The sequence below is a fragment of the Paraburkholderia sp. SG-MS1 genome (genome assembly GCF_012275575.1).
GTDB lineage: Bacteria > Pseudomonadota > Gammaproteobacteria > Burkholderiales > Burkholderiaceae > Paraburkholderia.
The window spans coordinates 1-57,671 of the sequence record NZ_NPIH01000282.1; the positions used below are offsets into that span (position 1 = coordinate 1).

Annotated in this window: 45 protein-coding genes, 1 tRNA gene and 3 pseudogenes (1 of these 49 running past the window's edge); 28 read left to right on the forward strand and 21 right to left on the reverse strand. The window is 62.8% G+C overall.

The features are described from left to right. The 3 genes and pseudogenes from CIC12_RS30455 to CIC12_RS30465 form a co-directional block, all read right to left on the reverse strand. A partial coding sequence (locus CIC12_RS30455) for a BPSS1780 family membrane protein (RefSeq protein ID WP_168669909.1) occupies nucleotides 1-723 on the reverse strand: 723 nt, incomplete at its 3' end. Beyond that, nucleotides 714-1,692: pseudogene (locus tag CIC12_RS30460) on the reverse strand (homoserine kinase). The pseudogene CIC12_RS30460 and the gene CIC12_RS30455, both read right to left, overlap by 10 nt. A gap of 238 nt (nucleotides 1,693-1,930) precedes the next feature. Further along, complete coding sequence (locus CIC12_RS30465; RefSeq protein ID WP_168669984.1) at nucleotides 1,931-2,326, reverse strand: hypothetical protein; 396 nt, start codon at nucleotides 2,324-2,326, stop codon at nucleotides 1,931-1,933. Nucleotides 2,327-2,527: 201 nt separating this feature from the next. Here CIC12_RS30465 and CIC12_RS30470 point away from each other — a divergent pair, with 201 nt between their 5' ends. Continuing rightward, nucleotides 2,528-4,054 (forward strand): AMP nucleosidase, encoded by a 1,527-nt coding sequence (locus CIC12_RS30470; protein WP_168669910.1) that lies wholly within the window; start codon nucleotides 2,528-2,530, stop codon nucleotides 4,052-4,054. Between the two features lie 150 nt (nucleotides 4,055-4,204). Here the strand turns inward: CIC12_RS30470 and CIC12_RS30475 are convergent, their stop codons facing one another. The 3 genes from CIC12_RS30475 to CIC12_RS30485 all read right to left on the reverse strand — a co-directional run bounded on the left by CIC12_RS30475 (nucleotide 4,205) and on the right by CIC12_RS30485 (nucleotide 6,333). Next, the gene (locus tag CIC12_RS30475; RefSeq protein WP_168669911.1) at nucleotides 4,205-4,735 is read right to left on the reverse strand and encodes a chromate transporter; all 531 of its coding nucleotides are present in this window, start codon (nucleotides 4,733-4,735) and stop codon (nucleotides 4,205-4,207) included. Beyond that, nucleotides 4,732-5,313 (reverse strand): chromate transporter, encoded by a 582-nt coding sequence (locus CIC12_RS30480; RefSeq protein WP_168669912.1) that lies wholly within the window; start codon nucleotides 5,311-5,313, stop codon nucleotides 4,732-4,734. Before CIC12_RS30480 ends, CIC12_RS30475 begins: the two co-directional genes overlap by 4 nt. Before the next feature lie 276 nt (nucleotides 5,314-5,589). Beyond that, a complete protein-coding gene (locus CIC12_RS30485; RefSeq protein ID WP_121320265.1) occupies nucleotides 5,590-6,333 on the reverse strand; it encodes an LOG family protein in 744 nt (247 codons plus the stop codon). A gap of 1 nt (nucleotide 6,334) precedes the next feature. On the opposite strand from CIC12_RS30485, the gene polA reads away from it, so the two are divergent. From polA to CIC12_RS30500, 3 genes are all read left to right on the forward strand, one after another. Then, complete coding sequence (gene polA, locus CIC12_RS30490) at nucleotides 6,335-9,076, forward strand: DNA polymerase I (protein ID WP_168669913.1); 2,742 nt, start codon at nucleotides 6,335-6,337, stop codon at nucleotides 9,074-9,076. 157 nt (nucleotides 9,077-9,233) lie between these two features. Beyond that, nucleotides 9,234-10,589 (forward strand): NAD(P)/FAD-dependent oxidoreductase, encoded by a 1,356-nt coding sequence (locus CIC12_RS30495; RefSeq protein ID WP_168669914.1) that lies wholly within the window; start codon nucleotides 9,234-9,236, stop codon nucleotides 10,587-10,589. Between the two features lie 82 nt (nucleotides 10,590-10,671). Continuing rightward, on the forward strand, nucleotides 10,672-11,544 hold the full coding sequence (locus tag CIC12_RS30500; RefSeq protein ID WP_168669915.1) for a dienelactone hydrolase family protein: 873 nt from the start codon (nucleotides 10,672-10,674) through the stop codon (nucleotides 11,542-11,544). A 98-nt stretch (nucleotides 11,545-11,642) separates the two neighbouring features. On the opposite strand, the gene CIC12_RS30505 is transcribed toward CIC12_RS30500, so the two are convergent. Then, entirely contained in the window at nucleotides 11,643-12,512 is an 870-nt protein-coding gene (locus tag CIC12_RS30505; RefSeq protein ID WP_168669916.1) for a sulfurtransferase, read from the reverse strand. 179 nt (nucleotides 12,513-12,691) lie between these two features. Then, complete coding sequence (locus CIC12_RS30510; protein ID WP_168669917.1) at nucleotides 12,692-13,798, reverse strand: aromatic ring-hydroxylating oxygenase subunit alpha; 1,107 nt, start codon at nucleotides 13,796-13,798, stop codon at nucleotides 12,692-12,694. Nucleotides 13,799-14,085: 287 nt separating this feature from the next. Here CIC12_RS30510 and CIC12_RS30515 point away from each other — a divergent pair, with 287 nt between their 5' ends. The 4 genes and pseudogenes from CIC12_RS30515 (at nucleotide 14,086) to folE2 (ending at nucleotide 18,394) form a co-directional block, all read left to right on the forward strand. Beyond that, on the forward strand, nucleotides 14,086-14,394 hold the full coding sequence (locus CIC12_RS30515) for an exodeoxyribonuclease VII small subunit (RefSeq protein WP_121320277.1): 309 nt from the start codon (nucleotides 14,086-14,088) through the stop codon (nucleotides 14,392-14,394). Then, nucleotides 14,391-15,272: a polyprenyl synthetase family protein gene (locus tag CIC12_RS30520; RefSeq protein ID WP_168669919.1), complete on the forward strand. Its 882-nt coding sequence runs from the start codon at nucleotides 14,391-14,393 to the stop codon at nucleotides 15,270-15,272. The genes CIC12_RS30515 and CIC12_RS30520 overlap by 4 nt, the downstream gene beginning before the upstream one ends. 87 nt (nucleotides 15,273-15,359) lie before the next feature. Continuing rightward, entirely contained in the window at nucleotides 15,360-17,267 is a 1,908-nt protein-coding gene (dxs, locus tag CIC12_RS30525; RefSeq protein ID WP_168669921.1) for a 1-deoxy-D-xylulose-5-phosphate synthase, read from the forward strand. A gap of 300 nt (nucleotides 17,268-17,567) precedes the next feature. Continuing rightward, nucleotides 17,568-18,394: pseudogene (gene folE2 / locus CIC12_RS30530) on the forward strand (GTP cyclohydrolase FolE2). Between the two features lie 70 nt (nucleotides 18,395-18,464). Here the strand turns inward: folE2 and tsaD are convergent. Next, nucleotides 18,465-19,493: a tRNA (adenosine(37)-N6)-threonylcarbamoyltransferase complex transferase subunit TsaD gene (gene tsaD, locus CIC12_RS30535; protein WP_168669923.1), complete on the reverse strand. Its 1,029-nt coding sequence runs from the start codon at nucleotides 19,491-19,493 to the stop codon at nucleotides 18,465-18,467. Nucleotides 19,494-19,625: 132 nt separating this feature from the next. On the opposite strand from tsaD, the gene CIC12_RS30540 reads away from it, so the two are divergent. The 7 genes from CIC12_RS30540 to CIC12_RS30570 all read left to right on the forward strand — a co-directional run bounded on the left by CIC12_RS30540 (nucleotide 19,626) and on the right by CIC12_RS30570 (nucleotide 29,360). Next, nucleotides 19,626-20,843, forward strand: a complete 1,218-nt coding sequence (locus CIC12_RS30540) for an NAD(P)/FAD-dependent oxidoreductase (RefSeq protein WP_168669925.1) — start codon at nucleotides 19,626-19,628, stop codon at nucleotides 20,841-20,843. A 68-nt stretch (nucleotides 20,844-20,911) separates the two neighbouring features. Beyond that, the gene (gene rpsU / locus CIC12_RS30545) at nucleotides 20,912-21,124 is read left to right on the forward strand and encodes a 30S ribosomal protein S21 (RefSeq protein ID WP_028196180.1); all 213 of its coding nucleotides are present in this window, start codon (nucleotides 20,912-20,914) and stop codon (nucleotides 21,122-21,124) included. Nucleotides 21,125-21,348: 224 nt separating this feature from the next. Beyond that, nucleotides 21,349-21,795, forward strand: coding sequence for a GatB/YqeY domain-containing protein (locus CIC12_RS30550; RefSeq protein ID WP_168669927.1), 447 nt, complete (start codon nucleotides 21,349-21,351; stop codon nucleotides 21,793-21,795). A 78-nt stretch (nucleotides 21,796-21,873) separates the two neighbouring features. Further along, nucleotides 21,874-23,742 (forward strand): DNA primase, encoded by a 1,869-nt coding sequence (dnaG, locus tag CIC12_RS30555; RefSeq protein ID WP_168669929.1) that lies wholly within the window; start codon nucleotides 21,874-21,876, stop codon nucleotides 23,740-23,742. Nucleotides 23,743-23,834: 92 nt separating this feature from the next. Beyond that, nucleotides 23,835-26,222 carry an RNA polymerase sigma factor RpoD gene (gene rpoD, locus CIC12_RS30560; protein WP_168669931.1) on the forward strand — a complete coding sequence of 796 codons (2,388 nt, stop codon included), beginning with the start codon at nucleotides 23,835-23,837 and terminating at the stop codon, nucleotides 26,220-26,222. 151 nt (nucleotides 26,223-26,373) lie between these two features. Further along, nucleotides 26,374-26,461: transfer RNA gene (locus tag CIC12_RS30565), tRNA-Ile, on the forward strand. 1,735 nt (nucleotides 26,462-28,196) lie between these two features. Continuing rightward, nucleotides 28,197-29,360 (forward strand): porin, encoded by a 1,164-nt coding sequence (locus CIC12_RS30570; protein ID WP_168669934.1) that lies wholly within the window; start codon nucleotides 28,197-28,199, stop codon nucleotides 29,358-29,360. Nucleotides 29,361-29,477: 117 nt separating this feature from the next. On the opposite strand, the gene CIC12_RS30575 is transcribed toward CIC12_RS30570, so the two are convergent. Next, nucleotides 29,478-30,608: a porin gene (locus tag CIC12_RS30575; protein WP_168669936.1), complete on the reverse strand. Its 1,131-nt coding sequence runs from the start codon at nucleotides 30,606-30,608 to the stop codon at nucleotides 29,478-29,480. 216 nt (nucleotides 30,609-30,824) lie between these two features. Here CIC12_RS30575 and CIC12_RS33960 point away from each other — a divergent pair, with 216 nt between their 5' ends. Both CIC12_RS33960 and CIC12_RS30585 read left to right on the forward strand, forming a co-directional pair. Further along, nucleotides 30,825-30,932, forward strand: coding sequence for a transposase (locus CIC12_RS33960; RefSeq protein ID WP_446728055.1), 108 nt, complete (start codon nucleotides 30,825-30,827; stop codon nucleotides 30,930-30,932). A 306-nt stretch (nucleotides 30,933-31,238) separates the two neighbouring features. Beyond that, nucleotides 31,239-32,870 (forward strand): acyl-CoA synthetase, encoded by a 1,632-nt coding sequence (locus tag CIC12_RS30585; RefSeq protein ID WP_168669940.1) that lies wholly within the window; start codon nucleotides 31,239-31,241, stop codon nucleotides 32,868-32,870. 126 nt (nucleotides 32,871-32,996) lie between these two features. On the opposite strand, the gene CIC12_RS30590 is transcribed toward CIC12_RS30585, so the two are convergent. From CIC12_RS30590 to CIC12_RS30600, 3 genes are all read right to left on the reverse strand, one after another. Then, nucleotides 32,997-33,221: a hypothetical protein gene (locus tag CIC12_RS30590; protein ID WP_168669942.1), complete on the reverse strand. Its 225-nt coding sequence runs from the start codon at nucleotides 33,219-33,221 to the stop codon at nucleotides 32,997-32,999. Nucleotides 33,222-33,514: 293 nt separating this feature from the next. Further along, nucleotides 33,515-33,718: a cold-shock protein gene (locus CIC12_RS30595; protein ID WP_121320308.1), complete on the reverse strand. Its 204-nt coding sequence runs from the start codon at nucleotides 33,716-33,718 to the stop codon at nucleotides 33,515-33,517. Nucleotides 33,719-34,024: 306 nt separating this feature from the next. Continuing rightward, nucleotides 34,025-34,660, reverse strand: coding sequence for a LysE family translocator (locus CIC12_RS30600; protein ID WP_168669950.1), 636 nt, complete (start codon nucleotides 34,658-34,660; stop codon nucleotides 34,025-34,027). A gap of 259 nt (nucleotides 34,661-34,919) precedes the next feature. Between CIC12_RS30600 and CIC12_RS30605 the strand changes: the two genes are divergently transcribed. Beyond that, entirely contained in the window at nucleotides 34,920-35,159 is a 240-nt protein-coding gene (locus CIC12_RS30605; RefSeq protein WP_168669986.1) for an H-NS family nucleoid-associated regulatory protein, read from the forward strand. Nucleotides 35,160-35,312: 153 nt separating this feature from the next. Beyond that, nucleotides 35,313-36,542: a serine hydrolase gene (locus tag CIC12_RS30610; RefSeq protein ID WP_168669952.1), complete on the forward strand. Its 1,230-nt coding sequence runs from the start codon at nucleotides 35,313-35,315 to the stop codon at nucleotides 36,540-36,542. A gap of 184 nt (nucleotides 36,543-36,726) precedes the next feature. Here the strand turns inward: CIC12_RS30610 and pcaG are convergent, their stop codons facing one another. After that, the gene (gene pcaG / locus CIC12_RS30615; RefSeq protein WP_168669955.1) at nucleotides 36,727-37,314 is read right to left on the reverse strand and encodes a protocatechuate 3,4-dioxygenase subunit alpha; all 588 of its coding nucleotides are present in this window, start codon (nucleotides 37,312-37,314) and stop codon (nucleotides 36,727-36,729) included. A 3-nt stretch (nucleotides 37,315-37,317) separates the two neighbouring features. Beyond that, entirely contained in the window at nucleotides 37,318-38,022 is a 705-nt protein-coding gene (pcaH, locus tag CIC12_RS30620) for a protocatechuate 3,4-dioxygenase subunit beta (protein ID WP_168669957.1), read from the reverse strand. Nucleotides 38,023-38,130: 108 nt separating this feature from the next. Between pcaH and pcaQ the strand changes: the two genes are divergently transcribed. Together pcaQ and CIC12_RS30630 are read left to right on the forward strand one after the other, a co-directional pair. After that, the gene (gene pcaQ / locus CIC12_RS30625) at nucleotides 38,131-39,120 is read left to right on the forward strand and encodes a pca operon transcription factor PcaQ (RefSeq protein ID WP_168669959.1); all 990 of its coding nucleotides are present in this window, start codon (nucleotides 38,131-38,133) and stop codon (nucleotides 39,118-39,120) included. 303 nt (nucleotides 39,121-39,423) lie between these two features. Beyond that, on the forward strand, nucleotides 39,424-40,554 hold the full coding sequence (locus tag CIC12_RS30630) for a 4-hydroxyphenylpyruvate dioxygenase family protein (RefSeq protein WP_168669961.1): 1,131 nt from the start codon (nucleotides 39,424-39,426) through the stop codon (nucleotides 40,552-40,554). Nucleotides 40,555-40,585: 31 nt separating this feature from the next. Here the strand turns inward: CIC12_RS30630 and CIC12_RS30635 are convergent, their stop codons facing one another. Beyond that, nucleotides 40,586-41,518: a LysR substrate-binding domain-containing protein gene (locus tag CIC12_RS30635; protein ID WP_342030592.1), complete on the reverse strand. Its 933-nt coding sequence runs from the start codon at nucleotides 41,516-41,518 to the stop codon at nucleotides 40,586-40,588. Nucleotides 41,519-41,684: 166 nt separating this feature from the next. On the opposite strand from CIC12_RS30635, the gene CIC12_RS30640 reads away from it, so the two are divergent. Together CIC12_RS30640 and CIC12_RS30645 are read left to right on the forward strand one after the other, a co-directional pair. Beyond that, complete coding sequence (locus CIC12_RS30640; RefSeq protein WP_168669963.1) at nucleotides 41,685-42,722, forward strand: DUF1338 domain-containing protein; 1,038 nt, start codon at nucleotides 41,685-41,687, stop codon at nucleotides 42,720-42,722. A gap of 65 nt (nucleotides 42,723-42,787) precedes the next feature. After that, complete coding sequence (locus CIC12_RS30645) at nucleotides 42,788-45,814, forward strand: FAD-binding and (Fe-S)-binding domain-containing protein (RefSeq protein WP_446728056.1); 3,027 nt, start codon at nucleotides 42,788-42,790, stop codon at nucleotides 45,812-45,814. 49 nt (nucleotides 45,815-45,863) lie between these two features. Here CIC12_RS30645 and CIC12_RS30650 read toward each other — a convergent pair whose 3' ends face one another. The 5 genes from CIC12_RS30650 to CIC12_RS30670 all read right to left on the reverse strand — a co-directional run bounded on the left by CIC12_RS30650 (nucleotide 45,864) and on the right by CIC12_RS30670 (nucleotide 50,960). After that, nucleotides 45,864-46,496 carry a helix-turn-helix domain-containing protein gene (locus CIC12_RS30650; protein WP_168669965.1) on the reverse strand — a complete coding sequence of 211 codons (633 nt, stop codon included), beginning with the start codon at nucleotides 46,494-46,496 and terminating at the stop codon, nucleotides 45,864-45,866. A gap of 355 nt (nucleotides 46,497-46,851) precedes the next feature. Further along, entirely contained in the window at nucleotides 46,852-47,676 is an 825-nt protein-coding gene (locus tag CIC12_RS30655; RefSeq protein ID WP_168669967.1) for an isocitrate lyase/PEP mutase family protein, read from the reverse strand. Nucleotides 47,677-48,168: 492 nt separating this feature from the next. After that, nucleotides 48,169-48,459, reverse strand: a complete 291-nt coding sequence (locus CIC12_RS30660; RefSeq protein WP_168669970.1) for a DUF4148 domain-containing protein — start codon at nucleotides 48,457-48,459, stop codon at nucleotides 48,169-48,171. 165 nt (nucleotides 48,460-48,624) lie between these two features. Beyond that, entirely contained in the window at nucleotides 48,625-49,710 is a 1,086-nt protein-coding gene (locus CIC12_RS30665; protein ID WP_168669972.1) for an aldose epimerase family protein, read from the reverse strand. A 32-nt stretch (nucleotides 49,711-49,742) separates the two neighbouring features. After that, nucleotides 49,743-50,960 (reverse strand): XylR family transcriptional regulator, encoded by a 1,218-nt coding sequence (locus CIC12_RS30670; protein ID WP_168669993.1) that lies wholly within the window; start codon nucleotides 50,958-50,960, stop codon nucleotides 49,743-49,745. Between the two features lie 283 nt (nucleotides 50,961-51,243). On the opposite strand from CIC12_RS30670, the gene xylA reads away from it, so the two are divergent. From xylA to CIC12_RS30695, 5 genes and pseudogenes are all read left to right on the forward strand, one after another. Beyond that, a complete protein-coding gene (gene xylA, locus CIC12_RS30675) occupies nucleotides 51,244-52,566 on the forward strand; it encodes a xylose isomerase (protein WP_168669974.1) in 1,323 nt (440 codons plus the stop codon). 224 nt (nucleotides 52,567-52,790) lie between these two features. Next, nucleotides 52,791-53,819: a D-xylose ABC transporter substrate-binding protein gene (gene xylF, locus CIC12_RS30680; protein WP_168669976.1), complete on the forward strand. Its 1,029-nt coding sequence runs from the start codon at nucleotides 52,791-52,793 to the stop codon at nucleotides 53,817-53,819. Between the two features lie 97 nt (nucleotides 53,820-53,916). Then, nucleotides 53,917-55,476: a D-xylose ABC transporter ATP-binding protein gene (xylG, locus tag CIC12_RS30685; RefSeq protein ID WP_168669978.1), complete on the forward strand. Its 1,560-nt coding sequence runs from the start codon at nucleotides 53,917-53,919 to the stop codon at nucleotides 55,474-55,476. Beyond that, on the forward strand, nucleotides 55,473-56,672 hold the full coding sequence (locus CIC12_RS30690) for a sugar ABC transporter permease (protein ID WP_168669980.1): 1,200 nt from the start codon (nucleotides 55,473-55,475) through the stop codon (nucleotides 56,670-56,672). Before xylG ends, CIC12_RS30690 begins: the two co-directional genes overlap by 4 nt. Before the next feature lie 261 nt (nucleotides 56,673-56,933). After that, nucleotides 56,934-57,671, forward strand: a pseudogene (locus CIC12_RS30695) (molybdopterin cofactor-binding domain-containing protein); its annotated part runs 1,527 nt beyond the window's last position; the annotation flags it as partial.

Sequence of the window (57,671 nt, forward strand, 5' to 3'; positions counted from 1 at the left end):
GTACAGCATGGTCGTGACGATCATCGTCGCTGGCATCAGGATCGCGAAGGCGAAGTCGGCCGCGCCCAGTGCCTGCATCAGCGCGGACAGGCCGAGCGACACCGTCATCGCCACTGCGAACCACAGCGCGCCGAACACGACGAACGCGCCGCGATTGCGCCAGCAACTGACGACGCTGAAGAACATCGCCTTTGCGGGCGGCACGTCATGCCATGCGGCGAGAATGGGCGAGAACCAGAAAATCATCGCCACCGGAACGTAGAACGCGAAGGCCGTGATCACGGCGAGCGGAATATTGCTGTTGGCGATCGCCTCCTGATCCAGGGCGCCGCCGCCGAGCATCACCTTCAGCAGCATGCCGCCGTCGGCGAGTGCCGAACCGGCCAGCACGAGGCCCATCGCGACGACATAGAGCACGCCGAGCACCAGCAACCGCCGTGTGACCACCGGGCCGTACGAATGAAAGCCGTCCACCAGAATGGTCGGAAACACCGGCTTGCCCGCGATCGTGTTGCGGCACGCCGCCATGAAGCCGACCGCGACACCCGGAATGAACGCGAGCGGCAGCACGCCGCCGACCACCGGAATCTGTGAGACGAGCGTCATCACCAGCAAGTAGGTGAAGAACAGCGTCAGGAATGCGAGCGGGTTCTTGCGGAACAGCCAGATACCCTGCCGGAACCACACGTAGCCGGTTTTCGCGGGGACTTCGATCAGTTGCATGGAGTATGGATGCCTGGATGTGCAACGCCGGACAGGCGTTCGCGCAAAATGCGCTCGAAATGGCCGGGATCGTGCGGTTTGAGCAGTTCGGCCGCGCGCGGCAGATGAAAATCATACAGGCGCGAGACCCAGAAGCGGTACGCGCCGGCACGGAGCATGTCGCCCCAGTGGCGGTNGGCGCACGGTCTGGTAGGCGCGCAGCATCGCTTCGGTGCGCGCGTCGTCCAGCTTGCCGGTGGCGAGGTCGACGCACCAGTCGTTGACCGTCACGGCGACGTCGAACAGCCACTTGTCGCAACCGGCGAAATAAAAGTCGAAGAATCCGCCGAGGCGCACTTCATGGCCGGTGTCCGGCGCGGCATGCGCGAACATCGCGTTGTCGCGGAACAGGTCGGCGTGGCAAGGGCCTTCGGGCAGCGCGGCGTAATCGGCCGAGGCGAAGAAGGCTTCCTGATGCGCGAGTTCGGACGACAGTAGATCGCGCTGCGCACCTTCCAGAAACGGCAGGATGGTCGGCACGGTTTCGCGCCACCATGGCAGGCTGCGCAGATTCGGCTGATAGCCGGTGTAATCGCGCCCGGCCAGATGCATGCGCGCGAGCATCTGCCCGACTTCGATGCAGTGCTCGACGCCCGGCGCCAGTTCCGGTGCACCTTCGAGCTTGGTCACGATGGCCGCGGGCTTGCCGAGCAGCGTGCCGAACAGCGCGCCGTCCCCGCGCGGCATGGGGTCCGGCACCGGCACGCGGTGCGCGGCCAGATGGCGCATGAGGTCGAGGTAGAAGGGCAGTTGTTCGGCCGTCAGCTTTTCGAAAATCGTCAGGACGTATTCGCCGCGCGTCGTCGTTAAAAAGAAATTGCTGTTTTCTATGCCGGACGAGATGCCGCGAAACTCGACGACATCGCCGAGATCGTAATGACGCATCCATTCTGCTAGTTGGGATTCGTTGACAGCGGTGAAGACAGCCATGCGGGAAACGTCGGATCAGGTTGGTCGGGCTGGCGCGAGGCGGCCAGTGCGATGTGTGGCAAATGCGGTGCTGAAAGGGTGTTGTGCGGGAGCGATCAGGGCCGCGTGGCGAGCCCCGCATCGCCACGCCATGTCGGGAGGATAAAGCACGGCGGCGAGGCCCCCACCCCCGGCGCCGCCCCGCGAAGCGCGTGGCAAGCGCCAGCGCGGTCCGCAACGGACGGCCGTCCGATGTCCATCAATAGCGCAGATTCACCGACGGCAAACGCGTGCTGGCGCGGCCGTTGTCCCGCACGCTGGGCGATGTGTCGAGCGGCGCGCTCATCTGGTAGCGCGTGCCGAGGTTCGAATTCACGTTGATTTCAACCGGTTTGCCCTTATCGCGGTATTCGGTGATTTCGGTGCCGTTGGCGCTGCGCTCGTGGAAGCTCGGCGTGCGCGGCACGTTGATTTCGACCTTCGAGCTGACCTCGGCGCCCGGGCGATTGATCTTCTCCAGGTCAGGCAGCCCGGCCCGTTCGTTGGCCGACTGGGGCGCGTTGGGCGGCGGAGTGTCATCGACAGGCTGGGCAGCCATCGCGGCGTTGCCAAAGGCGAGGGCCAGTGCAACGGCGACGGGAAGGAGCGGCTTCATGGTGATTCTCCAATATGGTGCCCCGATTCTAGCAAAATCCAGCCTGGCGATCGGGCGCGATCGCCTTATTTTGCGCCGCTTTCGCGCGAGACGCCTGCAATCTTGCCGACCGTGCGTGCGCATGTGTTGCAGGTAACGCCAGGTCATTTGGCGAACCCGGGTTCCGTGGTAATGTCGTCTCATCAACAGGGGCGAATGAAGATGAACAACGATACCAATCAACGCGCGGTGCAGACTCCCGCCAGCAGCTTCCGAACCGAATCCTTCGACGACGCGACCGAGGCCGTCACTCGTCTCTCGGCAATCTACGAAGCGAATACCTCGTTCCTGCGCGATGCGTTCGCGCGCTATCGCCGCAACGAAAAGTTCGAACGCCGTGTGCGCGCCTGCTATCCGTTCGTGCGCGTATGCACCGAAGTCAACACGCATATCGACTCGCGCCGCTCGTACGGTTTCGTCGCGGGTCCGGGCGTGTTTGAAACGACTGTGACGCGGCCCGATCTGTTCGGCGACTACTATCGCGAACAGTTGCGCCTGCTAGCGAAGAACCATCATGTGCAGATCGAAGTCGGCGTGTCGGACCAGCCGATTCCGATTCATTTCGCGTTCGCGGAGGGCATTCACCTCGAAGGCGATCTGGATCGCGAGCGCCTGTTCCTGATGCGCGACGTGTTCGATACGCCGGACCTCGCGCTGCTCGATGACCGCATCGTCAACGGCACGTATGAGCCGTTGCCCGGCGAGCCGTATCCGCTCGCGCTGTTCACGGCGGCGCGGGTCGATTTCTCGCTGCATCGGCTGAAGCACTATACGGCCACGTCGCCCACGCATTGCCAGAACTACGTGCTGTACACGAACTATCAGTTCTATATCGACGAGTTCGTGAAGCTCGGCCGCACGATGATGGCCCATACCGACGACGAAGACCTGCGCGCCTATCGCAGCGAATACACGTCGTTCGTCGAACCCGGCGACGTGGTCACGTACAACGAGAATCTCGGCGAGCAGTCACAGGAGGGCACCGCGCCCCCGCGTCTGCCGCAGATGCCCGCGTATCACCTGAAGCGCGCGGACGGCAGCGGTATCACGATGATCAACATCGGCGTCGGGCCGTCGAACGCAAAGACCATCACCGATCACATCGCCGTGCTGCGTCCGCATGCGTGGATCATGCTCGGCCACTGCGCAGGTCTGCGCAATACGCAGCGCCTCGGCGACTACGTGCTCGCGCACGGCTATGTGCGCGAGGACCACGTGCTCGACGCCGATTTGCCACTGTGGGTGCCGATTCCGGCGCTCGCCGAAGTGCAGGTCGCGCTGGAGCGCGCGGTCGCGCAGGTCACGCAGCTGGACGGCGTCGAGTTGAAGCGGGTGATGCGTACGGGCACGGTGGCGAGCGTGGACAACCGCAACTGGGAGTTGCGCGATCATCGCGAGCCGGTGCAGCGGCTGTCGCAAAGCCGCGCGGTCGCGCTCGATATGGAAAGCGCGACGATCGCCGCGAACGGCTTCCGTTTCCGGGTGCCTTACGGCACCTTGCTGTGCGTGTCGGACAAGCCTCTGCACGGCGAGCTGAAGCTGCCGGGCATGGCGGATCAGTTCTATCGTGCGCAGGTCGATCAGCATTTGCAGATCGGCGTGAAGGCAATGGAGATATTGCGCACCAACGGGCTGCATCGTTTGCATAGCCGGAAGCTGCGCAGTTTTGCCGAGGTGGCGTTTCAGTAAGCGCGGGTTTGGTGGGCGGCGCTGTGGGCGGGCTTTGATGGGGCTCGTCCCTGCCGGCACAATGCGTTCGGATGCGGCCTTGCTTCTGCTTCTGCTTCTGTTTCTGCTTTTGCCGCTGAGCTTCAACGGGCATGCTTCGACCGCATTGCGTTAGAACTGCCCGAACCCCGTCAGCCCGATCAAGCTGCCGGCCGCCAGCAGCCACAACGGGTGAATTCGCGTCTTCAACGCCATGACCGCGGTAAATGCGGTGATCGCCCAGGCAATCGCAGTTGGATTCGACGCCTCGGCGATCAAGGCCGCGCTCGCCGCGACGATGCCCGCCGTCACCGGCATCAACCCGAGTTGCGCGTAGCGCCGCCACGGACGGTCCTTGAAGCGGTCCCAGGCATGGAGCGCCAAGATCGTCACGAGCGACGACGGTCCGAACTTCGCCACCGACGTCACCAGCATCCCCGCCCAACCGGCCACGTGCCAGCCGATCAGCGTGACGATCATCAGATTCGGGCCGGGCGCGGCCTGAGCGAGCGCGAACAGTGCGCTGAATTCGCTGGCAGGCATCCAGTGATGCACCTCCACCACCTGCCGCTGCATCTCCGGAAGAATCGTATTGCCGCCGCCGAACGCGAGCAGCGAAAGCTGACTGAAAATGACCGCAAGCGACATGAGCGTGTCGTTCATCGCGTGCTCCTCGCTGCGATGTAAATGCTGAGCGGCGTCAGCACCAGCATGGTCGGCAAAAGCGGTAGCCTCAGGACCGCAATCGCGACGAAACCGAGTGCGGCGATGAGCGCGGCGAGCGGCTTGCTGCGCAATGGCAGCACGATCTTGACGGCCATCGAGATCAACAGGCCGGCCGCGGCCGCGGCGAGGCCGGCGAACAGATGACGCACGTGCGGATCGTGTTGCGTGTGTTCGTACAGCACGCCAAGCCCGATCACCACCAGCGACGGCCCCGCGATCAATCCGAGCAGGCCGGCGAGCGCGCCGGGCACGCCGCGAAAACGCATGCCCATTGCCACCGACAGATTGATCACGTTGCCGCCTGGCAGGAATTGGCATAGGCCGAGGAGGTCGGTGAATTCTTCGGCGCTCAGCCAGCGGCGTTGTTCGACCAGCGCGCGGCGCGCGAGCGGCAATGCGCCGCCGAACGAGATCAGACCAAGGCCCAGAAAGCCGCCGAAGATTTCGCGTAGCGTGGGCGTCGGTGCGAGTCCGGACTCAGGTTGGAGTTCGGGAGAGGAGAGATTGTGGTCCATTTCACTAACCGGCTTGCAGTTCAAGCTGGGGAGATTAGCGCCCAACCGGCGGCGAGCAAAACCATTTTTGCGCGGCGTGCGACGGGCTGAGTGGTGTTGCGGCCGAGTCTCATGGTGTCGGCATGGCGTGAGGTCAGTGTCGAGCCGTCGCCCAAGCGAAAGAAATAAACGAAAGCGGGCAGCCCAAAGGCTGCCCGCGAGAACCAGTGTGCTAGGTGCATTGTATGGGCCGTGCTCGCTCCACGCCAACGCGCGAAGCGGGTACGCGGCATCACATCATAGATAGAACATCCGGTCTTCATCCGACTTGGCCGGATGCGGCTCGGCTTCTTCGCGGTCTTCATAAAACTTCAGCACCGCTTCGAGCACCTGATCCGGATCGTCGATCACCTGCATCAGATCGATGTCGTTCGGATTGATGAGACCCATCGGAATGAGCGAGCTCTTGAACCACGCAAGCAGGCCTTCCCAGAATTCGGCGCCCACCAGAATGATCGGCACGTGGCGCGACTTCTTGGTTTGAATCAGCGTGAGCACTTCGGCGAGTTCATCGAGCGTGCCGAAGCCGCCTGGCATGACGATCACCGCGTCCGAATTCTTCACGAACGTGACCTTGCGCGTAAAGAAATGGCGGAAGCGCAACGAGATGTCCTGCCACTGGTTGCCCGATTGCTCGTGCGGCAGTTCGATGTTCAGGCCGACGGAAGGCGCCTTGCCCGCATGCGCGCCCTTGTTGGCCGCTTCCATGATGCCGGGGCCGCCGCCGGAGATCACCGCGAAGCCCGCATCCGACAGCTTGCGTGCGATTTGCGTGGCGAGCTTGTAGTACGGCGAGCTCGCTTTCAGGCGAGCCGAACCATAGATGCTGACAGCCGGGCGGATCTCCGAGAGGTACTCGGTCGCCTCGATAAACTCTGCCATAATCGTGAACATCTGCCACGATGCGCGGGCCTTCTTGGCCGTTGCGCGCTCTTGATCTGCGAGCGATCGCAGACTCGGAATTACTTTTCTCTTAGTCATAATGCCTGAAGAACGAAGCCTTGAAGGTAAGACCCTGCTATTGGTCGACGGTTCGAGTTATCTGTACCGGGCCTACCATGCGATGCCTGATCTGCGCGGGCCCGAGGGTGGTCCGACGGGTGCGCTCTACGGGATGATCAACATGCTGCGGCGCATGCGCAAGGAAGTCACAGCGGAGTATAGCGCGTGCGTGTTCGACGCCAAGGGCAAAACGTTTCGCGACGACTGGTATCCCGACTATAAGGCGAACCGCCCGTCGATGCCGGACGACCTGTCGCGCCAGATCGAGCCGATTCATGTGGCCGTGCGGGCGCTCGGCTGGCCGCTCCTGATGATCGAAGGCGTCGAAGCCGATGACGTGATCGGCACGCTCAGCACCGCAGCCGAACAGCGCGGCATGAACGTGATCGTGTCGACTGGGGACAAGGATCTGGCGCAGCTCGTGACGGATCATGTCACCCTCATCAATACGATGACCAACGAAAAGCTCGACCGCGCCGGCGTGATCGCCAAGTTCGGCGTGCCGCCGGAACGCATCATCGACTACCTGTCGCTGATCGGCGATACCGTCGACAACGTGCCGGGCGTCGAGAAATGCGGGCCGAAAACCGCGCTCAAATGGCTCACGCAATTCGAGTCGCTGGATGGCATCGTCGCACATGCGGACGAGATCAAAGGTGCGGTAGGAGACAATCTGCGGCGTGCGCTCGATTTTCTGCCGATGGCGAAGAAACTCGTCACCGTCGAGCGCAATTGCAATCTGACCGACCATATCGTGTCGATCGAGGAAAGCCTGCAAAGCCGGCCCGAATCGCGCGAGGAACTGCGCGACGTGTTCACGCGCCACGGCTTCAAGACGTGGCTGCGCGAGGTGGAAATCGCGGACGCGGTGGAAGGCCCGGAAACCGACGTGCCGCCAGCGCTGTCGGTCGATCACGCGCGCCACTACGACACCGTGCAGACGTGGGAGCAGTTCGACGCGTGGCTCGCGAAAATCAACGCGGCCGAACTGACCTCGTTCGATACCGAGACCACCGCGCTCGATCCGATGACCGCGCAGATCGTCGGCTTGTCGTTGTCGGTGGAAGCCGGCCGCGCCGCTTATGTGCCGCTCGCGCATCGTGGTCCGGACACGCCCGCGCAACTGCCGCGCGACGAAGTGCTCGCGAAGCTCAAGCCGTGGCTAGAAAGCGCGGAGCACAAGAAGGTCGGTCAGCATCTGAAGTACGACGAACAGGTACTCGCGAACTACGGCATCGAAATGCGCGGTATCGAACATGACACGCTGCTGCAGTCGTACGTGCTGGAATCGCATCGCACGCACGACATGGACGGCCTCGCGCTGCGCCATCTCGGCATCAAGACGATCAAGTACGAGGAGGTCGCGGGCAAGGGCGCATCGCAGATCGGCTTCGACGAAGTCGCGCTGGAGCAGGCCGCCGAATACGCGGCCGAAGACGCCGACATCACGCTGCGTCTGCATCAGGCCTTATATCCGCAAGTGGCCGCCGAGAAGACGCTCGACCACGTCTACCGCGCGATCGAAGTGCCGACCTCGCGGGTGTTGCGCAAGATGGAGCGCACCGGCGTGCTGATCGATGCGGAAAAGCTGCGTCAGCAAAGCAGTGAGATCGCCACGCGTTTGATCCAGCTGGAAAGCGAGGCGTACACGCTCGCCGGCGGCGAATTCAATCTGGGTTCGCCCAAGCAGATCGGCCAGATCTTCTTCGAAAAGCTGGAACTGCCGGTGGTCAAGAAGACCCCGAGCGGCGCGCCGTCCACCGACGAAGAAGTGCTGCAGAAACTCGCCGAAGACTATCCGCTACCGAAGATTCTGCTCGAACACCGTGGTTTGTCGAAGCTGAAGTCGACCTACACGGACAAGCTGCCGCGCATGGTCAACGCGCAAACGGGCCGCGTGCACACGAACTACGCGCAGGCCGTCGCGGTGACGGGGCGTCTCGCATCGAACGATCCGAACTTGCAGAACATCCCCGTGCGCACCGGCGAAGGCCGTCGCATCCGCGAGGCGTTCATTGCGCCGCCCGGCCACAAGCTGGTCTCCGCGGACTACTCGCAGATCGAGTTGCGCATCATGGCGCATATTTCCGGCGACGAATCGCTGCTGCGCGCGTTCTCGCAAGGTGAAGACATTCACCGCGCCACTGCGGCGGAAATCTTCAGCGTGACGCCGCTCGAAGTGTCGAGCGATCAACGGCGTGTGGCCAAGGTCATCAACTTCGGCCTGATCTATGGCATGAGCGCGTTCGGCCTCGCGTCGAACCTCGGCATCACGCGCGACGCGGCCAAAATGTATATCGACCGCTATTTCGCGCGTTATCCGGGCGTCGCTCGGTACATGGACGAAACGCGTCTGAGCGCGAAGGCGAAGGGCTATGTAGAAACGGTGTTCGGTCGCCGCCTGTGGCTGCCGGAGATCAACGGCGGCAACGGTCCGCGCCGCCAGGGCGCCGAGCGTGCCGCGATCAATGCGCCGATGCAAGGCACGGCTGCCGATCTGATCAAACTGTCGATGATCGAGGTGCAGAACTGGATCGAAGAGTCGAAGATCGGCACGCGCATGATCATGCAGGTACACGACGAATTGATCCTCGAGGTGCCGGACGCTGAATTGTCCGAAGTGCGCAAGCGCCTGCCCGAATTGATGTGTGGTGTCGCCGAGCTGAAAGTGCCGCTAGTCGCCGAAGTGGGCGCCGGCCTGAACTGGGAAGAAGCGCATTGATACATGAGTGACGGGCCACGATACCGTCGTGCGCATGTCACACATGCTAATTGATGGCTTGTGACAACCCGTGCTGCTCGCGGACAATTGCTGAAAGACGGCGCGTTGCAGCGTGCCGTCCGCGACGCATAATTCATCGGCAAACACGGAGAGTGCAATGCATCGATTTATCGTCGTTGGCGGGGGCGCGGGAGGGCTGGAACTGGCGACACGTCTGGGTGACCGTTATGGCGCCCAGAAGCGCAAAGGCGGCGCGCGTGCGCAAGTCACACTCGTCGACCGCTACCCCACGCATATCTGGAAGCCGCTATTGCATGAAGTGGCGGCGGGCAGCATGGACCCGTTCACACAGGAACTCGAATACGCGGCGCAAGCGCGCTGGCATGACTTCGAGTTCCAGCAGGGCGAACTGACCGGGCTCGACCGCGCCAGCAAGCGTCTCACGCTCGGCACCGTGGTGGACGACGACGGCGCTGAACTGCTGCCCGAACGCGAGCTCGAATACGACACGCTGATCATCGCGATCGGCAGCACCACGGCGTTCTTCGGCGTGAAGGGCGCGGCCGAATTTTCCCTCGCACTCGACACGGTCAGCCAGGCCGAGCGGTTCCGCAAACGCCTGATCGCGGCCTGCATGCGCGCCGAGCATCAGGTGCATGAGCGCGTCGAATCGAGGCCGGGACCGGGCACGTCGTCAGCCAGTGAACCGCGTATCCAGGTGGCCATCGTCGGCGGTGGGGCGACCGGGGTCGAACTGTCGGCGGAATTGCGCAACACCGCGCAGGTGCTGTCGGCGTATGGTCTGCATAAGCTCGATCCGCGGCATGACGTCGGCATCGTGTTGATCGAGGCGGGGCCGCGCATTTTGCCGGCTTTGCAGGAGCGCGTCTCGACGGCGACCGCCGAGCTGCTCACCAAGCTCGGTGTGAAGCTGCTGATCGGCGAAACGGTCGCTGAAGTCGCGCCGGGCATCATCCGTACCGCGAGCGGGCACACCGTGCGCGCCGACCTGACGGTGTGGGCAGCGGGCATCAAGGCGCCGCCCATCCTGAGCCAGCTCGACGGCTTGACGGTCAACCGGCTCGGCCAGCTCAACGTACGCCGCACGCTGCAAACCGAAATCGACGACAACGTGTTCGCGCTCGGCGATTGCGCCGCCTGTCCGTGGCCGGGCAATGAGCGCAACGTGCCGCCGCGCGCGCAAGCCGCGCATCAGCAGGCGAGTTTCCTGCTGAAAGCGCTGGCCGCGCGGCTCGACAACAAGCCGCTCCCGGAATTCACCTATCGCGATTTCGGCTCGCTGGTGTCACTCGGGCACTTCAGCGCGGTCGGCAATCTGATGGGCGGGGTGATCGGCGGCAACATGCTGATCGAAGGACTGTTCGCGCGCTTCATGTACATGTCGCTGTACCGGCTGCATATCGCGGCGCTGCATGGCTACGCGAGGATGGTGCTCGATACCTTCGCGCACTGGCTGCGCCGCTCCACCTTGCCGCGCGTGAAGCTGCACTGACGGGTCAAGCCGTGGTTGAAACTGCAACAGGATACGCGTCAGGCGTATCCTGTTGCCTCTAACAATCAACCGAGGAGTGCGCATGCTGAAGCCCGAAATCGATAGCCTGATCCCCCACGTTCCCTTCAATCGACGCACCTTCATCAAGGCCGCGCTCGGCACCGGTTTCGCGGCGGCCGTGCTGCCGGTCTCGGCGCAAACCATCCATACCGACAGCGACGGCCTCGAAGCCGGCGAAGTGGCCGTGCGTTCGGGCGGCACGCTGGTGCCGGCGTATCGCGCGCAGCCCAAGGGCAAGACGCACCTGCCGGTGATCATCGTCGTGCATGAGATTTTTGGCGTGCACGAGCATATCGCCGACGTGTGCCGCCGCTTCGCCAAGGAGGGTTATCTGGCGATCGCGCCGGATCTGTATCAGCGGCAGGGCGACGCGAGCGTTTTCACGAGCATGCAGCAGCTCAACGAGCAACTGGTCAGCAAGGTGCCGGACGAGCAGGTCATGGGCGATCTCGACGCGACCGTCGCGTGGGCCGGCGAGCATGGCGGCGATCTGAACCGGGTCGGCGTGAACGGGTTTTGCTGGGGCGGGCGGATTGCGTGGCTATATGCCGAACATAACCCGCGGCTCAAGGCGGGCGTGGCTTGGTATGGCCGCGTGACGGGCGCCAAAACCGCGAACACGCCGGCCAATCCGCTCGATCAGGTTGCGCAGTTGCATGCGCCGGTATTGGGACTCTACGGGTTGCAGGATCAGAGCATCCCGCAAGACACGCTCGAGCAGATGAAGCAGGCCATCGCGCAAGGCCCGCAAGCGGGGCGCGGCTCGCAGTTCGTCGTCTATGACGATGCAGGCCATGCGTTTTTCGCTGATTACCGGCCGAGCTACAAGAAGGCCGATGCTGAAGATGGCTGGCGCCGCGCGCTGGTGTGGTTCAAGCAGCACGGGGTGGCCTGAGGATTCAAGTGGATCGTCGCGCGCTTCGTACGATTAAAAAGGCCGTTGCCGCCCATGGGCGGCAACGGCCTTTGTGCTTATTTAAGGGTGTCCGGAACTCAGGGTTTCGCCCCGGTCGCCACCGGCCGCTTCGGATCAGAACTCCATTCGCTCCACGAGCCCGCATACAATGCCGCGCCATGCAGGCCGGCAATCTCCATGGCCAGCGCGTTCACGCATGCCGTCACGCCCGAGCCGCATTGCAGTACCACGTGTTCGGGAGGCGTGTCGCCGAGCAGCGCGTGGAATTCCTCGCGCAGCGTATGGGCCGATTTGAAGCGCTCGTCTGCGGTGAGGTTGTCCTTGAAGAAGCGATTGAGCGCGCCCGGGATGTGGCCGCCGACGCGATCGAGCGTTTCGTTCTCGCCGCGATAGCGATCGGCCGCGCGTGCGTCGACCACCAGGTGCTCCTTCGAACCGAGATTGCGCTCGACCGTCTGCGCATCGACGGTCACGGCGAGCGGTGCACCAGCATTGAAGTCGCCGGTGTTCTGGGCCGGGACGTCCTGCGTCAGAGGCTGACCGGCGGCTTGCCAGGCCGGCAGGCCGCCGTCGAGCAGCGCCACCGCGTCGTGCCCCAGCCAGCGCAGCAGCCACCAGACGCGAGCGGCGTACATACCGCCTTGCGCGTCATAGGCGACCACTTGCTGGCCCTGCTTCAGGCCGCGCGATTCGAGCGTCTCGACCAGCCGCGCGCGATCCGGCAGCGGATGCCGCCCGTTCGTGCCGTTCTTCGGCCCGGACAGATCGCGATCGAGATGCAGGTAATGCGCGCCCGGCAGATGCCCGGCCAGATACGCTTTCTCGCCCGCTTCCGTGTCGGTCAGATCGAAGCGGCAATCGACGACGAACACACTGCCTGGCGCGGCGGCGAGGCGTTCCGCAAGATTGGTCGCGGAGATCAGAGTGGTGTAGTGAGTGTGGGGCATGATGTCTCCTCGATACGGGCGATGGCGGTTGCGGTCGGGCGCCTTGGCGCCACGGACGGATGGCCGGGCTATCTAGTAAGTCTAAACAAAAAAAGACGGGCCGAAGCCCGTCTTTCCTGATGTCGATGTGGCTTGCGCAAGAGTCGGATGAATCGTGACCGAACGCCGAGCCAGCGCGCTCATATCTCGCGCAACTCGCGCCGCAAAAACTCGTGGAAGTGCTGCATGCCGTCTTCCATCGGGCTTTGATAGGGGCCGACCTGCGACTCCCCGCGCTCCATCAGTGCGCGGCGGCCTGCATCCATGCGTTCGGCGATCTCGTCGTCTTCGCGCGCCGTTTCCATATACGCGGCGCGTTCTGCTTCGACGAAATCACGCTCGAACAACGCGATTTCCTCAGGGTAATAGAACTCCACTACGTTGGTGGTTTTCTGCGGACCGCGCGGAATCAGCCATGACACGACCAGCACGTGTGGATACCACTCGATCATGATGCCCGGGTAGTACACCATCCAGATCGCGCCGAAGTCGGGCGGGTTGCCGCCGCGAAAACGCAGCACTTCGTCGTGCCACTTGCGGTAGGTCGGGCTGCCCGGCTGCTCCAGATCCTTGTGCACGCCCACCGTCTGGACGCTGTACCACTCGCCGAACTCCCACGTCAGGTCGTCGCAATTGACAAAGCTGCCGAGGCCCGGATGGAACGGTGCGACGTGATAGTCCTCCAGATAGACCTCGATGAAGGTCTTCCAGTTGTAGTTGCACTCGTGCACTTCGACGTGGTCGAACATGAAGCCCGAGAAGTCGAAGTGTTTCTTGGTGCCGAGGCGCGCCAGATCACGTGCGACGTCGCGCCCCTGGGCTTCGAACAGCAGCCCTTGCCAGTTCTGCAGCGGCGTGGCGCCGAGATTCAGGCAGGGGTTGTCCGCGAAATGGGGCGCACCGAGGAGTTCGCCCTTCAGGTCGTACGTCCAGCGATGCAGCGGGCAGACGATGTTCTCCGCCTGGCCGCGGCCGTTGAGCATGATGGCCTGCCGGTGGCGGCACACGTTCGACAGCAATTCGACCTGGGACTGCTGGTTGCGGACGAGCACGCGCCCCTCGCTTTCGCTGGGCAAGGCAAAATAATTCCCCGCTTCGGGCACCATGAGATCGTGGCCGATGTAACGAGGACCTTTCTTGAAAAGGATTTCGATTTCGCGCGTAAGAAGCGCTTCGTCAAAGTAAGCCGTGACTGGCAGCTGGCTGTGGACAGACCGCAACTGCAATGCATTGCTCAGATTGGACATTCCCACTCCCGTGAAGACGTGAAAGCAGTGAACAACCCAACCATCGATAGATTCGATTTAGGGAGCCCGCGATTATACCCGTTTCCCCTTCTTTGGGGCGCTTAAGTCCCTGATTTGGGTCAAAAATGCCATGAAAGTTCGGGATTTTCACCGCAGACCAATCGTTTTTTTTCTGCGAGACTTCAGGGGCGGCGCGGGACGCGCACGCGCGACGCAGGCCGGCGAGCGGCTCGGAAATGGCGCTTTTGCCGTAGAATGTCCGACTTGTTTTAATTTTGCGACTATTCATGGCGAAGACCGCATCGAAAGATACCGCTGCTGCGCCAGCCGAAGGCGTCGATACCACGCCGCTGCCCGAGAACTACGAGGCCGCTCAGGCAGAACTGGAAGCGCTGGTGGCGCGCATGGAAGGCGGCAGCCTGAGTCTGGAGGAGTCGTTGAGCGCGTATCGGCGCGGCGCGGCCCTCGTGGCGTTTTGCCAGCAGCAGCTCGAAAAGGTCGAGCAGCAGGTGCGCGTGCTCGACGGCGAGACGCTGAAACCGCTGCCCATGAATACCGCAGGCACAGCCGCTACTGAAAGCGGGGACGACCTATGACATTCGAACAATGGACGCGCTCGGTACTCGAACGCGTCGAAACGGCGCTGGAACACTACCTGCCGGGCGAGGCTACGGAGCCCGTTAAACTGCATGAAGCGATGCGTTACGCGGTGCTGGGCGGCGGCAAGCGGGTTCGTCCGCTGCTGTGCCACGCGGCCGGCGAGCTGAGCGGCGCGCGCGCCGAATGCCTCGATGCGGCGGCGGCGGCGCTGGAAATGATCCACGTGTACTCTCTTGTACACGACGACATGCCCTGCATGGACGACGACGCGCTGCGCCGCGGCAAGCCCACGGTACACGTCCAATATGATGAAGCCACGGCGCTGCTGGTCGGGGACGCGCTGCAATCGCAGGCTTTCGTCGCGCTGACCTCGGACGTGCTGGCCGCGCCGCAGCAGGCTTCGCTCGTGCGCGAACTGGCGCTCGCGAGCGGCTCGCTCGGCATGTGCGGGGGGCAGGCGATCGATCTGGCGAGCGTCGGTCACACGCTGACGCGCACGCAGCTCGAAACCATGCACCGGATGAAAACCGGCGCGTTGCTGCGCGCCGCGGTGCGCATGGGCGCTCTGGCGGGCGAAGCGCCGGATGCGGACGCGATGCGTTCGCTCGACGCCTATGCGGCCGCCGTCGGTCTGGCGTTTCAGGTGGTCGACGACATTCTCGACGTCACGACCGATTCCGCGACGCTGGGCAAGACCGCTGGCAAAGACGCGAAGGACGGCAAGCCGACCTACGTGTCGATTATCGGGCTCGACGCGTCGCGCTCGCTCGCCGCGCAGCTGCGCAGCGACGCGCACGCCGCGCTGGCGCCGTTCGGCGCACGCGCGCAGCGTCTTGCCGAATTGGCCGATTTGGTGGTGAACCGGATTAGCTGAACGCGAAAGCCCGCCGCCGCGCACCTTTTATCCCCGGGGTGCATGTATGAAGTGCGGGCGCGTAAGTTTTCCTACAATGGAACGACGATGTACGACTTGCTGAAAACCATCGACGACCCGGCAGCCTTGCGCCGCCTCGATCGCCGCCAATTGCAACCGCTTGCCGACGAGTTGCGTGCTTTTGTGCTCGACAGCGTATCGCAGACGGGCGGCCATCTTTCGTCCAACCTCGGCACGGTCGAGTTGACCATTGCTCTGCACTACGTGTTCGACACGCCGCACGACCGGATCGTCTGGGACGTGGGCCATCAAACCTATCCCCACAAGATCCTGACGGGCCGCCGCGACCAGATGCACACGCTGCGTCAGCTCGGCGGCATCTCGGGTTTCCCGAAGCGCGACGAGTCCGAATACGACACCTTCGGCACCGCGCACTCCAGCACGTCGATCTCCGCTGCGCTCGGCATGGCGGTCGCGAGCAAGCTGCAGGGCGACAACCGCATGGGCATCGCCGTGATCGGCGACGGCGCGATGACGGCCGGCATGGCCTTCGAGGCCATGAACAACGCCGGCGTCGAAGACGACGTGCCGCTGCTGGTGATCCTGAACGACAACGACATGTCGATCTCGCCGCCGGTCGGCGCGCTCAATCGCCATCTGGCGCGCCTGATGTCGGGCCGCTTCTACGCCGCCGCGCGCGCGGGCGTCGAACGCGTGCTGCGCGTCGCGCCGCCGATGCTGGACCTTGCACGCAAGCTCGAAGAGCACGCGAAGGGCATGATCGTGCCGGCCACGCTGTTCGAAGAATTCGGCTTCAACTACATCGGCCCGATCGACGGTCATGATCTCGACTCGCTGATCCCGACGCTGCAGAACATCAAGGAACTGCGCGGCCCGCAATTCCTCCACGTCGTGACGAAGAAAGGCCAGGGCTACAAGCTGGCCGAGGCCGATCCGGTCCTGTACCACGGGCCGGGCAAGTTCAATCCGGCCGAAGGCATCAAGCCGGCCACCACGCCGTCAAAGAAGACCTACACGCAGGTGTTCGGCGAATGGCTGTGCGACGCCGCCGAACTGGATTCGCGCGTGGTCGGCATCACGCCGGCCATGCGCGAGGGCTCGGGCATGGTCGAGTTCGAGAAGCGTTTCCCGGATCGTTATTTCGACGTCGGCATTGCCGAACAACACGCGGTGACGTTTGCCGGCGGTCTTGCCGCGGATGGCATGAAGCCCGTGGTCGCGATATACTCGACCTTCCTGCAGCGTGCTTACGACCAGCTGATTCACGACGTCGCGCTGCAAAACCTGCCGGTGGTGTTCGCCATCGACCGCGCGGGTCTGGTCGGTGCGGACGGCGCCACGCACGCGGGTGCTTACGACCTTGCGTTCATGCGCTGCATCCCGAACATGACGGTCATGGCGCCGTCGGACGAAAACGAATGTCGGCAGATGCTGTACACCGCGCTGCAGCAGCCGAACCCGACGGCGGTGCGTTATCCGCGCGGCGCGGGTACCGGTGTCGCCACCGTCAAGCAAATGGCGGCGCTACCGCTAGGCAAGGGCGAAGTGCGGCGCGAGACGTCGCAGCCGGTGGGCAAGCGCATTGCGATTCTCGCGTTCGGCACGATGGTCGCGCCGTCGCTGGCGGCGGCCGAGCAACTGGACGCCACCGTCGCGAACATGCGCTTCGTGAAGCCGCTCGACGCCGAACTGGTCCGTCGGTTGGCCGAGACGCACGACGCCATCGTCACCGTCGAAGAAGGCTGCGTGATGGGCGGCGCGGGCTCGGCTTGCGTCGAAGCGCTGCTCGAAGCGGGCGTGATGCGGCCGGTGCTGCAATTGGGCCTGCCCGACCGCTTCATCGATCATGGCGACCCGGCCAAGCTGCTCGCCGCATGCGGTCTCGACGCCGTGGGTATCGCCAAGTCGATTCGCGAGCGGTTTTTGTCGAACGGCGCGCTCGGCGTTCAATCGTCGGTGAAGCGCGTCGCCTGAGGCGTTGCCGACCGGCATGCCGCCGCGATGCGATGGCGGCTGCCGCTCTTGCTTTTACCATCTCCAACTCGAATCGATGGGCTCGCGGGCCCATCTTCCAACGCCGGCCAAGGCCGGCGTTCGCCGTTGCGCGCATTATCCGCACGGCCGCCGAGAGCCCTGTATCCGCTGGTTCAGGGCGGGCTCCGTTGGGCCATCGCCCGGATCCTTCCATTCCCAGGGGGGGCTTCGTTCGGGGCGGAGGTTTCCGGCGCAGCGGAAAACTCAGGGCGGCCCGGCGCTTCCTGAAAGGACAACAGAATGAACCAGATGAATCCCGCCTTTATCATGCCCGACGTGCAAAGCACGCCCGACACGCGCCAGATCCCGATTCAGCGGGTCGGCGCGTCAAGGGTGTGCGTCATCCGTTGACGGTGCGCACGCAAAGCGGCGAAGCGCAACCGACGGTCGGCACGTGGAATCTCGACGTGCATCTCCTGGCTGATCAGAAGGGCACGCATATGTCGCGTTTCGTGGCGTTGCTCGAAGAGAACAAAGCGCCGCTCGAACCGGCCACTTTTCGCACCATGCTCGCGGCCATGCTCGAGAAGCTCGAAGCCGAGGCGGGCCGCATCGAAGTGTCGTTCCCGTACTTTGTGAATAAGACTGCGCCGGTTTCGGGTGTGCAGAGTCTGCTCGACTACGAAGTCTCGCTGACGGGCGACACCCGCAACGGCACGACGCGCCTGTTTCTGAAGGTGCTGGTGCCAGTCACGAGCCTGTGCCCCTGCTCGAAAAAGATTTCGCAGTACGGCGCGCATAACCAGCGCTCGCACGTCACGATCAATGCCGAACTGACCGGGGACGTGGCGGTGGAAGAACTGGTTCGCATTGCCGAGGAAGAGGCCTCGTGCGAACTGTGGGGCCTGCTCAAGCGCCCCGACGAGAAGTTCGTCACCGAGCGTGCGTATGAAAATCCGAAGTTCGTCGAAGACCTCGTGCGCGACGTCGCGCAACGGCTGAATGCGGACGAGCGGATCGTCGCCTATGTGCTCGAAGCGGAGAACTTCGAGTCGATTCACAATCACAGCGCGTATGCGGTGATCGAGCGGGACAAACGGGTGGGTGAGACTCGCCCTTGCGTGTGATCGCTGGTTTGAGCGCATTGAAAAAGCCGCTTTTTAAAGCGGCTTTTCTTATGGTGCGGCGATCTTCCGTTCAGCGTGCGAGGGAAGTCAGATCCCAGCGCGGCTTCACCGTGAACGCGTAGTCTTTGGCCGATTGATCGGGCCAGCGCTGCAATCGCAACGCACCGGCCAGTGCGATCATCGCGCCGTTGTCCGTGCACAGCGACAGGTCGGGGTAGTGCACGAAGAAGTTGCGCTTTTTCGCGGCGGCGGACAGCGCCTCGCGCAGCTGCCGGTTGGCGCCCACGCCCCCCGCGACGACCAGCCGGTTGAGCCGGGTCTTTTTCAGCGCCGCCAGCGACTTTGCCGCCAGCACTTCCACCGCGGCGTCGACGAAGCCGCGCGCCAGATCCGCTTTCGCCTGCTCGCAGATATTCGCGCCGCCGAGCTTTTTCGCGTGCGTGAGGACGGCGGTCTTCAGGCCGCTGAAGCTGAAGTCGAGGTCGCCGGAATGCAGCATGGGGCGGGGCAGGACCACCGCGCCGGGCATGCCGAATTCGGCCATGCGCGATACTTCCGGGCCGCCCGGATAACCGAGGCCGAGCAGCTTGGCGGTCTTGTCGAACGCTTCGCCGGCCGCGTCGTCCAGCGTTTCTCCGAGCGTCTCGTAGACGCCCACGTCCGTCACGCGCATCAATTGCGTATGTCCGCCCGACACCAGCAGCGCCACGAACGGGAACGGCGGCGGCTCATCCACCAGCAGCGGCGACAGTAGATGCCCTTCGAGGTGGTGGATGCCGATGGTCGGTTTGTCCCACGCCATCGCGAGTGAATTGGCGACGCTCGCGCCGACCAGCAATGCGCCCGCGAGCCCTGGCCCTTGCGTGTAGGCGATTGCGTCGATGTCGCTGCGCGCCGCGCCGGCACGCTCCATCACCTCTTCGAGCAGCGGCAGCGCACGTCGGATGTGGTCGCGCGACGCCAACTCGGGCACGACGCCGCCGTACTCCCGATGCATCGCAATCTGCGAATGGAGCGCGTGTGCGAGCAGGCCGCGCTCCGTGTCGTAGAGCGCGAGACCGGTTTCGTCGCAGGAGCTTTCGATGCCGAGAACGAGCATGATGGTGGGGTTTGAAGGGACGCAGGAGTGACAACACCTTTGCGCCCCGAAATGAAAAGATCAGCCTGAAAGTATAGCAGTGCGACCGCCAGGCCGCAGACGGCCGCTAACCCGCAGGTACAATGCGGCCCCATGGAATCCTTCGATATCGCGGTGATCGGCGCAGGCGCGGCCGGCATGATGTGCGCGGCCGTGGCCGGGCAACTCGGCCGGCGCGTGGTGCTGATCGACCACTCGCAACGTCTCGCGGAAAAAATCCGCATCTCCGGCGGCGGCCGGTGCAACTTCACGAACCTTTACGCCGGGCCGGCCAATTACCTGTCGGCCAATCCGCATTTTTGCCGTTCCGCGCTGGCGCGCTACACACCGCGCGATTTCATGGCGCTGCTCAAGCGTCATCATGTGACGTGGCACGAGAAGCACAAGGGGCAACTGTTCTGCGACCAGTCGAGCGATGCGGTCATCAACGTGTTGAAACGCGAGTGCGACGCGGGCCGCGTGGCATGGCGCACGCCGTTGTCGGTGGAAGGCGTGCGGCAGGACGCGCAGGGCTGGTACACGCTGGATACGCTGTCCGGCCCGATCACAGCGCGCGCGCTGGTGATCGCGACCGGCGGCCTGTCCATCCCGAAGATCGGCGCCACCGATTTCGCCTATCGGCTTGCCAAACAGTTCGGTCACAAATTGATCGACACGCGTCCCGCGCTGGTTCCGCTGACCTTCGCCGCCGCCGACTGGGAGCCGTTCTCCGCGCTCTCCGGCGTGTCGCTCGAAGTGCAACTGGCGACCGGCAACAGGAAGACCGGCGCCGAATTTACCGAGGACCTGCTGCTCACGCACCGTGGCCTGTCGGGTCCGGGCGTGCTGCAAATCTCGAGCTACTGGCAACCGGGCGAGCCGATTCACATCAACCTGCTGGCGGAGCGCGACGCGACGACCGCCCTGCTCGAAGCAAAGACCGGCACGAAGCGCCAGATCGCCAATCTGCTATCCGAATGGGTGCCGCAGCGGCTTGCTCACGTCTGGCTGGACACCCACAAGATTTCAGCTGAGGCCCGGGTGGCCGATCTGCCGGACAAGACGCTGCGGCGCATCGGTGAAGCGCTGTCGCGTTGGACGCTCACCCCTAACGGCACCGAAGGCTATCGCAAAGCCGAAGTGACGCGCGGCGGCGTCGACACGCGCGACCTGTCGTCAGCGACGATGATGAGCGCGAAGGCGCCGGGGCTGTACTTCATCGGCGAGGCGGTTGACGTGACCGGCTGGCTCGGTGGCTACAACTTCCAGTGGGCGTGGGCCTCGGGCGTGGCGGCTGGCCAGGCGGCCGCGGAATACGTCCAGGGGGCTTGACGGCGCATTAGCTTTGTGAGAAAGCTCTGCTATACTCCTGAACCTTTACAAAGTTCCGTTATTGAAAAATGACGACCATCCGCGTAAAAGACAACGAGCCGTTTGAAGTCGCCATGCGCCGTTTCAAACGCACCATGGAGAAGAACGGCTTGCTGACGGAACTTCGCGCTCGCGAGTTTTACGAAAAGCCTACGGCTGAACGCAAGCGCAAGAAGGCCGCCGCGGTGAAGCGTCATTTCAAGCGTCTGCGTGGCCAGATGCTGCCAAAGAAGTTCTACTGATTCTGGCGTTGCCGCGGTTCTGGTGAAACGGAGCGGCGACATCCACCCCGGTGAGGGCACGCGAGGTGTCATCACGGAAAACACGGTCCATCGGGCCAGCCGGCAGGGTCGCATCCACTACGCACATTGCGCCAACCCGCTTGAGGAAGCAGTCCCCAAGCGGGTATTCGTGTTGATGCAGTCGATCCCGCCGCTTTTCAACTTTCAACGCATTCAGGTGAGTGATGAGTCTCAAGGACCGGATCAACGACGACATGAAAGCTGCAATGCGGGCGCGTGAGACCGAGCGTCTCGGCACGATCCGCCTGCTGCTCGCCGCCGTCAAGCAGCGCGAAGTCGATGAGCGCGTCACGCTCGACGACGCCGCGATCACCGCGGTCGTCGACAAGATGATCAAGCAGCGCAAGGACTCTATCAGCCAGTTCGAGGCCGCAGGCCGCACAGATCTGGCTGACAAGGAAAAGGCCGAGCTGGAAATTCTGTCCGCCTACATGCCGGAGCAGATGTCCGAGGCGGAAATCATTGCCGAGATCCAGGCCGCAGTCGCCCAGACCGGCGCCGCCGGCCCGCAGGACATGGGCAAGGTCATGGGCGTGCTCAAGCCGAAGCTGGCCGGTCGCGCCGATATGACCGCGGTGTCGGCGCAAGTCAAAGCCGCGCTCGCGAAGTAATTTGAGTTTGTCCGGCCTGCGCGCGTCGTCGTCCGACGCCGCGCGCAGCGTTGAGCTCTTCAGGTAGCGTCATTTACTGTGATTCCACCGTCATTCCTGCAGGACCTGCTCAACCGCGTTGATATCGTCGACGTGGTCGGCCGGTATGTGCAGCTGAAAAAGGGCGGCGCGAACTTCATGGGGCTGTGCCCGTTTCACAACGAGAAAAGCCCCTCGTTTACGGTTAGTCCGACTAAACAGTTTTATCACTGCTTCGGCTGCGGCGCGCACGGGACGGCCATCGGCTTCCTGATGGAACATGTGGGCTCCTCGTTTCCGGAGGCGGTCAACGATCTGGCGCAATCGGTGGGCTTGACCGTGCCGAACGAGCCGTCGCCGGGATACGGCGGGGGCGGCGCCGGCGGCTACGCGCCGGCGGCGTCCAAAGCCGTCACGACGGCGCTCTCCGATGTCATGCAGACCGCTTGCGACTTCTACCGCAAGCAGTTGCGTGGCGCGCCGGGTGCTATCCAGTACCTGAAAAAGCGCGGGCTGACCGGCGAAATCGCCGCGCGCTTCGGTCTCGGCTACGCACCAGACGGCTGGCAGAATCTCGAAGCGGCCTTCCCCAATTATCGCGACGACGCGCTGGTGGAGTCGGGCCTCGTGATCGTCAGCGAAAAGTCCGACGCACAGGGGCAGAACCGCCGCTACGACCGCTTTCGCGAGCGGATCATGTTCCCGATACGCAACGTGAAGGGGCAGGTGATCGGCTTCGGCGGCCGCGTGTTGGATGGTGGCGAACCGAAATATTTGAATTCCCCCGAAACGCCTCTATTTAACAAGGGCAGCGAGCTGTATGGGCTGTTCGAAGCGCGTCTGGCAATTCGCGAACAGCACTACGTGCTGGTGGTGGAAGGCTATATGGACGTGGTCGCGCTGGCCCAATTGGGGTTTCAGAACGCGGTCGCGACGCTCGGCACGGCTTGCACGCCGGTTCATGTGCAGAAACTGATGCGCCAGACCGATACGGTCATTTTCAGTTTCGACGGCGATTCGGCAGGGCGGCGCGCCGCTCGCCGGGCGCTGGACGCCTGCCTCCCACACGCGGCGGACAACCGAACGATCCGGTTCCTGTTTCTGCCCTCCGAGCACGATCCGGATAGCTACGTGCGTGAATTCGGCACTGAGGCGTTTGCCGAGCAAGTCGAGCGCGCGATGCCGCTCTCGCAGTTCATGCTCAACGAAGTGCTGACGGGCAAGGAACTGGATCAGCCGGAAGGCCGGGCGCGCGCGCTGTTCGACGCCAAACCGCTGCTGCAGGCCCTGCCGGCCAACGCGTTGCGTGCGCAGATCATGCATATGTTTGCCGACCGCCTCGACGTGCCGTTCGACGAGGTGGCGGCGCTCTGCGAGGTCGATTCGCGGATCGCAGCTGCGGCGCGCCTCGCGCCGGCCCGCAAGGACCGGCGCAGCGTGACTGGGATCGAAGAAAAGACACTGCGCAATCTCGTGATGTATCCGCGCACGGTGGCGGTGCTCGACGAGGACGCCGAGCAGGCGCTGCTGAGCGTGACCCGGCACGGCGAACTGTTCGAGGAAGTGACGACGCACGCACGTGCGCTAGGCGATTCGGCGGAGTTTCAGTTGTTGTCCGACCTATTGCGAAACGGCGCAAACGCCCCAACTTTCGAGGAAATCTTTCGCAAAATTCTAGACTATGATGAAAATGTCCGGGATTTGCTGCTGAAAGACCCTCAGGACGCGACTGTCATCGAGGAACGGCGCGAGCAGGAGCGGATCGTGGGCGAGGAACTGAAAGCGGCGATCCTCAAGATGCGATACGACGCGTATTGCGACCGTCTGGAGCAGCTTTCACGACAATCCCGGCACACGCCGGAGGAGTTTGCGGAGCTTTCCGAATTGAATCGGAAGCGGGCTGATATGAAGCGTCAGCTAGGTCTGTGAGGGAAAGGGCGGAAACCTTGGGTGGTATAATTAAAGGTTCCTAGCGGTTTGTTTTTCAAGGGTTTTCCTAGCAAAGGCGAAAAGGCGATGCGATGGCAAAGACTACAGGCGGAAATCAGGCGACAACCGGTACACGCTCAAAGGAGCCGACCAGAAAGGTCACCGAGGCCAAGTTAGTTTCTTCCGCCAGGAAAACGTCTGCTGTCAGTGTTGCACCGGCTGCCGGGAAGAAATCCTCGGTCGCTTCCGCTGCCCGAGCGGATCCGGTCAGAGGGACGAAAGCTGTGCCGGCTGCCACGCAGCCGGGTGTCAGAAGCGCAAGGGAAGCGGCTGCCGCGCAGGACGATGCGGTAGTGCGCGAGACTTCAGTATCCACGGTTCTACCGGCTGTTGTCCACCAGCCGCGAGTCGAGACTACAGCCGGTACGGCGAACTCCATGACGAAAAAGCTGAACGAAGTACCCGTCGATGACGATGCAACCCAGACCGAAGAAACCCCTGCCGCCGCACCGGGCAAGGTCGAAAAGGTCAAGGCTCGCGACCGTCGTGCCAAGGAAAAAGCGCTTCTGAAAGATGCATTTGCATCGTCGCAGCCTGGCACGGTGGAGGAGATCGAGGAGCGCCGCTCCAAACTGCGCGCGCTGATCAAGCTCGGCAAGGAACGCGGCTTTCTCACGTATGCGGAAATCAACGACCACCTCCCTGACAACTTCACCGAGACCGAGGCGATCGAAGGCATCATCAGCACGTTCAACGACATGGGCGTGGCGGTCTACGAGCAGGCCCCCGACGCTGAAACGCTGCTGCTGAACGACAACGCGCCCGCCGCTTCGTCCGACGACGAAGTGGAAGAGGAAGCGGAAGTCGCGCTGTCCACCGTCGACTCCGAATTCGGCCGCACCACGGACCCCGTGCGCATGTACATGCGAGAAATGGGTACCGTCGAGTTGCTCACGCGTGAAGGCGAAATCGAAATCGCGAAGCGGATCGAGGACGGTCTGAAGCACATGGTGATGGCCATCTCCGCGTGCCCGACCACGATCGCCGACATCCTCGCGATGGCCGAGCGCGTCGCGAATGAAGAGATTCGTATCGACGAACTGGTCGACGGTCTGATCGACGCCAACGCGGAAGACGCCGACGGCTTCTCCGCGCAGGAGGCGGAAGCGATCGAGAGCGAAGACGAGGAAGCCGAGGAAGAAAGCGACGAGGACGAGGAAGAAGACGACGGCACCGCGCAAGCCACGGCCAACGCGGCGCAAATGGAAGCGCTCAAGCGTGCGTCGCTCGAAAAATTCGCGATGATCAGCGAATGGTTCGACAAGATGCGCCGAGCGTTCGAGAAGGAAGGCTACAAGTCCAAGTCGTACCTGAAGGCGCAGGAAACGATCCAGAACGAACTGATGACGATTCGCTTCACCGCGCGTACGGTCGAGCGTCTGTGCGACACGCTGCGCGCGCAAGTAGACGAAGTGCGTCAGGTCGAGCGCCAGATCCTGCACACGGTGGTCGACAAGTGCGGCATGCCGCGTGCGGAATTCATCGCGCGTTTCCCGGGCAGCGAAACGGATCTCGAGTGGGCGGACAAGATCGTCGGCGAAGGTCACGCGTATAGCGCGATCCTCACGCGTAATATTCCGGCGATCCGCGAACAGCAGCAACGTCTGTTGGACCTGCAGGCGCGTGTCGTGCTGCCGCTGAAGGACCTGAAGGAAACCAACCGTCAGATGGCGGCCGGCGAACTGAAGGCGCGGCAGGCGAAGCGTGAAATGACCGAGGCGAATCTGCGTCTCGTGATCTCGATTGCGAAGAAGTACACGAACCGTGGTCTGCAGTTCCTCGACCTGATTCAGGAAGGCAACATCGGCCTGATGAAGGCGGTGGACAAGTTCGAATATCGTCGCGGCTACAAGTTCTCCACGTATGCAACGTGGTGGATTCGCCAGGCCATTACGCGCTCGATCGCCGACCAGGCGCGGACGATCCGGATTCCAGTGCACATGATCGAAACGATCAACAAGATGAACCGCATCTCGCGTCAGATTCTGCAGGAAACCGGCCTCGAACCGGATCCGGCAACGCTGGCCGAGAAGATGGAAATGCCGGAAGACAAGATCCGCAAGATCATGAAGATCGCGAAGGAGCCGATCTCGATGGAAACGCCGATCGGTGACGACGACGATTCGCATCTGGGCGACTTCATCGAGGATAACAACACGGTTGCGCCGGCCGACGCCGCGCTGCATGCCAGCATGCGCGATGTCGTGAAGGACGTGCTCGACTCGCTGACGCCGCGCGAAGCGAAAGTGCTGCGTATGCGTTTCGGTATCGAGATGAGCACTGATCACACGCTCGAAGAAGTCGGCAAGCAGTTCGACGTGACGCGTGAACGGATCCGTCAGATCGAAGCCAAGGCGTTGCGCAAGCTGCGTCACCCGAGCCGCTCGGACAAGTTGAAGTCATTCCTCGAAGGGAACTGACCGAAGCAGGTGTTGGCGGCGGATAAAGCTGCGCTTGAAGGGGCCTCCCGGTTGTTTCGCTCAGGCGAAGCGGTTGCGGAGGTCCCTTTTTCGTGTAGTATGTCGGCCAACCAGCGAATGGGCCCGGCCTTCACGACCGGGTCTTTTTCTTGGGCTGGACGCCGTGTTGGTTGCAGGCAGTGGACTCATAATCCACCGGAGAAATCCCACCGTGGGTTCGAATCCCACCCGGCCCACCAAAGCTTGAAGAAAGGGTTCCGAGTATTCGGAACCCTTTTTGTTTGCGCCGCCCGGGATGATTGAAGCGCTTTGGCGATCGAGGCTTGCGCCGCGTTACTGATTTTATTTGATGTATTTCGAAACTAATGTCGGTGCCGCTCAGACGTGCGGGTGTCATTCGGTCTCGTGAACTGGCAAAAAGCGCTTTCACTTTCGTCTTGCGTGTTTGAGGTCGATTAATGGGCCGAATGGAGGTCCGATCAATACCGCCTTTTTCTCCCAGCACACGCCACTCAAAACTACCCGAATCCCATCTCTGGTTGGCGGAATTCCGCGCGATCGCCCCGACGCTCCTTCTTGCCTTGGCGGCCTACCGCACAGACGGGCAGGCGATGGGTTGGCAATCTCGATGTAAACGGTCCCAAGTTCGTTGCGCGGGAGTGGCACGTCGCTTGCTGAAGGTCGGCTTCCAGCAGTATCACTATAACGAGAATCATCATGCGATCCGACCACACCGCTACTGACCTGGCCCCGGCTCAACCACCGCTAGCGATGCCACTCGACGACGCCGGGGACAACGCGCTACACCTCAGCGCGTTGGCGCGCGTTACCTTCTGCTTTGCCTGGCTGTTTGGATTGGAACCGTTCCTGACGGAACCCGTTGACCTGGAGTCGCGTTCCAACAGGGTGGAGCGCCCATAACCGTTGCCAGCACGCTGGTTCGCCATGCATTGTGCGAACCGTCGTCGCGGTTGGACGTTGAAACTTTCGTCGGGAGCCGAAGCAATTTCTACAGCCCGCGTTGACGAGCGCGAGATCATGCTGCGCGGAGTGCGAGGAGCGGCGAGACAACGAGCCCATTCGGGCGCCGTGGGAAATCTCGGCTATACGCTCCAGTTCGCTGGGAATTAGGGAAACTCCGCGTGAAAAAAGGGACTGGCTTGTCCGTTAAAAGACTAAGGAAGGCCGTTAGATGTTCGCCGTCCGCTTTCGGCACGTGCTGGGTCACGCGGCGGTCGGCGCCGCAGTTCACCTCCGGGCAACGCCGTGCTGAGGGCATCCCTCTTGTATATGCGCTTCAGCGGAGCACCCACCTACGACGTACAAGCGCGGCGGCATAACGAGGAACCGATGAAACCGCCTGAAGGCGGTTTTTTCATTTCGTCGACAGCGGACGCATGCAGGCTCGGGTGGCATCTGCCCCATTGCCGAACAAACAATTCATGCGACTGATGAAATGAATCACCGCTGATGATAAAGGGACTAATTGTTAGTCAGAAGGCGACAATATTAACTCAATTAAGTTCCCGGTTTTCCAAAATAAATCTACAGAGAGCGCAGAATTTCGCTTTGCACAATTGCCTATTTCGGCGCACTTGGAGTTTCAATCCCTAATCGTTCCGACCCGATTACGTCACGCGTATTAAAACGTGTTGCATATGCACAACTTCGAATATTGAGAGGTTGCAAATAACTTCTGGCCAGAGCAGATGCGTGGCGCCGAATATCTTCCGATAAACGCATGCAAAACAACGACTTAATGCCCTTGCCGTCAGTATTGTTGCGAATTCTGAAAAATCCTGTTGTGTAAATTGCCCGCGCCGCTACTAGGGTGTCCCCCTACACTCACGCTTCGTTTGAAGGGTGCCCGGCTGATCCAAACGGTTCGGCCAAAAGGGCGGCAGCGCAGGCGACGCATGCGCTGCCGAGGCAGGTCCCGCTCCCCGCGTAAATTTATCGAACTTGGAGTCCCACATGAAAAAGAGTCTCATCGTCGTTGCGGTTGCCGCATCGTTCGCATCCGTCGCTCACGCACAAAGCAGCGTGACCCTGTATGGTCTGTTGGACGCGGGCCTGACGTACACCAGCAACGTTGACCACAACTCCAAGTGGGCAGCAGGCAGCGGCGGCATCAACCAAAGCATGTTCGGTCTGCGTGGTTCGGAAGATCTGGGCAACGGTCTGAAGGCAATCTTCACGTTGGAAAGCGGCTTCAACGTCAACAACGGCCGTTTCGCTAACAACAACGGCATGTTCAACCGTCAGGCATTCGTCGGCCTGTCGAGCGCGCAATTCGGTACGGTTACCCTGGGCCGTCAATACGACGCAGCTCAAGACTACCTGGCACCGCTGACCGCAACGGGCAGCTGGGGCGGCACGTACTTCGCGCACCCGTTCAACAACGACAACCTGAACACGAACGGCGGCCTGTCGGTCAACAACTCGATCAAGTACTCGAGCGCTAACTACGCTGGCTTCACGTTCGGCGGCACGTATGGCTTCTCGAACCAGGCTGGCGCATTCGCCAACAACCGCCAGTACAGCATCGGTGCTGCATACCAGTGGCAAGGCCTGCACCTGGGCGCTGCTTACGCACAGCAGAACAACCCGAACGCAACGAATGCAGCAGGCACGGCAAGCAACGGCGGCGCTTCGGACGGCGTGGTGGCGAACACGGTTGGCACGATCGACGGTCAATTCCGTCAACGTCAGTTCGGCGCAGCTGCTTCGTACGCATTCGGCCCGGCAACGGTCGGTGCTGCGTTCACGCAGTCGCGTATCGACAACCTCGTTGGTGCAGCAGCTGGCCAGCGTCAAGGTCGTTCGAACAACTACGAAGTCAACGCCAAGTACAACGTGACCCCGGCTCTGGGCCTGGGCGTTGCATACACGTTCACGGACGCACGTGGCTACGGCGAAAACGCTGACGGCAACGACATGAAGACCCGTTACCACCAGATCGGCCTGCAGGCTGACTACTCGCTGTCGCGTCGTACGGACGTCTACGCTCAAGCCGTGTACCAGCACGCAATGGGCGACGGCGGTGTCGCTTCGATCTACAGCGGCGACAACACCGTTCCGACGTCGTCGTCGAAGAACCAGACGGCTGCTACGGTCGGTCTGCGTCACCGCTTCTAAGCTTCAGCAGAAGCTGGTTGTAGTACAGAAAGGTGCCGTTCGCGGCACCTTTTTTTATGCGCGCGGCAATTCGAATGCCGCGCGCCTCGCGGGGTCTTCGCGGACCCCGCCGCCTCCTTAGAAAATCGTGCGCAGACCGAGTGCAACGCCGGTCTGATTGCTGCGGCCGGGTAGTTCGACCGCGGCGGCACCCGACACCTTGTCGAAATCGACCGTGCCATACACCTCGGTGCGCTTGGACAACGCGTATTCGGCCAGCGCGACGAACGTATAGCGATAGCCGCTACCCACTTCACCATTGCCGATCGCCGCATTGGACATGTGGTCGTAGTACGCCGCGCCGGTCAGCGTGAGCGCGGGCGTGGCTTGCCAAGTGACGCCCGCGAACGGGCCGTTGTCGACGCGACCCGATCCCTTGACGATATCGACACCCGGCACGAGCGTCTGCTGCGCTAGCGCACTGTCGACGAAGCCCGTGTCGTCCTTCGAATGCAGATAACCCACGTACACCTTCGTGGAGCTGAACGCATAGACCGCGTTAGCGTTGAAGATGGTCTGCTTGTGATTGCTGTTGTCGCTGTTCTGTTGCACGCCGGCCGCGACGCTCAAAGGGCCGGCCGCATACGACAGAGTGAAGCCGTACATATTGCCCGCGCCGAGATGTCCCGGTATCTGGCCCGAGAAGCCGTCCTCTCCGGTCGATTCCGAGTTGGTGCCGAACGAGTACATCGCGGCCAAGGTCAGGCCTTTGTACGTGCCGGTGTATTTGACGGCGTTGTCCGCATAGAGCCCCGCGCCGAGCGCGCCCGGCAGCCACGAGTTTTCGGCGTAGTTGCCGACCGTGAGCGGATCATAGGTATCGCCGAGCAGGTCGAACAGCGGCGTTTTCTGACGGCCGAACGTCACCGTGCCGTACGGGCTGCTCAGGCCCACGTACGCATTGCGGTTGAAGATCCGCTGGCTGTCCGAGGCAGAGCCGTCCTGCAGGTTGATGCCGCTTTCCACGTCGAAGATCGCCTTCAGGCCGCTGCCGAGGTCCTCCGAGCCGCGCAGACCCCAGCGGCTATTGGTAATCGCGCCGTTGGTCATGTACAGGCGGCTGTCATTCTTTGCGTCGGAGTTCGTCAGATACCGCACGCTGACATCGGCGACGCCGTACAGCGTGATCGAACTTTGCGCCAGGGCCGGTTCGGACGTCGCGGCGAGGGCAGCCCCGCCCACGAGTGCGGCGGTCTTGAGGAGTCTCATTTGTCTCACTGGAATTCCTGCATAGGTGGTTATGGATTCTTCGTTCAAACGCGGCGCGCGCAGATAGCCTGGGCGCCGGGCGCGCCGATGATAGACCACGACCTGCGCCGCGCCATTGGCCCTTTGACGCAATAACGTATTGTGCTTTTTGGCGATTGCGCCGGCGGATCTGACAGGAATTGACTTTGCGAATACGGGCTTCGGTTTATCCGCCGGGTGCTGAATAGTGTGATGTGGGTGCTGCATACGCGAGAGCCGTGGAGCACGATGCCCGAGGCTTATGTACCTTATCAGACCGCGCATCGCTATTACCTGCGCTGGTAAAGGGCGGGCGTGCCGAATGCGGTGGCGTTTGCGCTGTTCAAGACCGATGCGATTCCGGAGCGGCGCGTCGCACGCAAGCGCGACGCCGAGCTCAGCTAGAGTGTTCAGAATCGCGCATTCGCTGCGCGGCGACAAGCAGAAGCCGTCATATGGGGGCACGCACATCGGTGGCAAAAGTCGGTTCGAAAAAGCCACGGGCGCACTATTCTGTCATTTGAATGACAGACAGTTCACCATGGCACTTGCCAGGCTAGCTCATCAATCAGAATAATCGGTGGCGCGGTCCGCCCCTCAGGAGACGACGCAATGAAGCACATGTTCGAAGAAGGTCTCGAGCAGCGCGAGGCCAACTATGTCCCGCTGACGCCCATCGATTTCATCGTGCGCGCAGCGGAAGTCTACGGTGAGCGGCCCGCGGTCGTCCATGGAGAGATTCGCCGCACATGGCGCCAGACTTTCGAGCGGGCGCGGCGTCTGGCCAGCGCGCTGCGGCAGGCGGGCATCGAACGCGGCGATACGGTCGCCGTGTTGCTGCCCAACATCCCGCCGATGGTGGAAGCGCACTTCGGCGTGCCGATGGCGGGCGCCGTGCTCAACACGCTCAATACGCGGCTCGATGTGTCGTCGCTACTGTTCATGCTGCGCCACGGCGAGGCGCGGGCGTTGATCGTCGACACGGAGTACGGCGAGTTCGCGCGCCGTGCGGCGCTGGAATTTCCTGCGTTGCGAGTGATCAGTGTGGCCGACGCGATGCCCGCCGATGCCGCTCAATTCGTCCGCGCGACAGACTACGAAGCGTTCCTGCAGGCCGGCGACCCGGCTTTCGCCTTGATCCAGCCGGCCGACGAATGGGACGCCATCGCGCTGAACTACACGTCGGGCACGACCGGCGATCCGAAGGGCGTGGTCTACCACCATCGCGGCGCGTACCTGAATGCGCTCAGCAATATTCTCGAATGGGACATGCCGAAGCACGCGGTCTACCTGTGGACCTTGCCTATGTTCCACTGCAACGGCTGGTGTTTTCCCTGGACCGTTGCCGCGCGGGCGGGCGTGAACGTCTGCTTGCGCAAATTCGACGCGAAGACGGTGTTCGACCTGATTCGCAGCGAAGGCATCAGCCACTATTGCGGCGCGCCGATCGTGCAGAGCGCGCTCGCCAATGCGCCGGCCGAATGGCGTGAGGGAATTACGCATCGCGTCTCGACGATGGTGGCGGGCGCGGCTCCCGCGCCCGCGGTGATCGCGAAGATGAAGGAGATCGGCTTCGACCTGACGCACGTCTACGGGCTGACCGAAACCTATGGGCCCGCCGCAGTCTGTGCGAAGCAGCAAGCGTGGGAAACGCTCGACGACAGCGCCCGCGCTGAGCTGAATGCGCGGCAGGGCGTGCGCTATCACCTGCAGGCCGCGGTGAGCGTGCTCGATCCGGACACGCTTGCGCCGGTTCCCGACGACGGCGAAACGCTCGGCGAGATCATGTTTCGCGGCAACATCTGCATGAAGGGGTATCTGAAGAACGAACGCGCGACCGAAGCGACCTTCCGCGGCGGCTGGTTCCATACGGGCGATCTCGGCGTGCGGATGCCCGACGGTTATGTCCGCATTCGCGACCGCAGCAAGGACATCATCATTTCAGGCGGCGAGAACATCTCGAGCATCGAGGTGGAGGACGCGTTGTATCGTCACCCGGCAGTGTCGGTCGCCGCCGTGGTGGCGATGGCCGATCCGAAGTGGGGGGAGGTGCCGTGCGCGTTCATCGAACTGAAGGAAGGCGCTCAGGCGACCGAAGAGGAGATCATCGCGCACTGCCGATTGTTTCTGGCCGGCTACAAGTTGCCGAAAGCAGTGCGCTTCGGCGAATTGCCGAAGACGTCGACGGGAAAAATTCAGAAGTTCGAACTGCGCGCGCGGGTCAAAGCGGAGCGCGACGAATAACGCGCTGTGTGAGCAATGTGCCGGAGCGCGCGCCGACCGCTACGGGGGTTACGGACACCAAGGGCGCTGGATCGCACCCGCAAGACATGCACTTTCAGCATGTCATCGTGCAGCGTAGCCGTGCGCTCAACCGCGCGTGTCGACCCAATGATGCGCCCAGCGTGCCGAGTGCTGAAGAGCCTGTTCTTCGCTCGTGAAGTAGTCGAGAGAATAGAACTGGTAGCGCCCGTCGGTACGTGCGCTTTCGGCGCGTTCGAGCAACAGGTTGGATGAAAAACTGCCGTCGGGCAAACGATGCGCCGAGGGTTGGACGGCATAGCCGTTGTAATGATGAATATGTTTGCTTTGCATTTTATATTTTAATGATGTTCGATTGCGCGCCGGCCGTACGAACCCGTGATACGAGTTACGCAGACGAGCTGATTCAAGCCATTGCGAGCCGAATCCTGACGCAGTCGGGGTGCGAAAAAATGGGCGTTGAAGCCAGAGGGGAGAATGAGGTGCAACGAGGCGTTTGGCGCTTAGGCAAGCTGCTCGAAAACGAATGCAGCTAAAAAGCGATCGCGCCAACTGTGGGAGACAAAAGCTCCGCGAGGGTGTCGCTGCAGCCCGATGTCCGTTGCCGGACACCGAGCCCTTCAAACTTACAGCGGCTTGATGTTAGCCGCTTGCAGACCCTTCGGGCCTTGCTTCGTTTCGAAGCTCACTTTCTGATTTTCAGCCAGCGTCTTGAAGCCGTCGCTGCGAATTTCCGAGAAATGCGCGAACAGGTCGTCGCCGCCCTTGTCCGGGGTGATGAAGCCAAAGCCTTTGCTGTCGTTGAACCACTTAACGATACCGGTATCCATAAAGAATCCTTGAGGAAAAAAATTGAAGAATTTGCTCTGATGAAGAGCGCGCGAAGCGTCAAGGAGGGAGAGGACAACGAATACCGCTGAGGGAGCGAGACATTGATGAACAGCAATCGAACTTCTTGAACTTCGGGTGCAACAATAACCGCGCAGGTGTGTCAGCGTCAATACATAACTTGTAACTGTTCTGCGAGGGGTAAATGGCCGTTACGTGGCGGCTGCCGGTAGAGCCCTTGGTTGCGCTTATGCCGCGCGCGTCAACGCGGCATACCGTTCGGGGAGTTCGAATGGCCGGCGGCGCTCTCAGATGCCCACTTTGTGTGCATTCAGAATCAGGCGCAATCCCAGCGCGGCCACCGCGCTCGCGGCAATGCGATCGATCCAGGCCTTCCATTGCAGATAGATTTCGCGCGGCCGTTTGCTCGAAAAACACAACGCGACGATCGTGTACCAGCCGGCCTCGATTGCGAAGATCGCAGGCGGCAGCGCGAAGTAGCACCACAGCGGCGGATGCTGCGGAAGCAGCGCCGCGAAGATACTGCCGTAGTAGACGGCTGTTTTCGGATTGCTCAGTTGCGTGCTCAAGCCGATCCAGAAAGATTTACGTGGATTGCCGGAGGCGGCTTGCGCCGCATCGAACGCGAGCGGCTTGGCCGCGCCGCGCCAGATTTTCGACGCGAGATAGATCAGGTAGACGCCCCCGGCAATCTTCAGGCCGACGTAAAGCCATTCGACGGTGGCCAACAACGTGTAGAGGCCGAGCAACGCGATGCCGCTGAAGAACACGCCACCCATACCCATGCCGAGCGCTGTCGCGAGACCGTCGCCGCGCGACAGCCCGATCGCATTGCGCGCGACGATGACGAAGCTCGGTCCCGGGCTCATGGCGCCTAGCAGCAGCGCGGCGAGAATGGTGAGGATGGCGGTTGAGGCGGGCATTGTCGTGTCTCCTGCGCGCGGTGTTAATTGATGAAACATAGCATGACACTGTGCGCTTTGTTCTTGAATAGACGGCTATTAGAGCGTCCCTGGGCCGATGCGGATTCGACACATCGGGACATTGGCGTGCATTCGAATTGCACGCTATCCGTCTGAATCACGCATAAACTCCACATTGTTTTGCGGAGTTGTTGTCTGTGTAACACGAGCATGATTAGTTGCGACATCGGTACATTATGAAAGAGCAGTAGAACAACGGCTGTTCGACCTCGATGGGAATGCGCGCGAGCGTTTGATCGAGCGGATCCGCCGTCGCATAGATGATTACGGCATTACGATGGAAGCGCTCGCCGATGCGCTCGAAGCCGACGCGAACGCGGTTCGGGCAGTGCTGTATCGCGATGCCTTCGGCAACACGTGGGACGGTCACGGAGATAAACCGGACTGGCTCGCACGCGGGATCTACGCTGGACAGAACATCGATCACTTCCGCTGTTAACCCAATTTTTTGCCACACGCACGTCGTCTGATTATCGGGCAGCGTACGCCTTGGCCGTTGATCGCATGGGCGATTAGCCTTAACATCGGGCGGGTCGTTGCCGACTCCGTGACCATCCCATTCGGGCTCACGCGGCACAGAACTGGAAGCTTCATGCCGTACGGTCGTCGAATTTCTTCATCTGCATTCCCCTCCCGTTGTTTCCTTGCGTGTCTGCGCTACGGCGTGGTGTTCGCTCTGCTGTGGCTCAATATCGGCTGGTCGTTCGGTGCGGCCTCTGCCACGACAAGGTATTCCGCCGCTCGCATGAACCGGCAAGCTGGGCGGTCCGTGCCGCACACGCCCAAGGCGAAAGCCCGACCCCCGGGCAAAGCGCAAAAGCCCCCCACCGGCAAGGGCCGGCGTCGCCTCGCGCGCAAGCGCAAGCACGCGACGAGCGCCGGGCAGCCGGTGCACATCGGCAAGCTCACCGCCAAACCTCGCCGCCAGGCCGCGCGCAAGACGAAGGGAATGCGCCACGCGAAGCGGGCCGTGGCGCGAGCGGCGCGGCACAGCGTGCGGCATCCGTCGGCGTCGCGCGCGTCAGCGCAGGCCGGGCCGAAGCTCCTCGCTCGCTGTGGCTATACGCCCCGTTCGCGCGCATTGCTTCGCGCGCGAGCCGTCTATGTCGTCGACGAACGGACGCATACCGTGCTCACCGAAAAGCAGGCCGACCAGGTCATGCCGATTGCTTCGGTATCCAAACTGATGACCGCGGTCGTCGCGCTCGATGCAAAGCATGCACTGAGCAAGCCGCTCAACGTCACGGTGCAGGATCAGGATTTCGACAAGTTCACGGGCTCGCGCCTGCGCGTCGGTTCAAATCTGTCGCGCCACGACATGCTGCACATCGCGCTGATGTCGTCGGAGAACCGTGCGGCGGCCGCACTCAGCCGCGACTATGCGGGGGGCCGGCCAGCCTTTGTCGCCGCGATGAATGCGAAGGCGCGCGCGCTCGGCATGTGGCGCACGTCGTTCGTCAATGGCACGGGTTTGTCGCCGCAGAATGTCTCGACGGCGCGCGACTTGTCGCGGCTGGTCGAGGCGGCCAGCCGATATCCGCTGATCCGCGCGTATTCGACCGATCGCGCGCAAATCGTTTTCCCTGGCGGCGGTCGGACACAACTGAGTTATCACAACTCCAATGCGTTGGTCAGAGGCGGAGACAGATCCATCGTCTTGCAGAAGACCGGCTTCATCAACGAGGCGGGACACTGCGTGGTCGTGCGAATGATGGTGCACGGCCGGCCCGTCGACATCGTCGTGCTGGGCGCGCCCGGCGCGCACGACCACATTGCCGATGTAATCAGAATCGGCCGCTGGCTGCGCTGCTCACTGCACTGAGCCATTTTTCGGCATACGCAAAACAAAAAAAGCCCGCGCAAGGCGGGCTCAAACTACTTGGAGTTTCGCGATCCAGTCGCTAGCCGGATCACGTTCAGTGTAGGTGAAAGCTATCTGAAAGTGTTAAATGTGCGCTTCACAGGCCCCTTCATAGGCCCGTTCACAGGCCCCGCCACGGCTCACTTCACAGGTCGAAGAACACCGTTTCCTTGTCGCCCTGCATGTGAATGTCGAAGCGGTACACGTTCGCCGTATTGGGCTCGCGACGCGCGATCAGCGTGTTGCGCCGGTCCGCCGGAACCGTGGCCAGCACGGCATCGCGCTCGTTCGCCTGCGCTTCGTCTTCGAAATAGATACGCGTGAACGTATGCAGCAGCATGCCGCGCATCGTCAGGATCACATTCACGTGCGGCGCTTCATCGGGACTCGCGCGGCCCGGCTTCACCGTTTCCACGAAAAAGCGCTTGTGCGGGTCCGTACCGGTGCCGACGCGCGCAAAGCCGCGAAAGCCGGTCTTCTGGATTTCCTCACGTGACTCCGGGTAGCGGCCGTTCGAGTCCACTTGCGACATCTCGACCATCGCATCGCCGACCACCTTGCCGTCACCGTCGAACACCTGACCGATGATCGTGATGTGCTCGCCGGCTGCTTCGCGGTCGGCCAGAACGTGTGTGAACAGGCTCTTGAAATCAAAGTCGTATTGCTGCGGGCAAAGACCGTAGGCGAAATAAGGTCCAACGGTTTGCGAAGGCGTTTGCTTCAGAGTGGTCATGGCTTAGCGCTCCATCGGGGTTTCGTTCGGGCCGCGCAGCACGATGTCGAAATCGTAGCCGAGTGCATAGGCCTCTTGCGTCGTGTCGAGCGAGAAGCTCGAAATCATGCGTTCGCGGGCGTGCTCCGGCGTGCCCTGATAAATTGGGTCGAAGGCCAGCAGCGGGTCACCGGGGAAGTACATTTGCGTGACGAGACGCGAGCCGAAGTGCTCGCCGAACAGCGAGAAGTGGATATGCTGGGGGCGCCATGCATTCGGATGATTGCCCCACGGATACGCGCCCGGCTTGATCGTCAGGAAGCGGTAGCGGCCTTCGTTGTCGGTAATGCAGCGACCTGAGCCGAGGAAGTTCGGGTCGAGCGGCGCGTCGTGCTGATCGGCCTTGTGCACATAACGGCCCGCTGCGTTGGCTTGCCAGATTTCGACCAGCGTATTGCGCACCGGGCGGCCGCCTTGGTCGAGCACCCGGCCCGTCACGATGATGCGCTCGCCGAGCGGTTCGCCATTGCGCACCGCGTTGCGCGTCAGGTCGTGATCGAGCGCGCCGAGGTCATCAGTACCGTAGACCGGCACGCGCTGGTCGCGCAGCCGTTCCTTCAGCGGAATCAACTGACGCGTCGGGCCGCGCTTGGTCGACGAACCGTAGTTGGAATAGATGTACTGGGGATGGGACGCGAAATCGCGCGGAGTGAGAAAGGAATCTTCCATGAGCGTCTCCTTCGAGGAATTGTGGGATCCGATGTTATGGAGGGACTTTATCCAACCCGAGCGGTTATGCAAAGTGACGTTTTCGCCATTTTCGTATAACCTCACGTTATGCAACGCAGTCTCGCGGATAGCCGCGTCAAATTCCGTCATCTGCAGTGTTTTTTGGCCGTCGCCCAGTTCGGCAGCGTCCAGCGGGCCGCCGACAGCCTGTCGATCACCCAGCCTGCCGTCTCCAAAACGGTCGCGGAACTCGAAACCATTCTCGGCGTGAAATTGTTCGAGCGCGGCCGCCACGGCGCCGTGCCCACCCGCGAAGGGCAACTCTTCATGCCGCACGCCAGCGCGTGCGTGAGCGCGTTGCGTCAGGGCGTCGACCTGCTGGCGCGCGCCGAAGGCGCTGCGGCGGCGACGCTGGAAATCGGCATTCTGCCCACCGTCGCAGCGGCGCTGATTCCGCCGGTCCTGAAACGGTTCGCGGCGCTCTGGCCGCGCGCGATCGTGCGTCTGGCCAACGGTGCGAACCCCGAATTGCTCGAGCGCCTGAAAGCGGGCACGATCGAATTTGCCATCGGGCGCCTCGCCGATCCCGAGCGCATGGTCGGCCTCAGCTTTGAGCAGTTGTTCACCGAGCCGCTGGTGGCAGTGGTGCGGGCCGGACATCCGTTGGCGCTGGGTCCGGGCTTGCCGGCGACATCGCTCGAAGATTTCCCGGTGGTATTGCCGCCGTTCGGCACGCTGATCCGGCAATCTGCGGACAGCTTGTTGAACGCATGGGGCGTGCAGCCGCTGTCGGCGTTCGTCGAAGTGCTGTCGGTCTCGACGGGCCGCGCGTTGACGCTCGAGAATGACGCTGTGTGGTTCGTGCCGCTGAGCGCGGTGGAATACGAGCTGGCGCATGGCATGCTGGTGCGCTTGCCACTGCCGTTCGCGGGCACCGGCGAGCCGGTCGGTCTGATCCGGCGCTCGGACACGCAGCCGTCGCCGGTGGCGCGGGCGTTTATTGACGCGGTGCGCGAGGTCGCGCAGCAGCGGATGGCGGCGGCTTCTTCCGATAAGCCCGCGCGCAAACGAAGCCGAAGCAAGGCATCGGCGGCTTGATACGAACGATACGATCCCTCTGTGAAGGAGGGGCGCTCAGCCGAAGCAGTGAGAAGAGGGCACGCCGGCGCAGCGCAAGGAGCGCCGCTCTCGCCCGTATGAACCGTTCAGTACAAAATGAAGGTTGCGAACGCCCCGCCAACCGGTGTACAAACACGGTGCAAAAGCCGCCACGCCGCGTTTGCCGCAGTACACAATGCAGCGGGCGCCGCCGCGCGACTCCCCGCCCCCGATAGCCGGCGGTTTGCACCGAACATCAGAAACACCGGACACAGCGTCGAAAGACTGTACAAGGAGATTGCCATGCCCAGCGACTTGCCCACTCCAGACGCCGCGCTGCGCGCCGTGTCGGCGCCTGAGCACAATCCGCTCGGCACCGCCGGCCTCGAATTCGTGGAGTTTGCCGCGCGCGACCCGCAAGCACTCGGCGACACCTTCGCCAAACTCGGCTTCAAGGCGATCGCGCGTCATATCAGCAAGGACGTCACGCTGTATCGGCAAGGCGAGATGCAATTCCTGATCAACGCCGAGCCCGACTCGTTCGCCGCGCGTTACGCCGAGGAGTACGGCGCGGGCATCTGCGCGATCGGCATTCGCGTGGCCGACGCGCAGCGCGCCTTCGATCGTGCGATCGAACTCGGCGCCTGGGCGTTCGAAGGCGAGAAGATCGGCGCGGGTGAATTGCTGATTCCGGCGATTCAGGGCATCGGCGACTCGCATATCTATTTCGTCGACCGTTGGCGCGGGCGCGGCGGCCAGCGCGGCGGCCTCGGCGACATCTCGATCTTCGACATCGACTTCCGGGCCATCGAGATCGACACGGCGCACGCCGATCTGAGCCATACGGGCATGGGCCTCGTCGCAGTCGACCATCTGACGCAAACGGTCGGCGAAGGCCGGATGCAAGAATGGCTCGACTTTTATCGCGACCTGCTCAATTTCCGCGAGATTCACGAGTTGCACGCGAACTGGCACGTGTCGGCCGAATCGCGCGTGATGGTGTCGCCGTGCGGCGCGATCCGCGTGCCGCTCTATGAAGAGGGCACGCGCCGAACCAATCTGATGCACGAGTATTTGCCGGACCATCCGGGCGAAGGCGTGCAGCATATCGCACTCGCCACCGACGATATCTTCGCCTGCGTCGAGCAGCTGCTCGGGAATGGCGTCGAGTTCGTCGAACCGCCGCCGCGCTATTACGACCAACTCGACGCGCGTCTGCCGGGCCATGGGCTAGACGTCGAGCGGCTCAAGCGCACGCATGTGCTGGTGGATGGCGAGATCGGCGCCAACGGCGTGCCGCTGCTGTTTTTCCAGACCTTCGTGCGCCGCCGCTCCGGCGAGATCTTCTTCGAGATCGTGCAGCGCCAAGGGCACCACGGCTTCGGCGAAGGCAATCTGAGCGCCCTCGCGCAGGCACGCGAGGCCGATACCTGATAACCGGCCGCGTGCGCGGGCGCCGGCCCGCTCAATCGGTATCGGGCTTACCCGCCAACTCGGGATAGATCGCGCTGTAGGACGCGGCTTCCTGCAACAGCCATTCGCGGAAACTTGCGAGCGGCTTGCCGTGGCTGAGTTCGGTGGGATAGACGAGGTAATACGCCGAGTCCGCGACCGCTGGCGTGTCGAGCGGTATCACGAGTCCAAGCTGTGCGAGTTGCGTATCGACGAAAAAGCGCGGCACCAGTGCGATGCCGAGACCGGCCGCGGCGGCGCTGATCAACATCGTGTGGAGCTCGTAACGCACACCCTGCATGGTCCGGTTGTCGTCGACCTCCAGGCTCGCGAACCAGGTTGCCCAGCCGTCCGGCCGCGTGGTGGAGTGCAGCAGCGGATAGTCCAGAAGGTCGGCGGCGTGCCGCACGGGCCGCTTCAGCAGACTCGCCGCGCACACCGGCACCACTTCCTCGCAGAACAGAAAATCCGCCGACGTGCCCGGCCAGGTCGGCTTGCCATAGTGAATCGCCGCTTCAAAATGGGTTTCGGCGAACGGGAACGTGCCGGTGCGCACGCCCATGTTCACGCGCACATCGGGATACTGCGCATTGAATGCCACGAGCCGCGGAATCAGCCATTGCGACGCGAACGTCGGCAGCACGGCCAGTTCCAGATAACCGCCGCCACTACCATGCGCGATGATCGACAGCGTGTCGCGGTCGAGCTGTTCCAGCGAGCGCCGCACCTGCGCGCCATACACCTTGCCTGCTTTCGTCAGCACCACGCGCTGCTTGACACGCACGAACAGCCGCACGCCGAGATTGCTCTCCAACGTATTGATCTGCCGTGACACCGCGCTTTCGGTAAGAAACAGCTCGCGCGCCGCATGCGTGAAGCTTTCGTGCCGCGCGGCGGCTTCGAAAGCGAGCAGCGCGCCCATGTTGGGGATTTTGAACTTTCGCACGTTGATTCCAAAAACGCATCAAGTGGCGAGTTTATCTCGCTTTACGGTGCCCCGGCGGATTTTGAATAATCTCGCCTTCAGAACGCCGTGCCGCCTTTTGCGCGGCCGCCGTCGGGTTCCGGCGAGTGGCGGGCGAGCGCGCTCGGGCGCTACGTGGAGAACCGATATGCGAAACATCAAGAATGCGAATGTCGAACAACTGCTGCTGAAACTGCTGGGCGCCGACAAGACCACGCGGCTCTTCGCGACGCTCAACCATCCTCGCATCCTCGACGAATGGAACGACGGCAGTGTCACGCGCGCGGAACTCGCGCAGGCGATGAACATGGCGCTTTTCGAGGACCTCCTCGCGCGTTCGGCGAACGGCCGCGAGTACACCGAGGAGACGCTTGCTGCCGGTGGCAGCGTGTACTTCGACCACGGCGCGCTGCGCACGGTGCGCTGGCCGCACAGCGGCGCGCTGCCGCCCGGCGAAGCGGCGTTCGCGCGCGTTCTGCGGCCGCTCGGCTTCAGCATCAATGGCCGCTATCCGCTCGATCGTCTCGGCATGACCGGCCGCGCGTGGGCGCATGACGACGCGCCCGACGAGATCGCACAGTTCTTCGTGAGCGAATTGCATCCGGAACGTTTCTCGGCGGCGTTTCAGCAGGTGGTGACGAAGGTGATCGGTGCCTCGCGCGATCCGTTGACGCCGCATGCGGCCGGGCAGTTGTGGGAACTCGAACGCGACGGCGTGTTGCCGCTCGACGTGGCGCATGAATTGCTCCCGGTGATCGTCGGTGCGTTCGCGCGCCAGCATGAGATGCCATGTGAAGTCGATTACGAAGTATTGTTGAAGGAGTCGGCGGAAATGGCGTGGATCGCGACCGAAGGTAACGCGTTCAATCACGCGACCGATCGCGTCGAGGACGTTTTCAAACTGTCCGACGACGAGAAGGCCAAGGGTCGCCCGATGAAGCCGGAAGTCGAGCGATCGCGTTCGGGCCGAGTGTTCCAGACCGCGTATCGCGCGGACATGGTGCGGCGCGAATTCCGCACGGCTGACGGCGGCGTCGTGACGCGTGAAGTGCCGGGCTCGTTCTACGAATTCATCACGCGCAAACGGAGTTTCGATCAGGACACGCGGCGCTGGGAAACGGACCTGCGCTTCGACGCGGGCAACGCACAGGGTATCTTCAAGATGACCGCGAGTCAGGCCGCCTGAGCGCACGGCGGGAGAGCGGGCGAGTGAGCTTGCGGGCTCGCGGCAGCGGAAACGAGGGGCGCAGTGTGGGAACGTCATTGAATGAAGAGCAGGGCGTGAAGGAGTCGGGCGATCCGCATGCCTCAATTGCCTCAATCGCCTCGAGCGCGTCGGACGAACGGCGCGTCGCCAGGCCGTTCATGGGCACCGCCGCCGTGATGCAAACGCTGGAGAGCGACTTGCGCCGGCATGTGCGCGGCGAAGTGCGTTTCGATCAGGGCTCCAAAGCGCTGTATGCATCAGATGCATCGAACTATCGGCAGATTCCGCTCGCTGTCGTCGTGCCGAAGGATGTCGACGATCTGCTCGCCACACTCGCCGCGTGCCGCCGCAACGACGTGCCGTTTCTCGCACGCGGCGGCGGCACGTCGCAAAACGGCCAATGCGTGAACGTCGCGGTCGTGGCCGACGCAAGCAAGTACGTCAACCGCGTCGTGTCGGTCGATCCCGTCGCGCGGGTGGCGATCGTCGAGCCGGGCGTGGTGTGCGATACGTTGCGCGATGCCGCCGAGCAGCACGGCCTCACGTTCGCCCCCGATCCGGCGACGCACAGCCGCTGCACGCTCGGCGGCATGATCGCCAATAACTCGTGCGGCGCGCATTCGGTGATGGCCGGCAAGACCGTTGAAAACGTCGAGGCGCTGGAAATCGCCACCTTTGACGGCGCGCGCTTCTGGGTCGGCCCGACATCCGCTGACGAACTCGAACGCATCGTCGCGGCGGGCGGCCGTCAGGGCGAAATCTACGCCGCGCTCAAGCGCTTGCGCGACACGTACGCCGCGCAGATTCGCGCGAAATTTCCGCAGATCAAACGGCGCGTGTCGGGCTTCAATCTCGATCAACTGCTGCCGGAAAACGGCTTTAACGTTGCGCGTGCGCTGGTCGGCACCGAGGGCACGTGCGCGGTGACGTTGCAGGCGAAAGTGCGGCTCGTGAAGAGTCCGGCGAAGCGCGTGATCGTCGTGGTCGGTTTCAGCGACATCTACACGGCGGCGGATGCCGTGCCGCATTTCATGCGCTGCGGGCCGATCGCGATCGAAGGACTCGACCGCGCGATCATTCGCGGGCTGCAGGCGCGCGGCTTGAAGAAGGACGAGATCGCATTGCTGCCGCCTGGCGACGCGTGGGTGGTGCTCGAATTCGGCGCGGACACGCAGGACATGGTGCTGCGCGACGCGCAGGCGGCGGCCGCGTATTTCGCGTCGGGTGACGCGGGGCCGAACGTGTCGGCGCTGCTGGTCGAAGATCGCGCGTTGCAGGCGAAGGTGTGGTCGATCCGCGAGACGGGAGCATCGGCGGTGGCGTTGTCGGTCGATGCGGGCGCGCCCGATCCGGTGGTCGGCTGGGAAGATGCGGCGGTCGATCCGCTGCGCCTCGGCGATTATCTGCGCGCGTTCCAGGCGTTAGTGGATCGTTACGGCTATGAGACGAGTCTCTACGGCCATTTCGGCGACGGCTGCGTGCACGCGCGCATCACCTTCGATCTGCGCAGCGCGCAAGGTGTGTCGACATGGCGCAAGTTTCTGCGCGAGGCGGCGGAACTGGTGGTGGAATTCGGTGGCTCGTTGTCGGGCGAACACGGCGACGGCCAGGCTAAAGCCGAGTTCTTGCCGATCATGTACGGCCCCGAACTGATGCAGGCCATGGAGCGGTTCAAGGCGATCTGGGACCCATCCAACCGTCTGAATCCGGGCAAGGTGGTGCACGCGTATCGCGCCGACGAAAACCTGCGCATGGGCCCGGCCTACAAACCGGTGACGCTGCGAACGAAGCTGACATTCGCCAGTCGGGAAGGGGACGGCTTGCAGCGCGAAATCGAGCGATGTATCGGCATGGGCAAGTGCCGCTCGCTCGACGGAGGCACCATGTGCCCGAGCTATCGTGCGACGCATGAGGAGAAATACTCGACGCGCGGCCGGGCGCATCTGTTCTGGGAGATGCTGCAAGGCGAGGTGATCGCGGATGGCTGGCAAAGCCGCGAAGTGAAAGAAGCGCTCGACACGTGCCTCGCCTGCAAGGGCTGCAAGTCGGATTGCCCCACGCATACGGACATGGCTTCGTACAAGGCGGAATTTCTTTCGCATTACTACGAGAATAATCGGCGGCCGCGTCAGGCCTTGTTCATGGGACGGATCGGGGAATGGGCGCCGTGGGCGTCGCGCGTTGCACGTCTGACGAACTTCATGACGGCTGCGCCGGGTCTGTCTACGATCGGCAAATGGGTCGCCGGTGTGGCGCAAGCGCGCGCGTTGCCGCAGTTTGCCGCGACCACGTATCGACAGATCGCGCGGCGCGCTTCCCGACCTGCGCATGACGCGCGCGACGGCGCGAAGAAAGTCATCCTCTGGGTGGATACGTTCAACGATCATTTCACGCCAGAAATCGCGCAAGCCGCCGCCGATGTACTCGAGCAATTAGGCTGGCACGTCGTGCTGCCGAAGAACCGCCTGTGCTGTGGACGGCCGCTATACGACTTCGGCCTGCTCGAACGCGCCCGCGAACTGCTCACGCACATTCTCGACGACCTCGCAGACGATATCGCCGCCGGCGTGCCGCTCGTCGGACTCGAACCGGGTTGTCTGTCGGTATTCAAGGACGAACTGCTGAAGCAACTCCCGGGTCATGCGTTGGCGAAGCAACTGTCGGTGCAAACTTTTCTGTTCTCCGATTTCGTTGCGCGCCAGCCGTTCGACTGGCCGACGCTTGCCGCCGACGTGATCGTCCATGGGCATTGCCACCAGAAGGCGCTGTTCGGCATGCAAGGCGATACCGTGTTGCTGAACAAGCTCGGTGTGAAATGGAAGCTGCTCGACACGGGATGCTGTGGCATGGCCGGATCGTTCGGCTTCAACGCGGAGCATCACGCTTTGTCGCTGAAGATCGGCGAGGACAAGCTCTTTCCGGCAGTGCGTGAAGCGGCCGCGGCGAATCACGAGACGATCGTGCTGACCAACGGCTTCAGTTGCCGTGAGCAGATCGACCAGGGGACGGGGCTCCACGCGCTGCATATTGCGCAACTCGCGCAGCGGGCGTTGGCGGCGCGCCTCGTGTGATTGGCAGCATACGCGCGCGAAGGCGCATCCAGGCTGCGCGTGCGCCGACCTATTTCTTCGTCGATTCGATGGTGACCGGCGTTTGCGGGATGTCCGCGCTGGTCGCCATCCACAACACCTCGGCGTCTTCTTCGCTGGTGGACACCGCGGCGTGGCCGGTGCGGCTGTCGAAGTACAGACTGTCGCCAGCGTTCAGATGCGTCGGCGCGTAAAGCTCCGAATAGAGGCACACGCTGCCGCTGATCACGTACAGGAATTCCTCGCCTTCGTGGCGGCCCCAGTCGTCGAACGCGTCGAGCGTGTGCGCGGATATGCGGATGCGAAACGGCAGCATCGCTTTGTGCGCAAGGTCGGTTGCGAGCAACTCCATCTGATAGCCACGGTACGCGTGGCGCTGTCCTTCGTTCTTACGGGTCAGCGCGCGGCGGCCGCTGGCGCTCACCTTCGGCGTGGAGCCGAACAGCTCGCCGATTTCGATCTTCAGCCCGAGGACGATTTTCTGCAGCACGTCGAAAGTGGGGGACATCAGGCCGTTTTCGACTTTGGAAAGTGTCGACCGGGAGACGCCGCACAGGCGGCTCGCGGTTTCCAGCGTCAGGTCCTGCGCCTGACGGGCGGCGCGTACGCGCCGGCCGAGGTCGGTGATTGACGGGTCGGCGGGTTTGCTGAGATGGGTGTCCATGGGGCTGCTGCTTTTTCGGGTACGCGCTTCATGATGGCGGGCTGTGTTTCCGATAATAACATTGGCGTGAGATGCGGAATTGGCGGGGTGCGGCGATCGGCCCGGCGAGTGGTCGGGACACTTCGAGGGCTTGTGCAGCGGACCCTGCCGACGATGGGCGCGCAAGGGCATGGAGCGTTGCCAATGCACGCGCGCTTTTCTCATCGGAAACCATAGGGGTTGTGCGGTAGATCTCGCGCTTCCCGGCCGCTTTGTCGGTATATCGATCGAAGCGCCGGTAGCGCGATCAGGCACTGGACAGCGGAAGGGGCTTGCAGTTATCGGCTTGGCTCGACAAAGACTCGTCTACCAGACTTCAAGCCCCTTTGGTGAACAGCTCGTTGAGTTGCGCGCCGGAGGCTGCACCGGCAAAGCCGTCGAAGCGGCCGTCGGTCAACGCTTGCGCGGCGCGCATGAAGCCGCCCCATGCCGCGCGGGCCAGTGCGCCGCCGACGCTGATGCGCCGCACGCCGAGCGCCGCTACGTCGTGCAGCGTGAAGTCCGAAGTCGAGCCGATCAGCAGGTTGACGGGTTTCGGCGCCACGGCGGCGACCACCGCCTCGATCTGCTCGCGCGTCTGAATGCCCGGTGCGTACAGGCAATCGGCGCCGGCCGCGGCATAGGCCTTGAGACGCGCAATTGCGTCGTCGAGGTCGGGCTTGCCGGCGAAGAAGTTCTCTGCGCGGCCGATCAGCAAGGTATCGCCGCCCGTTTCGTCGATCGCGCGCCGGGCCGCGCTGATTCGCTGAACCGCGACGTCGATCGGGAACAGCGCGGCGGCAGGATCGCCCGTCGAGTCTTCGATGGACAGGCCGGCCACGCCGGTCTCGACGGCCAGCCTGACGCTTTCGGCGACCTCAGCGGGATCTCGGCCAAAGCCATTCTCGAAGTCCGCGTTGACTGGCAGATCTGTCGCTTCGACGATCTCGCGCAAGTGCGCGAGGACCGCCTCGCGTGGCAGGGTATTGTCGGCATGCCCGGTGGACCACGCAAAACCGGAACTCGTGGTGGCGAGCGCCTGAAAGCCCAGCGTTTGCAGATAGCGGGCGCTACCCGCATCCCACGGATTGGGCAGCACGAAGCAGCCGGACGTATGCAGGGCGCGAAAGGCGGCGCGTTTCTCGGCAATGGTGCGGGGCATGTGAGTCTCCAGAAAAACGGGAAGCCGCAGCTCCCGTATCGATCGGGCAACGTCGGGATTGACCACTGGGAAAGTTTATTATTGTGCGCTCGACTTGACGAAGTCGACGACGTTCGCATTACCGAGTCCCGCTGTGCGGACTTATTTGCAGCCTGGACCTTTGTGGACATTGTGGCGCGCGTTTGCCTCAGTGCTCAGGCAAATGCTATCGCTGTCACGGTTCGCGGATGATAGGCGCGACTGAAGAACAGGGGAGACTAACGAGTGAAGTAGAGCGGCACGCCCGTATTCGCGGGCATAGCAGAGGACGAGGCTACATTGCCGGATCTGGCGACGCGGCAACACGCAAGCAATGAACAGGTGACGAAATAACGGGTCACGAAGCGCGCTTTCACTCCATTCCCCGCGCGATACACAAGAAACACGCAAGCGGATCATGCGTTGAAAAACATGACCCGCTAAGCACAGCGAACGAGGAGCCGCAATGCTCGATCATTGCCCGGCATTCCCACCTGCTTGCGACGACCCCGTCGCCGTCGTCCCATAGCCGGTCGTATCGGCCTGAGCCGTCGCATTCTGCGCGGCCACACGCGCTTCTGCCGCCTGAATGTCGGCGGGATAGCTGGAGTCGGTGGACTTGCCCGGCTGGTATCCCGCCTGCTCGATCTGCTTGAGTTGTGCCTTGACCTCTGCGCGCGTGAGCGGCTGCTCGGATTGAGCGAACGAGGCTGCCGGCGAAGCAAGGACAACTAACACCGCTACAGCCTTGACTAGCGATTTCATGATGCTTCCCTCCGGGACTGTTTATCCGGCACCGAGATTTCGGCACCATTGACGGAGTCTAGGAAGCGATTAATCCAACGGAAACCACCAGGGCGTTAATTCAGTATTGCATCAAACAATAAGTCGGGGCGCTGTAATGTCCCGTGTAAGAAGCGAGAAAACCCATCACACGCCCTTGCGCACTTCGACCCGATAAGCGGTCACTTGCCTGTAAGTATGGCCGGGCCGCACGATCACCTCGTCCTGGCGGGCCATATTGACCTGGTTCGGAAAGCCGCCTGCTTCGAGACACAGTCCCGCATGACGTTGATACCTGACACCACCGCGTCCCACGTCGCCATTCAGAAAGTTGCCGGTATAGAACTGTAAGCCGCGCTGATCGGTCGAGACGGTCAATTCCCGTCCGCTGCCAGGGTCGTACGCGCAGGCTACCTGACGCAGCGGCGGCGCGCCGTCGCTCGTACCGGCGCCGGATGCATCGCGCAGCACGTAGCAATGATCGAAGCCGCCGGCCCTCGCGAGTTGCGTGTGCGGCCAGTCGAGGCGGCCGCCGATCGGCGCGCTTTGCCGGAAGTCGAAGGCATTGCCCGCGACCTCGGCGAGCTTGCACGGGATCATCCCGGCATCGACTTCGAAGAACTGCTCGGCGTCGATCGACAACACGTGGCCGCGAATGTCCGTCCCCGGTTTGCCCGTCAGATTGAAGTACGGATGACTCGTCAGATTGAGCGGCGTGGGCGCGTCCGTGATCGCTTCGTACGCGATGGTCAGCGTGCCGTCGTCGTCGAGCGAATAGCGCACTTGCGTCGTGACGTTGCCCGGAAAACCGGCATCGCCTTCCGGCGACTCCAGGCGCATCAGCAACGCGCCGTTGTCTTCGCTCACGTCCCACAGCGCGCGATGAAAACCCACGCTGCCGCCATGCAGCAGGTTCGCGCCTTCGTTGCGGTCGAGCGTGTACTCGATACCGTCGAGCGTGAAACGCGCATCGGCAATGCGGTTCGCCCAGCGGCCAATCAGGCCGCCCATGTACGTCGTGGCTGCGACGTATTCGGCGGGGGTGTCGTGGCCGAGCAGAATATCGCCGAGACGTCCGGCGCGATCCGGTGCATGCCAGGAGACCAGCGTCGCGCCAAGGTCGCTGATGGCGACTTTCATACCGTGCGCATTACGCAGCGTATAAAGCCGGACCCGATCGCCGCCCAGCAGGGTGCCCCATGGCTCGGAAGAAAGTTGTGCGATGCTGATCATGGCGTCAGTGGAAGGAAAGAGTAAAGGCATGCTCAGCCGGGCGCGGCCGTCGAATTCGCGCGCTCCTGATATTCGCGCGGCGTACAGCCGAGTTCACGACGAAATACCGCATACATGTATTGCAGCGACGTGAAGCCGCAACGAATCGCCACTTCCGCGCTGGACGCATCGCGCTTGGCCAGCAGCGCCTTCGCGACATCGAGCTTATGGCGCAGGATTTCCTGATGTACGGTGCACTGGCGTTCGCGCCGGAAGTACTCTTCGAGCGACGAGCGCGACACGCCCACATAGTCGGCCACCTGTTCGGTGCGAATCCCCTGGCATGCGTACTGACGGATGAAGTGCCGCGCGCGCATCACGTACGGACTCGCGAGCGGCTGATGCCCCGTCGATTCGAGCACGTTGATGCCGACCGGCGGCACGAGAATGCGCCGCCCCGGAAAACGCGCGCCGTGCAGCATCTGATGCAACAGGTGCGCGGCGGTGCGCCCCATTTCTTCGGTGCCCTGAATCACGGACGAGAGTGGAATACGTGTCAACGTGCGCGTCAGCGGATCGTTGTCGATGCCGATGATCGCCACTTCCTCGGGCACCGGAATGCCCGCGATCAGACACGCTTGCAGCAGATGCCGCGCCCGCGCATCGGTCACGGCGATGATGCCGACCGGTTTCGGCAGTTGCCGCAGCCAAGCGGTGAGTTGCTCGGTCGCCTGGTTCCACGACGGCGCGCTGGTCGACAGGCCGCGATAGACCTCGCTGTCGATCTGTGCGGCGCTGCGTCCGTCGGCGTGGCGCAAATGGGCGAACGCGCGTTCACGCTGCTGCGCCCAGCGGTTTTCCTGGGCCTGCGGCAGGCTGTACAACGCGAAGTGTTCGAGGCCCGAGCCGATCAAATGCGTATAGGCGAGCGACACGAGCTTGCTGTTGTCGGTCGCGATATAGGGTAAGTCCGGAGGGTAATGCGCCGGATCTTCGAACGACGAGCCGACCGCGACCACCGGCAGCGGACAGTCGCGCAGCGCTTCACCCACGGCGGGGTCGTCGAAGTCGGCGATGATGCCGTCGCCGTCAAAGCGTTCGATGCCGGTCAGCCGGCAGCGAAAATCTTCTTCGAGGAAGAGATCCCACGCGACCCGCGTTGACAGCAGATAGTTGCCGATACCGGTGATGATCTCGCGATCGTAGACCTTGTTCGCGTTGAACAGCAGCGCGATCCGATGGGACGTCTGTGGTGTTGGCGGACGGGGCATGGCGGTGAATGGCGCGCGGATCGTCGAACCCACGGCCTTTGTCTCCTGTTTAGCGGGCGCTTGAGTGTGCACTAAAGGCGGCGCCGTTTTTAAGCGTCCGGTTATTCTAGGCCGCGAATCGTGCGCCGGTGCGAAACAAACGCGCGGGCGGTAAGAAACATCAAGCGCGCTGCGCAATTTCGCAATTGCCGATGTATCGCGCACGCGGCAGCATGGCGTCACCCTGGTCGACCGGCATGGCGGCGGTGACGGGTTGCGGTGCAACATACAACTGGAGACGCCGATGTCTTACTTCGAACACATCCCCGAGATCCGCTATGAAGGGCCGCAATCGGACAACCCCCTTGCATACCGCCATTACGACAAGAGCAAACGCGTACTCGGCAAGACGCTCGAAGAACATCTGCGCCTCGCGGTGTGCTACTGGCATACCTTCGTCTGGCCCGGCGTCGACATTTTCGGGCAGGGGACCTTCAGGCGTCCGTGGCAGCAAGCCGGCGACGCAATGGAGCGCGCGCTGCAAAAAGCCGACGCCGCGTTCGAGTTCTTCTCCAGGCTCGGCACGCCCTACTACACGTTTCACGATACCGACGTCGCGCCCGAGGGGGCGAGTCTGAAGGAATACAGCGAGAACTTCCAGCGCGTCACCGACTATCTGGCGCGCAAGCAGCAGGATACCGGCATCAAACTGCTGTGGGGCACGGCTAATCTGTTCTCGCATCCACGTTACGCGGCGGGCGCGGCGACGAGCCCCGACCCGGACATCTTCGCGTTTGCCGCGACCCAGGTGCGCCACGCGCTCGACGCCACGCAACGGCTCGGCGGTGAGAACTATGTACTGTGGGGTGGCCGCGAAGGCTACGACACGCTGCTCAATACCGACCTCGTGCGCGAACGCGAACAACTCGCGCGCTTCCTGCGCATGGTGGTCGAACATGCGCGCAAGATCGGCTTCAAGGGTTCGCTGCTGATCGAGCCGAAGCCGCAGGAGCCAACCAAGCATCAATACGATTACGACGTCGCGACCGTGCATGGTTTCCTGCTGCAATACGGACTGGAAAAGGACATTCGCGTGAACATCGAGGCCAATCACGCGACGCTCGCGGGCCATTCGTTTCATCACGAGATCGCGACCGCTTACGCGCTCGGTATTTTCGGCAGCGTCGATGCGAATCGCGGCGATCCGCAAAACGGCTGGGATACCGATCAGTTTCCGAATAGCGTCGAAGAACTGACACTCGCGTTCTACGAGATTCTCCGGCATGGCGGCTTTACGACCGGCGGCATGAACTTCGATTCGAAAGTGCGGCGCCAAAGCGTCGATCCGGAAGATCTGTTCTACGGCCACATCGGTGCGATCGACAATCTCGCGCTCGCCGTCGAGCGTGCGGCGGTGCTGGTCGAAAACGATCGGCTTGAACAGTTCAAGCGGCAGCGCTACGCGGGCTGGGATGCGGAACTCGGCCGCAAGATTCTCTCGGGCGACTATTCCCTGGCGACGTTGGCCACGGATGCGCTGGCGCGCGACCTCAACCCGCGGCACGCGAGCGGTCAGCAGGAGCGAATGGAAAACATCGTAAATCAGGCGATTCATAGCGGACGCTGAAACGCATCAGGGTGTAAGCAACAGAAGCAGATGCATCACATAAATAATCGCGCGGCCACGTCGACCGCGTGAAACAGGAAGTTTTGGGTTGATGCTTGTCCGGTCTTGTCGCTCGCAGCGCAGGCCGGCCAATCCGGTATTCCGGGTAAATACAACGAAACCATTTTTTATGGGACCGGCGTAAGTGCTGAAGCACTCACTCCGATCGTAAAAAGGAGACAGTCATGCAATTCAAAACACGTCGTCATGTCCTGAGTTCGCTCGTATGCGGAGCCGTACTCGCCAGCCTGTCGCTCGCCGCGCCGCTCGCGCACGCCAGCAAGGATCATCCGGAAATCGGCTTCTGTATCGACGATCTGCGCGTCGAGCGCTGGTCGCGCGATCGTGACTATTTCGTCGCTGCGGCGGAAAAGCTCGGCGCGAAAGTCTCTGTGCAATCCGCCGACGCGAGCGAAGAACGCCAGATCTCGCAGATCGAAAACCTGATCTCGCGCGGCGTCGACGTGATCGTGATTGTGCCGTTCAATTCGAAGACGCTTGGCAACGTGGTTGCCGAAGCGAGGAAGGCGGGCATCAAGGTCGTGTCGTATGACCGCCTGATTCTCGATGCCGATATCGACGCCTACATCTCGTTCGACAACGAGAAGGTCGGCGAAATGCAGGCTCAAGGCGTCTATGACGTGCGGCCGAAGGGCAACTACTTCCTGCTCGGCGGCGCGCCGACCGACAACAACGCGAAGATGTTGCGCGCCGGCCAGCTCAAGGTGCTCAAGCCCGCCATCGACAAGGGCGACATCAAGGTGGTCGGCCAGCAGTGGGTGCCGGAGTGGAGTGCATCGACGGCGCTGCGCATCATGGAAGATGCACTGACGGCGAACAACAACAAGATCGACGCAGTGGTCGCTTCGAATGACGGCACCGCCGGCGGTGCGATTCAGGCGCTGGCCGCGCAGAACCTCGCGGGCAAGGTGCCGATCTCGGGCCAGGATGCTGACCTCGCAGCCGTGAAGCGCGTGGTGGCCGGCACGCAGACGATGACGGTCTACAAACCCCTCAAGCTGATCGCGGGCGAAGCGGCGAAGCTCTCGGTGGCGCTGGCGAAGGGCGACAAGCCGGCGTTCAACGCGCAATACGACAACGGCAAGAAGAAGGTCGAAACGGTCCTGCTGCAGCCGACCAAGCTGACGAAGGCCAATGTCAACCTCGTCGTCACGGATGGCTTCTACACGCAGGCGCAGCTCGCGAGCCAATAAGACGGAAGACGGGCGCGCTGTGTTGCCACGCTTTCCGGGCCATGGCGCCCGGGGGCGTGATCGAGCACCGGCCCACCTTGCAGCGAGGCAATAGCGAATGACGCAACCTCTACTGACGATGCGCGGCATCGTCAAAGCTTTTTCGGGCGTGAAAGCGCTCGACGGCATCGACCTGACGGTCTCGCCGGGCGAGTGCGTCGGCTTGTGCGGCGAAAACGGTGCCGGCAAATCGACATTGATGAAAGTGCTGTCCGGCGTGTATCCGCACGGTACCTGGGATGGCGAAATAACCTGGGAAGGCGTGCCGCTAAAGGCCACCGGTGTGCGCGATACCGAACGCGCGGGCATCATCATCATTCACCAGGAGTTGATGCTGGTGCCGGAGTTGTCGGTCGCGGAGAACATCTTTCTCGGCAATGAGATCACGCTGCCCGGCGGCCGCATGAACTACGCGGCGATGTACCAGCGCGCCGACGAACTGCTGCGCGACCTCGGTATCAGCGGCATCAACGCCGCGCAGCCGGTGATGAACTACGGCGGCGGTCATCAGCAGTTGATCGAAATCGCGAAGGCGTTGAACAAGCGCGCGAAGCTGCTGATTCTCGATGAACCGTCGTCCTCGCTGACTTCGTCGGAAATCAGCATTCTGCTCGACATCGTGCGCGATCTGAAGCAGCGCGGCATTGCCTGCGTGTACATCTCGCACAAGCTCGACGAAGTGGCGGCGGTGTGCGACACGATCAGCGTGATCCGCGATGGCCGCCATGTCGCGACGGAGCCGATGCATGCGCTCACCACCGAGCGCATCATCTCGCTGATGGTGGGCCGCGAAATCAAGAACCTGTTTCCACGCGAGCCGCATCCGATCGGCGACGTGATCTTCGAAGCGCGCAACGTCACCTGTTTCGACGTCACCAACCCGCGCCGCAAGCGGGTAAACGACGTGTCGTTCGCGCTGCGGCGTGGCGAGATTCTCGGCGTGGCGGGGCTGGTGGGCGCGGGCCGCACGGAGCTGATGCAGGCGATCTTCGGTGCGTATCCCGGCGTGAGCGAGGCGAGCGTGCTGATGGACGGCAAGCCGCTGAAGATTCGCGCGCCCGACGACGCGATTCGTGCCGGCATCGCGATGGTGCCGGAAGACCGCAAACGTCACGGCATCGTGCCGGGGATGAGCGTCGGCCACAACATCACGCTCGCGGTGCTCGGACGGTTCGCCTCGGGTGGACGGATCGACTCCGCCGCCGAACTCGACACGATTCATACGGAGATGAAGCGGCTGTCGGTGCGCGCCGCGCATCCGATGCTGTCGATCGCGAGCCTGTCGGGCGGCAATCAGCAGAAAGCCGTGCTCACGCGCATGCTGCTGACCGATCCGAAGGTGCTGATCCTCGATGAACCGACGCGCGGCGTCGACGTCGGCGCGAAGTACGAAATCTACAAGCTGATCTTTCAACTGGCGCAGCGCGGCATGTCGATCGTGATGGTGTCGTCCGAAATGCCCGAGGTGCTCGGCATCAGCGATCGCGTGCTGGTGATCGGCGAAGGCGAGTTGCGTGGCGACTTCGTCAACGACGGCCTCACGCAGGAGGACGTCCTCAGTGCCGCGATCCGTCCCGTGCAGCGATTAACGAACCCTACCGCAGCGAGTGCAGCATGACGCCCGACGTTACTTCCCAACGCGCCGACAACCCCCCGCCGCGAGGCGCGTTCGGCGGCCCGCAGCGTATTCAGCAACTGTTCGCGCGCTACAAGATTCTCGCGTTGCTGATCGCCGTGGCCATCATCTGGATTTTCTTTTCGACGCTCACGCATGGCGCGTTCGTCACGCCGCGCAATCTGTCGAACCTGCTGCGGCAGATGTCGATCACCGGCATGCTCGCGTGCGGCATGGTGTTCGTGATCATCGCCGGTGAAATCGATCTGTCGGTCGGCTCGCTGCTCGGTCTGCTCGGCGGCGTCGCGGCCATCCTCGACGTCAACCGGCACTGGCCGATCGGCGTGACCGTGCCGGTGGTGATGCTGCTTGGCGTGCTCGTCGGCATGTTCAACGGCTGGTGGTCGACCTACCGGCGCGTACCGTCGTTCATCGTCGGGCTCGGCGGGATGCTCGCGTATCGCGGCATTCTGCTCGGCGTGACCGGCGGCTCGACGATCGCCCCGGTCTCGGACAATTTCGTGTTCGTCGGCCAGGGTTACTTGCCGCGCCTCGCGGGCGATACGCTCGCCGTGGTCCTGTTCGTGCTGCTCGCGTTCCTGACGATTCGGCAGCGCGCCAATCGCCAGCGTTATCAGTTGCGGGTCGTGCCTATCTGGCAGGACATCGTCAAGGTGGTCGGCGCCGGTGCGATTCTGGCGGGCTTCGTCGCCACGCTCGATCGTTACGGCGGCATTCCGGTGCCGGTTCTGCTGCTACTCGCGCTGCTCGGCGTCTTCACGTGGATCGCGACGCAGACCGTGTTCGGCCGGCGCATCTATGCAGTCGGTTCGAACCTCGAAGCGACGCGTCTGTCGGGCGTCAACACGAACCGTGTGAAACTGGCGATCTTCGCCCTGATGGGACTGATGTGCGCGTTCGCGGGGATCGTCAATACCGCGCGGCTCGCGGCCGGCTCGCCGTCGGCGGGCTCGATGGGCGAACTCGATGCGATCGCCGCGTGCTTCATCGGCGGCACGTCGATGCGCGGCGGCTCCGGCACCGTGTACGGCGCACTGATCGGCGCGCTGGTGATGGCGAGCCTCGACAACGGCATGTCGATGCTCGACGTCGACGCCTACTGGCAGATGATCGTCAAGGGCAGCATTCTCGTGCTGGCCGTGTGGATCGACGTCGTGTCCGGCTCGAACCGGCGCTGATGGGCCGAAGCCGAAACTGAGACTGCAGCGCCCACAGGGTGCGTCGCCCGACGCACCCTGTATTTAATGAAACACCCCACGATTAACCCCTTCCCTGCATCAACCGCCTGATCCCCGCCCCGCACCCCTGCGACTTGAACGCGCAAATTTAAGTCTTCCGCCCACAGCTCCGTCTTATTACTATTCCGCAAAAACACCGCCGCGCGCACAGCCGCGCTTTCGCAGCTTCCCTGTCACCGTGCAAGCTGATCGAGCCATGTCATGTTAAAGCGCAGAACCTTCCTGCTCGGCGGCGCCGGCGCGGTGGGCGCGTTGCTGGTCGGCTGGGGGGTGTTGCCGCCGCGTCAGCGGCTGAACACGTCGACGCCGCTGCCCACCCAGGGCTCGCAAGTTGCGCTCAACGGGTGGGTCAAGATCGCCGCCGACAACACCGTGACGATCATGATGAGCAAGGCGGAGATGGGGCAGGGCGTGCACACCGGCCTCGCGATGCTGCTCGCCGAGGAACTCGACGCCGACTGGTCGCGGGTGCGGGTCGAGGACGCGCCGATCGACAGGATCTACAACAGCGTGCAGAACATCATCGACGATCTGCCGTTTCGCCCCGATGACGACAGCGTGGTCAAGCGCACGACGATCTGGCTCACCCGCAAAGCGGTGCGTGAGGCCGGTACGATGATGACGGGCGGCTCCTCGAGCATCAACGATCTCTGGACGCCGATGCGCGAGGCCGGCGCGTCGGCGCGCATGATGCTGATCGGCGCGGCGGCCGAGCAATGGAAGGTGCCTGCCGCCGAATGCCGCGCGGAAAATGGCTACGTGCTGCACGGGCCGGGCCATAAGGCGAGCTTCGGCGAATTGTCGTCGATGGCTGCGCTGCAGGCGTTCCCGCGCAAGGTGGCGTTGAAGGATCCCGCTGACTTCAAGCTGATCGGCCAACCCATCCGCCGCATCGAGGCCGCATCGAAGATCAACGGCGCGGCGCGCTTCGGCATCGAC

What these genes read in the sequence shown, in the direction of transcription:
- CIC12_RS30465 (WP_168669984.1), bottom strand. Translation starts at nt 2,326, where the DNA reads ATGAAGCCGCTCCTTCCCGTCGCCGTTGCACTGGCCCTCGCCTTTGGC.
- CIC12_RS30470 (WP_168669910.1), top strand. Translation starts at nt 2,528, where the DNA reads ATGAACAACGATACCAATCAACGCGCGGTGCAGACTCCCGCCAGCAGC.
- CIC12_RS30475 (WP_168669911.1), bottom strand. Translation starts at nt 4,735, where the DNA reads ATGAACGACACGCTCATGTCGCTTGCGGTCATTTTCAGTCAGCTTTCG.
- CIC12_RS30480 (WP_168669912.1), bottom strand. Translation starts at nt 5,313, where the DNA reads ATGGACCACAATCTCTCCTCTCCCGAACTCCAACCTGAGTCCGGACTC.
- CIC12_RS30485 (WP_121320265.1), bottom strand. Translation starts at nt 6,333, where the DNA reads ATGACTAAGAGAAAAGTAATTCCGAGTCTGCGATCGCTCGCAGATCAA.
- polA (WP_168669913.1), top strand. Translation starts at nt 6,335, where the DNA reads ATGCCTGAAGAACGAAGCCTTGAAGGTAAGACCCTGCTATTGGTCGAC.
- CIC12_RS30495 (WP_168669914.1), top strand. Translation starts at nt 9,234, where the DNA reads ATGCATCGATTTATCGTCGTTGGCGGGGGCGCGGGAGGGCTGGAACTG.
- CIC12_RS30500 (WP_168669915.1), top strand. Translation starts at nt 10,672, where the DNA reads ATGCTGAAGCCCGAAATCGATAGCCTGATCCCCCACGTTCCCTTCAAT.
- CIC12_RS30505 (WP_168669916.1), bottom strand. Translation starts at nt 12,512, where the DNA reads ATGCCCCACACTCACTACACCACTCTGATCTCCGCGACCAATCTTGCG.
- CIC12_RS30510 (WP_168669917.1), bottom strand. Translation starts at nt 13,798, where the DNA reads ATGTCCAATCTGAGCAATGCATTGCAGTTGCGGTCTGTCCACAGCCAG.
- CIC12_RS30515 (WP_121320277.1), top strand. Translation starts at nt 14,086, where the DNA reads ATGGCGAAGACCGCATCGAAAGATACCGCTGCTGCGCCAGCCGAAGGC.
- CIC12_RS30520 (WP_168669919.1), top strand. Translation starts at nt 14,391, where the DNA reads ATGACATTCGAACAATGGACGCGCTCGGTACTCGAACGCGTCGAAACG.
- dxs (WP_168669921.1), top strand. Translation starts at nt 15,360, where the DNA reads ATGTACGACTTGCTGAAAACCATCGACGACCCGGCAGCCTTGCGCCGC.
- tsaD (WP_168669923.1), bottom strand. Translation starts at nt 19,493, where the DNA reads ATGCTCGTTCTCGGCATCGAAAGCTCCTGCGACGAAACCGGTCTCGCG.
- CIC12_RS30540 (WP_168669925.1), top strand. Translation starts at nt 19,626, where the DNA reads ATGGAATCCTTCGATATCGCGGTGATCGGCGCAGGCGCGGCCGGCATG.
- rpsU (WP_028196180.1), top strand. Translation starts at nt 20,912, where the DNA reads ATGACGACCATCCGCGTAAAAGACAACGAGCCGTTTGAAGTCGCCATG.
- CIC12_RS30550 (WP_168669927.1), top strand. Translation starts at nt 21,349, where the DNA reads ATGAGTCTCAAGGACCGGATCAACGACGACATGAAAGCTGCAATGCGG.
- rpoD (WP_168669931.1), top strand. Translation starts at nt 23,835, where the DNA reads ATGGCAAAGACTACAGGCGGAAATCAGGCGACAACCGGTACACGCTCA.
- CIC12_RS30570 (WP_168669934.1), top strand. Translation starts at nt 28,197, where the DNA reads ATGAAAAAGAGTCTCATCGTCGTTGCGGTTGCCGCATCGTTCGCATCC.
- CIC12_RS30575 (WP_168669936.1), bottom strand. Translation starts at nt 30,608, where the DNA reads ATGAGACTCCTCAAGACCGCCGCACTCGTGGGCGGGGCTGCCCTCGCC.
- CIC12_RS30585 (WP_168669940.1), top strand. Translation starts at nt 31,239, where the DNA reads ATGAAGCACATGTTCGAAGAAGGTCTCGAGCAGCGCGAGGCCAACTAT.
- CIC12_RS30590 (WP_168669942.1), bottom strand. Translation starts at nt 33,221, where the DNA reads ATGCAAAGCAAACATATTCATCATTACAACGGCTATGCCGTCCAACCC.
- CIC12_RS30595 (WP_121320308.1), bottom strand. Translation starts at nt 33,718, where the DNA reads ATGGATACCGGTATCGTTAAGTGGTTCAACGACAGCAAAGGCTTTGGC.
- CIC12_RS30600 (WP_168669950.1), bottom strand. Translation starts at nt 34,660, where the DNA reads ATGCCCGCCTCAACCGCCATCCTCACCATTCTCGCCGCGCTGCTGCTA.
- CIC12_RS30610 (WP_168669952.1), top strand. Translation starts at nt 35,313, where the DNA reads ATGCCGTACGGTCGTCGAATTTCTTCATCTGCATTCCCCTCCCGTTGT.
- pcaG (WP_168669955.1), bottom strand. Translation starts at nt 37,314, where the DNA reads ATGACCACTCTGAAGCAAACGCCTTCGCAAACCGTTGGACCTTATTTC.
- pcaH (WP_168669957.1), bottom strand. Translation starts at nt 38,022, where the DNA reads ATGGAAGATTCCTTTCTCACTCCGCGCGATTTCGCGTCCCATCCCCAG.
- pcaQ (WP_168669959.1), top strand. Translation starts at nt 38,131, where the DNA reads ATGCAACGCAGTCTCGCGGATAGCCGCGTCAAATTCCGTCATCTGCAG.
- CIC12_RS30630 (WP_168669961.1), top strand. Translation starts at nt 39,424, where the DNA reads ATGCCCAGCGACTTGCCCACTCCAGACGCCGCGCTGCGCGCCGTGTCG.
- CIC12_RS30640 (WP_168669963.1), top strand. Translation starts at nt 41,685, where the DNA reads ATGCGAAACATCAAGAATGCGAATGTCGAACAACTGCTGCTGAAACTG.
- CIC12_RS30650 (WP_168669965.1), bottom strand. Translation starts at nt 46,496, where the DNA reads ATGGACACCCATCTCAGCAAACCCGCCGACCCGTCAATCACCGACCTC.
- CIC12_RS30655 (WP_168669967.1), bottom strand. Translation starts at nt 47,676, where the DNA reads ATGCCCCGCACCATTGCCGAGAAACGCGCCGCCTTTCGCGCCCTGCAT.
- CIC12_RS30660 (WP_168669970.1), bottom strand. Translation starts at nt 48,459, where the DNA reads ATGAAATCGCTAGTCAAGGCTGTAGCGGTGTTAGTTGTCCTTGCTTCG.
- CIC12_RS30665 (WP_168669972.1), bottom strand. Translation starts at nt 49,710, where the DNA reads ATGATCAGCATCGCACAACTTTCTTCCGAGCCATGGGGCACCCTGCTG.
- CIC12_RS30670 (WP_168669993.1), bottom strand. Translation starts at nt 50,960, where the DNA reads ATGCCCCGTCCGCCAACACCACAGACGTCCCATCGGATCGCGCTGCTG.
- xylA (WP_168669974.1), top strand. Translation starts at nt 51,244, where the DNA reads ATGTCTTACTTCGAACACATCCCCGAGATCCGCTATGAAGGGCCGCAA.
- xylF (WP_168669976.1), top strand. Translation starts at nt 52,791, where the DNA reads ATGCAATTCAAAACACGTCGTCATGTCCTGAGTTCGCTCGTATGCGGA.
- xylG (WP_168669978.1), top strand. Translation starts at nt 53,917, where the DNA reads ATGACGCAACCTCTACTGACGATGCGCGGCATCGTCAAAGCTTTTTCG.
- CIC12_RS30690 (WP_168669980.1), top strand. Translation starts at nt 55,473, where the DNA reads ATGACGCCCGACGTTACTTCCCAACGCGCCGACAACCCCCCGCCGCGA.